Genomic DNA, 53,471 nt, shown 5'->3' with positions numbered 1-53,471 from the left:
CCAGGGCGGCGCCGTGCTGACCCTGAAGCGCGGAAAACCGCAGCAATGAGCTCGCCTTCGACCCTGATCCGCGAGGCCATCGTCGAGCGGCTCTCAGGTCTCTCCTGGCTTCCCGTAGCCTCGGTCCGCCGACAGCCGCGGCCGCAGCTGCAGGAGAGCGATCTCCCGGCCCTTCTGGTGATCCTGATCGACGAGACAGAAACGCCGGAGGACGACGACAATGTCGGCGAGCCCCGCTTCCTGTCGAACATAACGGTCGGCATCTCGCTCGTGACGGGTGAAGAGATGCCGGACGTTCTCGACGCGGACCTCGACGATCTCGTCGACCGAATCCGCTCGACGCTCCTATGCGATCCGACCTTCGTGCGCGGCGTCGACCTGTCGAAGGCTCCAGACGATCCGGAGCGCTATCCACTGTTCGAGGCAGTGACCCGGATTCGCCGCGGCCGTCTGTTCCCGCAGGATGGCGCGACGTACTTCGCCGAAGGGCGCCTCGAGATCTCCTTCCGGTCGCGGACGGCATACAAACCGGTCCTCGACGACGAGCTTGAACTCGTCACCTTCAGCGGAAGGCCGGCTGGCTCCTCCGCGCAGGCCCTCGCCATCCGAGGGCGCATCGAATTTTCTGACGACTAGCGGCCTCGCCGCCCCATCCGGAGACAGCCATGGCCGCCCAAGCCACGGTCGCCCTTGAGGCGACCGAGGAGCGCTTCCTTGCGCTCAAGCACTTCCCCTCGGGCCTCGGTTTCGAGGCCGACGGCACCGCCCGCTGGCCCGCCGACCAGTTCACGTTCCGCCTACGCGACGAAGGCAGCATCCGCCTCCTGGAGGAACTGCACGACGCCGGCGCTCCGGTCGAGCCGGTCAAGGCATCGAAGCCGGCCGGAGCCGCCTCCCCCGCCACCGCCGTGAAGGAGTGAGGCTGCGATGGGCATCACCAGCATCCCGGACAATTACAAGATCCCGGGCCCCAACGTTCAGATCGATCCGTCGCAAGCGGGCAGTCCGACCAACCTGAAGTGGATTCTGCTCGTCGGACATCCGACGTCGGCCGGTACCGCAACCCCGAACGTCGCCGTCGCGAACGGCACGAACGCTGACGCCGATGTCCAGTTCGGGGCAGGCTCGATGCTCGCGCGCATGTTCAAGGCGCTTTTCCTGGGCGTCACGAGTGTGCCGGTCTACTGCCTGCCCGTGCCGGAGCCGTCCAGCGGCGTCGCGGCCACGGGCGCAATCACAGTTACGGCTGCGCCGAGCGTCGCCGGGACGCTTCCGCTCTACATCGCCGGCCAGCTCGTCCCGGTCGGGATCGTGTCGGCCGACACCACCGCGACGATCGCGACGAAGATAGCTGCCGCGATCACGGCGGCCACAGACCTGCCGGTGACCGCCGCCGTCGATGGAAGCAACACTGCCAAGGTCAATCTGACCTGCAAGTGGAAGGGGCTCTCGGGCAACGACATCCGGGTCCAGGACAGCTACCGCGGCCGGTACGGCGGCGAGGTGTTGCCGGCCGGACTGGCCCTCACCTACCCGAGCGGCAACGTCCTTGCTGGCGGCACTGGCACGCCGGATTTCACCTCGGCGATCGCTGCGCTGGGCGACGCGGCCTACAAGTTCGTCGGGCTGCCGTTCAACGACTCCGGATCCTATGCGGTCTGGGACCAGGAATACGGCTTCACCGACAGCGGACGCTGGGGGCCCTATCGCCAGAGCTACGGCCAGATCTTCTCGGCCAAGCGCGGCAGCTACTCCGACGTGTCGCTGTGGGGGCCGACGAACAACTCCGCACTGATCTCGCCGCTGGCCTTCGAGCTGCAGAGCCCTTCCCCCATCTGGGAATGGTGTGCCGCCTACACCGCGCAGGCCGCCTTCTCGATCAATGCCGATCCTGCCCGGCCGCTGCAGACGCTGCCGCTCGTTGGCGTCCTGCCGGCTCCGAAGGAGGTCCGGTGGAACAAGAGCCAGCTCAACGCGCTTGCGCAGCTTGGCCTCGCCATCCAGGGGACTGATCTCTACGGCGGCACCACCAACGTCCCGGTGATCCTGCGCGAACAGACGGCCTACCAGAAGAATGCTTACGGCCAGGCGGACAACGCCTTCGAACTGGTCACCACGCTGGCCACGCTCGACGAGCGATATACCCGCATGCGCCAGGCGATCACGAACAAGTATCCGCGACACAAGCTGGTGAACGACGGCACGCGCCTCGGCGCCGGCCAGTTGGCGGTTTCGCCGCTGACCATCAAAGCCGAACTTGTCGTGGAATACCGCGACATGGAGTCGGACGGCCTGGTAGAGAACGCGGACAGCTATATCGCCAACCTGGTGGTGAAGCGCGGTACCGAGCCGAATACGCTTGAGATCGTCGATCCGCCGGACCTGGTGAACCAGCTGCGCCGTCTGAACATCCTCGCGCAGTTCCGGCTGCAGTTTCCGCTGACCACGGCGTAGCCGGCCCGCTCACCAATCCCATCCATCCCGACGCCCGCCTCTGAGGCGGGCTTTTTCTTGGAGGTCCGGCCATGGGCCAGAGGTTCGCCGGCGTCGCCTACGTGAAGGTGAACGGCAAGCAATACGACCTGCGCGGGTCGTTCGTCGTTTCGCCATCCGACACCAAGCGCGAAGGCGTTGCTGGTCAGGACGGCGTTCACGGGTTCATCGAGACGCCACGTGTCCCCTTCATCAAGGGCGACCTCTCGACCACCGCTGGCCTGACGGTCGCCGAGCTCGACGCAATGGTCGACGAAACCGTGACCGCCGAGCTCGCCAACGGCAAGAATTACGTGCTGCGCGGCGCGTGGACGGTGTCCGCTCACGAGATCAGCACCGGTGACGGCAAGGTCGCCGTCGAATGGCAGGGTCTCTCCTGCGACGAGATCTGACCATGGCAGACGCGAACGACGTTCCCCATCGTGATCCGCGCGATATCGACTGGCCGCTGCAGTTCAAGCTGTCGAAGGTCGTCGAGGCTCACGGCGAGCAGACGCAGGTCCTTGTCCTTCGGGAGCCGACCGGCGACGAGGTGCTCGAGCATGATCTACTCGAGGGCCTCGACCAGCGGCAGTTCTTTCCCTTGGTAGTGAAGCTCGCCGGCGTGCCGATGTCGACGCTGAAGAAGCTTCCCGCGCGCGACCTGCTTGCGCTGGGCACGGTGCTCAGCCGTTTTTTCGTCATGGCGGCCCAGCCGCCCATGCCGTCGACGACGCCCTGAGGCTGCACCTCGTCCTGAAATCTCAGGCGTTCTCGAAGCCTGCCGGATCGATGCCGCCGGCGACCGTCCGATATCTATTGAGCCGCACGCTGGCCGTGATGCCGCGGCCGCCGGCGAACGAGGCCGAGGATGTCTGACGATACCCTGCGCATCGTCGCCAAAGTCGAGGACCAGTACACCGGTCCGCTCGGCAAGCTGAAAGGCGAGCTGAAGGGGGTCAGCGACGCGACCGGCAAGCATGCCGATACCTGGAGGAAAGACTGGAAAGCCGCCCGGGAAGAGGTGGACAAGTTCCGCGGTGTCCTAAGCGGGTTCGATCCGATCCTGAGCAAGATCGGGGTTGGCGGTTTCGCCGCTGCGCTCTCGGTCGGCGGGATGGTGACCGCGATCGCTAAATTCTCAAGCTCGACGCAGCAGCTCTCGATGCTGTCGCGCGAGACGGGCGTGACGATCGACAAGCTGCGGGCTTTCGGCTCGCTTGGGGAACGCTTCGGCGTATCTGCCGATGCGATGAAGGGCTCCGTCTCGTCGTTCGCCACGACGATGTTCGACCTCCGCCGCCGATGGGGCGAGGCGTATAGCTCCCTGCAGGGTATGAACCTCGGCAAACTCGCCGAGGACTTAATCAGCGCGCCGAACATGGACGCCGCTCTGAAGAAGGCCGTCGACGGCATCCAGGCCATTCCGGAGCCGGAGGTGCGCCGGCGCGTCTCGCGCATGCTGTTCGGGACCGACGATGTCGCCCGGATCGGTGGTGCGCTCGGTGGCAAGTTCAGCGAGGCGCTGACTGAGGTCCAGAAGCAGATCGGCAACCTCAACAAGGATACCGAGGAATCGGCGAAACGCTTTGAGCAGAGCGTTGGCCGTATGAGCGCGGCCGCCGATCGGCTCAAGAACCAGGTCCTCGGTCCGGCGCTGGGCGGCGCGGCAACCCTCATGGAGGGCATGGCTGATTCCATCGAGACCGATCCGAGCGATCCCAAGTCGCGACTCCGGTACCTGAAGAAGCATCGCCAGGAGCTCGACGGACGCATCAAGGGCCTGCCCGAGGGCAGCTTCCAGCGCCGGTACTTCGAGAACAATCGCGCCGGCGACGACGACGAAATCAAGAAGCTCGAGGAGGCGATTGCCCGCGGTGCGGAGCGTGGCGTCGATCGCGCCATGGAGAAGCGCCGGCAGGAAGGCGCTACGGTCCAGCAGCAGAGCTTCTCTGGTGGTTCCGGCACCACCGGGTTCGCTTCCGCCAGCCTGATCCAGAAGGCCGCGTGGAGCGGTTCGGGCGCCTTGTCAGGCGCGACCGGACCCTTGGGCAGCCGATTGGGGTCCGGCGGCGGGTCCGGCTCCAGCGGATCCGGGGCAAGAATGGCGCCGGATGCGCCCGATGTCGGCGGCGGGATGCACGGGGGCGGTTTCGGTTCCTCGAACCAAGGCGATGGCAACGGAGAAGTCGCGACGCCGCGTGGATCCGGCCGAGGCAATGCGAAGGCCGCTCGCACCGGCGAGATGATGGCTTACGCGATGGACCAGCTCCGCCGCGAAGGTGTCCCGGAAGCGAACCTGCGCCAGGCGGCGGCCCATCTCGTCGGTCAGGCCACGATGGAATCGGGTCTCGATCCGAATAAGTCGCATGATCACGGCACCGGCTACGGCATCTATGGCGCGCGTGATCCTAGCCCAGGGCGCGGCCGCCGAACGAACATGCTAAATTGGCTGAAGGCCAACGGCTATGCGCACAACTCGGCCGAAGGTCAGATGCGCTACATGGCGCATGAGGCCATGTCAGGTCGGTATCGGCAGACGCGCCGCATCCTCATGGGCGGCGGCTCTGGCAACGCGGTTGCCGACACCAACGCCATCACGAGGGAGTTCGAGTCCCCCGCAATCGTGAACCACCGCGCAGGCGCGGTGCAGAACGCCATGCGGGTCGGTCCGACGCAGCAGGGCCCGGTAGCCACCGGCGACGATGGCGGTGTCTTCCCCAACGGAGCGCCGCGCGTTCTCAAACCCAAATCAATGGCCGGCGACAAGAACGTCCCGGGCCACGTGATGGGGGATAGTTTCGAACAGACAAAGCCGTGGTCGAAGGCTGGCGACGCGCTTATGGACCGGGTCTACGGTCGAGGTGGCTCGGCCTCAGGACCCGCTGGCGGAAGCGGCGGAGGCGGCAACGGCTACCTTCACATCAAGGTGGATGGGCCAGCCGGGACCAAGGTCAAACACGATATGGCCGGGCTCTTCCGCGAGACCTCCGTCTCACATGGCCGATCACAGATGGATATGGGCCGAGCCTGAGGTTGGCATATCTCACTCGAATGGCTTGATCTCGTCTCCACCGTTTAAGCGACGAAGCCGATTCAGTTCGCCGAGTTCTGTTGGCGAAAGCTGACGGAACATGCCTGTATTGTAGTAGCGGGTGTATTTCCGCTTGCAGTAAGCATTTGCACCGAGAGCCTGTAGATCCTGCTCATGGCTACGGTCGGCGGCTGATATATATCCAGCTTCCATCGCGTTCGGATTGAACACATCGAACGGGACGCCCTCGGATCCAAGATATCGCCTGAAGACATCCCAGTCGGTTTTCAGAGCGAAGCAATGCGTAGCGGTAAATCGGAGATCGCTCGCTAGATCCAGCTTATCGAACGGCACGCTCTGAGCGCTCGCAGGAGCGGTGAAAAGCAAAACGAACAGGACTGCGTATCGCATGTCGCGATCCTAGCGTGCCGCCCAAGCATGTCGAGATGAGACCGCAATCGAGGCCTTATGTCCTGGCGCGACGAGCTCCGACCGCCGTCCTTCCGGGGCGTGCCCTTCAGGATCGAGGCGAACACCCGCTTCGGCGGCCGCCGCGGCTTCACGTACGAGTTTGCCAAGTCTGAGCGGTCGCTCGACGAGGACCTGGGCCGGCGCGTCACTCGCGTCGTCGTCTCGGCCTACGTCATCGGCGACGACTACACCGATCAGGCGGAAGCGCTCGAAGATGCGTTGAACCGCGAGGGCGGCGGCACACTCATCCTGCCGACGCTCGGCAGCATGTTCATGCGCCCTGACGCTCCGTTTTCGCGCATTGAGACCCGTGAGCAGGGCGGTATCGCTCGCTTCGAAATCAGCTTCGTCGACGCCGGCGGCTCGACGTCTCAGCTGTTCACCGAAAATACCCAGGCCGCCGCAAACACAGCCGCGTCGACCCTCTCGGACGACACGGATCTCTCGGCTGGCAACGACACCGACTGGCTCTGATCGCATGACCTACTCGCAGCGCCGCCGCGCCGCCGCTGCCCTGCAGTCCGTCCTCGAGGCGCTGATCGCCTCCGGAGGCGATGGCGCAGGGCAAGCGGGCGCAGACCTTCGACGGCTCTGCGGTGCGCTCTCTGGGTCGGCCGGCGACCAGGTCCAAGCCGGAACCTTCGGGCCGCCACTTCGAGCGTGTTTCGAGGCTGCCACGGCCGCGGGTGCCACCCTCTCGGGTATGGATCGGGTTCGCGCGGTCGCACAGTCGGTGACGGACTCTGACCTTCCGGTTCAGCGTGTCGCCCAGACGGCGGCGAGATACGCACTCGCTCAGATGGCGCGCATCCTGGCGGCGACCACCTTCACCAGCCGCCAGGACATCGACGACGCCCTGGCGCGCGTGAACGTTGCCTTCCAACTGGCGGAAGACTTCGCGGCCGGTCGCTTCGACCAGCGCGTCTGGCGGTCTCTGACGGCGCTCCACGCCGCCGTCGTTCGTGATCTGACGCGCCGGGCGCGTCCGTTGCCTCGAATGGTGACCTACGCATTCGGCGCGCGGCTGCCGCTTCTCGCGTTGGCGAACCGCCTCTACGGCGATGCCGGCCGGTCCAGCGAGCTGCTCGCCGAGAACCGCGGGGTTGTCCATCCGCTCTTCATGCCCGCCGATGGGCGCGCACTGTCGAACTGACCCATGCCGAGCGCCGATCTGATCTGCGAGGTCCGCACCGAGGGCGGCACCTATAGCGACTGGCTGACCGTAGAGGTCAGCCAGTCCTGGGATGCCGAGTGGATGCGCAATTTCCGGCTGACCTGCGCCGAGCCGAGCGACAAGCTCCTCCAGCGGCTCCTGCCCGGCTCGCGCGTCGATATCGCGATGGCCGGCCAGGTCGTCATCCAAGAGGGCTACATCAAGACGCGGCAGGCGGCCTTCGACTCAAACCGGCACGCCGTGCAGATCGTCGGCTATTCCAAGGCCGGCCGGACGGTCTATGGCTCGGCCGAGGCGGGCACTGGTCAGTTCCGCGGATACAAGATCGATGCGATCGCCAACCGCCTGCTGAAGCAACACGGGTTGAATTTCCGCGTCGAGAACGGTCCGAGCGGCTGGGACACGCCGTTCCCGAACGTTGTCATCCGCTACGGCGAGACACCCTTCGACGCGATCTCGCGCCTATGCCGGCAGCGAGGGCTGTGGCTCCGCGCTGACAAGGCCGGCAATTACGTCGCCGGCGTCAGCGACGGCGGCGACGGAGCGATGTTCCAGGAAGGGGTCAACATTCTTTCCGCGAACTGCTCGATCGAGGATCCGTCTGTCGACAACGTCATCATGAATGCGCAGCAGTCCGGCTCGGACAGTTTGTTTGGGCGCAAGGCCTCCGAGATCTCGGCCAAGTCGCAACTCTCGGGTGGCTCCGGTCTAGGGCTTAGCCGTAAAGTCCTTGCCGAGATGCCGCTCGGTCAGAAAGAGCTGCAGCTGCGCACCAATATGGAGTCGGCTGCGCTCGAGGCGGATAGGGTCCGTGTGACGCTGTCCTATCAGGGATGGCTGAAGCCCAGCGGCTCGCTCTGGGACCTGGGCGACTGGGCGACTGTGCGTTCGCCGATGCTGTTCCCGCTTGCCAATCCTCAGATGCGGCTGAAGCTCTGGGGCTACACCTACGCGCAGTCGCCCGAAGGTCAGACAACCACCGCGATCGAGCTGGTGAATGCCGGCGCCTTCCAGCTCAAGAACCCCGATGGGCAACAGTCCGACGGGTTTCTCAATCCATCCGCCAGCGATGCGCAACCCGAGGCCTATACATGAGCACGTTGCGCTCTGGCGGCGACGACGCGGCACGCCGTTCCTACCTCGGCATCTCTCGCGCCACGTTGGTCTCGGCCGACGACAAGCCGAAGATGCAGGAGGTCACGATCCGTGGCCGCTTCGGCGAGCAATTCACCAACGTGGAGCACTGGCATCCCTACGGCTTTTCGAGCGTCCCGCTGAAGCCTGACGACCAGGAGCAGAACCAGGCTGAGGTCCTCATCGCCTATCTCGGCGGCAGCCCGGATCATCCGATAGCGATCGGTGTCGCCGACAGGCGCCATCGGCCGAAGGACCTGAAGCCCGGCGACGTCGCTCACCACGATCACCGCGGTCAGAAGACCGTGATGCACGAGAAGGGCGTGACGCACACGTCACCGATGACGATCACCCACAACACGGTCGACAAGGACGGCAACGTCACCTCGAGCGTCGTGCAGGAGCCGTCGGGCAAGGTGACCGTCTCGAACAAGCACGGCGCGAGCTTCACGATGGATGGGGCCAACATCCATTCGAAACCCGGCGCCGGCGGCAAGCACATCATGGATGGCGACGTCGACGTGAAGGGCGCGGTCTCCGCGACCTCGGACATCACTTCCGCGACCAAGCTGGCCGGATCCAGCGTGTTCTCGGGCGGCTCGGCGGTGAAGACGGCCTGAGGATTCGATGACGGACATTCGCGTCGCTCCTAAAGGCTCCTCGCCAGGTCGGCCGTTCGAGGCCGTGACGCTGGATCTCCTGCTGACGCCCGTCGGCCAGCTCGACACATCCGACGAGCTCGCTACGGCGGTAACCATCGCCCTGATGACCGACGCCCTCGCCGGCGCTGACGACGCGCTGCCGGATACTCGGGACACTGATCGCCGCGGCTGGTGGGGCGACTTGGACGCCGCCGAGATCTGGGACGGCTGGCCGATCGGCTCGAAGCTCTGGCTTCTCGGGCGGACCAGCATCACCGGTGCAGCCGCCCGCAAGGGCGCGACCACCGTTCAGATCGAGGACTACATCCGCGGAGCGCTCCAGCCATTCCTGGATCGGAAGATCGCCAGCCGCCTCGATGTCACCGTGGTGCGCATGGGCATCGAGACGATCAGCGCGCAGATCGTGCTGTTCCGAGGCGACGAGAAGCTCCTGGACCTGCGCTTTGCCGATCTCTGGCAGGGCGTCGCTGTATCAGCTCCGATAGGCTGAGGCCCACCACACATGCCGTTTCAGCTGCCGGACCTTCCCGCCGTCCGGCGGATGAACCGTGACAACCTGGCTGCCTACCTCGAGGGCGCCGACGCCACTGTCCCGAACAGTGCCCTGCGCGTGCTATCGGATCAAAACGCCGGCGGCGCATATCTCAACATCCTCTATCTCGCCTGGCTGGCCCGCAACTTCCTGCCCGATCAGGCCGAGAGGGAGTGGCTCGATCGCTGGGCGAACATCCTGTTCGGCGGCCGCAAGGCTGCGACCTACGCGAGCGGCGCCATCTCGATCACCGGGACGCCCGGCGTTCTGCTGCCGGCCGGTTCGATCTTCGCAACCTCGGACGGCGTGCAGTATCAGACCACCACAGACACCTTCGTGGGCAATGGCGCGAGCTCCGTGAATGTCGGCTGCCTGAGTGCCGGGGCTGTCGGAAACCGCGATCAGGGGGCGCTGCTCTCGCTGACGGCAGCGATCGCCGGCATCGATGCTCAGGCGGCTGTCACGCTCATCGATGGCGGAGCGGATGCCGAGAGCGACGATGACCTGCGGGTTCGCGTGCTCCTGCGCATACGCAGGACTCCGATGGGCGGTGACGCCGACGATTACGTGCAATGGGTTTTGGCCGTTCCCGGCGTTACCCGCGCATGGGTCGCGCCGCTCGAAATGGGAATCGGTACCGTTACAGTTCGGTTTATGTGCGATCAGCTGCGGGCGAACTCAGGCGGCTTTCCCAACGCCGACGACATCCTGGCGGTCCGGACCCAGCTGGACACGGTGCGACCAGTCGCGGTGAAGGACTTCTTCGTAGAGCCGCCTCTCGCGCAGCCCCTTGCGATGACGATCCGCAATCTTAGCCGCGACACGCCATCGACGCGCGTCGCGATCGAAGCGGCTGTGCGTGCTGCGCTGGCCGATCGGGCCGCTCCAGGCCAAACGATCTATCGGAGCTGGATCGACGAGGCCATCAGCGGCGCCCTCGGAGAGGATCATCACGATCTCGACTTCGACAATGCTGTCATGCCGACTGCCGGTCACATGGCAGTGCTGGCCAACATTCTCTACGCCTGATGGCCGAGCCTGATCGCCACGTTCGCCGCGATGGCGACGACTATGCCGAGGCCTTTGCATCCCTGCTTCCCGTCGGGGCGGCATGGCCTCGTGACCCTGGCAGCGACTTGATGCGCCTTCTGCGCGGCCAGGCGGAAATCTGGGGCTCGACGGTTGACGCTCGAGCGGCCGATCTCCTCGAGCGCGAGGCCGATCCGCGCTCGACGCTTGAGCTTCTGTCGGAATGGGAAAGGGCATTCGGCCTTCCGGAGCCCTGTGTCGATGAAGAGCTGACGATCGAGGAGCGACGCCTGCTCCTCGTCGAGAAGATCACCGCGGAAGGTGGCCAGTCCCGCGCCTTCTTCTACGCGGTGGCGATGCGGCTCGGTTACGTCATCCGCATCGTCGAGTACTCGCCCTTCATGTGCGGTGTCAGCCGGATCGGAGACACCCGCCAGACCGGCACCAACGGCGAGCAGTATCGCTGGGAAATTGGACCGCCTGAGATCCGCTTCTACTGGAAGATCCGCGTCTACGGTCAACGCGTCAGTTGGTTCCGGACCGGATCCGGTCAGTGCGGCATCGATCCGATGGTGAGGTTCAGCCTCGCCACTGATCTTGAGTGTCTCTTCCGGCGCTACAAGCCCGCGCAGACCGAGATCGTTTTCGATTACGAGAACGTCACTCCTCGCTACGAGGAGTACATCTTCTTCCGCTGCGGTGAGGATCACTGCGGCACAGACCGGTTGATGACGATCATCGAGCACGGTGGCGATCCGCTGCCGGCCGAAAGCGTCCCTCTCTACTAGCCCTCCCACTCGCTGATCGCAGCCGGTCCGATGCCGCTTTCGCGGCGGATCGCGGCTGCGTGCCGGAGCGTAAGCCATTGCTTTACAATCAGCCGTACGACCAGACCAACCCGAACGCTCCCTACGTAGACGGCAACCCGTCGGCTGGAATTTCGGGATCCATCCCTCGCGCTGCCGCCATAGAATTCCCGCAGCGTGAGATCGTCGGCGCGATCACCCTGGCAGGATTGCAGCCGAGCAACGATGACCTGACGCAGCTGTGGCAGGCGATGCAAAAAGCAGCTGCGGCAGTGGCGCCGCAGCAGTCGCTCGTTCACGCTGGGACGGACACTGGGTCGGCTAACCAGATCGTCGTCGACGTCACTCCCAGCATCACGACGCTCGTCGACGGCACGATCATCGAGGTCGCGCCGGCGGCGACGAACACAGGCGCGGCAACGCTCAACGCGGATGGTATCGGCGTACGACCTATCGTCCGAGCCGATGGATCGGCGCTTCAGCCGGGCGACCTTCAGGTAGGCTCGAAACGCCTGTTTGCGTGGGACGCGGCGAGCGGCAAGTACCAGATCATCGGGCTCTATTCGTCCTACTCGCCCCCTCGCAACCTTCAGTCATTCGCTGTTTCAGGATCCTACACCTTCACGGTACCGCTCGGCGTCTATTGGATCTTCTGCGAGTGCGTCGGGGCAGGCGGTGGCGGTGGCGGCGGCGCGGGGAGCGCGACGTGGGCGTCTGGCGGCGGAGGCTCCGGCGGCTACGCGGCAGGCTGGGTCTCAGTCACGCCAGGCCAAGTCATTAACCTGATCGTCGGGGCAAAAGGCGCTGGCGGCTCCAACGGTAATGCCGAACAGGCCGGGACAGGCGGAACGACTTCGATCGGCTCGTTCATGCAGGCGACGGGCGGATCGGGCGGCACTGGCGGCAACTTGGGCGCACCTGGTGGAACGCCGGGCGTCGGATCCGGCGGCCAGCGCAATCTCTATGGGTCGAACGGCGGCGACGGTAACCCGTATCGCAGCGACTCACAGGGCGGCCAGGGCGCTGCCTCAGCCTTCGGCGGCGGTGGCCGCACCGCGACAAAGAACACCGGCGGCGTGCTCGACGGCGTCGCGCCCGGGTCGGGCGGTGGCGGCATTTGGTACACCGGTCCTGTGCAGCAGGGCGGTACCGGCGCCGACGGTGCAATTTACATTCAGTATTGATCGAGGCCGCTCAGATGCAGACTTTCGCGCATGTCGTGAACGGTGTCGTTCGCGAGATCATCACCCTGGACGATACCCTTACTCCTGGAGTCGACGTCTACACGCCCTCGTTTGCTCAGGAACTCGTGGTCTGCTCCAACACGGTCAAGGAGAGCGACCTCTACGTGAGCGGCTCGTTCTCGAAGCCTCAGCCTCCACCGGCGACCGTGCCGTCCATCGTGTCGAGCGCGCAGGCCAAGATCCAGCTGACCCTGACCCCCGGCAAAACGGACGGCAAGTCGCTCTTTGACGACGCGAAGGCACTCGTCGACCAGGCCGACGTACAGACGCAGATCTGGTTTTCCGACGCCCGAACTTGGATGCGGGACAACGTCTACGTGAACCAGATCGCCGCTGCGCTCGGATTATCGTCCAGCGTCGTCGACGAGCTTTTCACCTCGGCTGCCACGATCGGCATCTGATCTGCTGCCTTCTGGCCTCGCGAGATGGGTATGACGAACATCACGGCAATTCAGCCGCGCGAGATCCATTTCCGCACAGCGACCAATTCCGACTGGCTCGATGGCCTAGGCGTATGGCAGGCCGGGCAAGGCGGTATCGTCGCGGGCGCAGCGAACGCCGGAAACGGCTCGCTGATCATCGATGCTGTAGCCCCGCAGGCGGTGACGGGCCATTACATCCTTTCGATCACGTCGATCGAGGGAGTCCCTCGCTATACGATCGAACATCCCAACGGCGTCCTGACGCCGGGCGTCGTAGGGCTGCCTCTCAACGCGGGCGGCATCGGCCTGACGTTGACATCAGCAAGCGGTGTTGGCGCGAAGCCATTCGAGATCGGCGACACTTTCGCGATCGCGATCCTGCCTGCTCCGATTGACATCACTGGCATCGCTTTCACGCTGCAGGCACGCCTCACACGCACCACCGCGAACGTGGCTCTGGCCGCGACTTCGTCGCCCACGGATGGCAGTATGCCGACGATCGCCGTCGGAACGACGGGCGGCCAAGTCGCCATGGTGGTGCCCAAGACCCTGATGGCGCGCGATCGTCTGCCGCCAAACACTTACGTCTACGACATCCTCGCCACTGCCGAGGGCCGCACCGTGACGGCCTTCTACGGCACGATCGAGCACGTCGACGGCGTGGTTTTTCTTCCCTAGCCGGGCTCTCGAATGGCTGTTTTGCAGAACGCTGGTTCGGCCGGCACGCCGATCGTCCTGACAGGCCCGGCCGGCTTGCAGGGTGCAGCCAGTACAGTGCCAGGTCCTCCGGGACCGCCTAGCATGGTTCCGGGGCCTCCCGGACCCGCAGGTGGCGCGATGGTTGGACGGCATCCGGTCAACGATGTCGATTACGCGATCCAGACGACCGATGCCTACGTTGGCATCGTCGGCCTCACGCATCCCATCGCCATGACGCTTCCAGACGCGTCCCTCTACACGGTCGGCCAACCGCTCTACATCGCTGATGAAACAGGGCAGTGCTCAACGACGCTTCCGATTACGGTCAAACCTATGATCGGACAGACGATCGTCGGCAGCACAACCATCGATATGGTCGTGCCCGGACAAAAGCTGATTTTTCACGCAAACGGAACGAGCCGGTGGACGGTATCCTGATGTTCAAGCGTGCGCTTCTCGCGGCTCTCGTCGCGCTCGCCTGTTCAGCGCCGGTATGCGCGGATCAGCAGCTCGGGGCGCCGCGCATCGACAGCAGCAACAATGTTTACCTCCCGGGCGGTCCGCGCATCGGGCGCTTTCAAAACAACAAGTACAACGCCACGCCCGACATCCTGACGCTGCCGTCGAACGACAATGGGTCGAGCGGCGATGCGTCCGGACTCAGCGCGGTCCAGAAGCCGCAGGCCCCGAGCGACACGATCGGACGTCAGTTCTCCGACCTGTTCCGCTCAATCCGCCTCACGCCTGCTATGTTCGGCGCCAAGGCTGATGGGCGCGCATCCTACGCGGTCTATACGACCACAGCGGGCTCTCCGACCGTTACGATGTCGTATGCCGATTTCTCGGCCGCGGACGTCGGTAAGCTGATCGAGCTGCCCTTCGCCGGCGCGAATGCGCAGAACTTCATCACCACCATCTCGGCCGTGTCCGCCAACGGCAAGACACTGACCCTCGCGTCCGCGCCGGGCACCACGCTCTCGGCCATGAACCGTCGGATGTTTGTCTGCTCGGACGACTCTGGCCCCATGCAGGCCATGATGACGGCGTCTGCCGCGAAGAGCGCTGGCTGGTACATTCCGGCCGGCTTCTACTGCATCACGACCGCACTGAACTCGCGCGTAGGCCCCTACGATAACGTCACCCACGCCGCCCCCGGCTGGGAAGCTGACCGCCGCGCCTACATCAAGACCATGGCGCCAATCGATCATATGATCCGGTTCGGCGACAAGGATTCCGATTTCAGCCAGATCCTACGCCGCGCCGACATCGTTGGTGGCATGTGGGATGCGAACTTCCTGGCTGACACCGGCGTCCAGATTCCGTTCGCGCTCGAAGGACAGACTTCGCGGCTACAGGTCCGGAACGTCAAGCACATCGGTATCCAGCTTGGCGACCCGGCCGCACCGCAGCCGAGCGCCGGCCATGTCCTGATCAATGTCGATATTGACCGTGACGACACCAGCGTACCGATCGCGTCGATCACCAAGAGCACGACGCCCGTCGTCACGACGGCGCACCCCCATGGCTTCTCGACAGGGCGCGTCGTCTTCTTCCCGAGCTACATCGCGGGCATGACGCAGCTCGGGCTGCAGAGCTACGAAATCGACGTCACCGGCCCGACCACCTTCACGCTGCGCAACGTCGACACAACCAGCTTCGGCACATTCGTGTCGGGCGACGTCGCGCAGACAATGCACTCGAACCGCTTGGCGCGCAGGATTTCCAACATCAGCCAAGCGAACCCGGCCGTCGTGACTACCGTCGGAACACACAACCTCACGACCGGTGCTTACGTCCATATTGCTGACCAGCGCGGCGCATCGAACGCCAACGGCATCTTCCAGATCACGGTCCTATCGCCGACGACGTATTCGCTCACGGGTGTCGATACGACGGCAGCGGGCCAAGCCTACGTGTCCGGCGGCCTCGCGGTTGAGTATTTGGAAGTCACCGACCCCCGCAATCAGATCGGCGTCTACGACGCAAACCACACCGATGCCGAAACCATCGGTGGCGCGTGGCGAGGCGTTCGCATCGGACGTGCTGCGAGCCCGACCCTTGCGGGCTACGACGGCAAGCACGCCTTCACCCACCTCTACAACTTCGGCCAAGACGGCGAGCTCTGGGCCGCTTTCGATCTCGGCGGCGACAACCACATGAGCGGGATCCAGGTGGATCTGCCGTACCGCTATGGCCTCCGCTTCCGTGGTCCGCGCAACACCGTCGAGGGGCTTAAGCTCCAGTACAACGGCTTCGGCATCCTGCCCGCGCTTAACGACTACGCGTCAATGCTCTACCTCGACACCGGGAAAGGCCTCGTCACATCGGTTGCAGGCGTGGTCGGCCAGGCGAACATGCACAACTCGGGCGCCAAGGGTACGCCCGCGTTGCAATTGCACAGCGATATCTCCGGCAACTTCGCCGGCTTCACGGGCGACAGCAACTACTACTTCAATGTCATCAATCCGTACGGAACGACACGGCAGTCATATCTGCCCTGCCAGTTTGGCACCGTGACAGTCTCAGGCGGCGTTCCGACAGTTGTTGCCAGCTCTTACAACATCGCGAGCGTGACACGGAGTGGTGTTGGCGATTACACCGTCTACTCCAATTCCGCGAACTCGGATCAGCAGTCGATCGTGTCTGCGGATACGAGCGGAGGCGGCGCCTCCTACTCGGCCCACGAGTACACCGCCTCGCGGACGCCGACGTCGCGCCGCTACATCTTCAACTACAACAACATGGCGAACCCAGGCACGGAGAGCCGGCAGGATCCGACGAGCTTCGCGATCTCGGTTCCGGGACTCTGCGCCGCGCAATAGCGGTTATCAGCGAACCAAACTGCTATCAGTCGCGGTGACGGCGGTCCGCGCGTTCTATCCCATCGTCACGTCGGCCCACACGGTCGAGCTCGGTTTCACCGCGGGGCTGGCGATAAGGGCTGCAAGGCGAGACTGGGCCATCGCCGCCCACCTGTAGCGCACGTCCCCCTCTCAACCCGGAACAACCTGATGCTCCTGCAGCACCTCGTGCTGCGGGCCGCTCTCGCCTGCCTCGTGCTCGCGAGTGCGCCCGCGCATGCCGACATCGCCTCCTGGTACGGCCCCGGCTTTCAGGGGCACCGCACGGCCAACGGCGAGCGGTTCAACTCTGGCGGCCTAACGGCGGCGCATCGGACCTTTCCCTTCGGCACGCGGGTGCGGGTCACGAACCAGGCAAACGGCCGCTCGGTGGTCGTCCGAATCAACGATCGCGGTCCGTTCGTCGCCGGCCGGTCGATCGATCTAGCGCACGGAGCGGCGCACGCGATCGGCGTCTCCGGCACGAGCCACGTCCGCCTCGAGGTGGTCCGATGAGTCGCCTCGCCTATTACGCCGACTTCGTCACGATGCCGGTAATCGCGTTGCTGCTGCTCGCTGTCAGCGGTGGCTCGCTCGTCGGCGTCGCTGTCGGCGCACTTGCCTGGACGCTCGCCGAGTACGTGCTGCATCGCTGGGCCTTCCACGCCCTGCCCTTCTTCCGGCCGGCGCACGACGAGCACCACGCCAAGCCCTCCAGCCGCACCGGCGTGACGTCCTGGCACTCGCTGCTGATCTTCGGCGGCCTCGCCCTGGTGCTGCCGCCCGGGATCCTCGCCGGCTTCGTGCTCGGATATCTTGCCTACATCACCGCGCACCACGCCGTGCACCACTGGCGGGTTGGGCCCACGATCTCGGTTCAAGGTCTCACGCTCCCTCATCCGCTCTACGCGCTGAAGCTTCGGCACGTCGCGCATCACCGCGGCGTCGAGGCGAATTTCGGTGTCGTGACGACGGCCTGGGATCGGGTGTTCGGCACCTATCGGCCGATCCGGTCAAATCACACGCAAATCTCGCCCACGCGCTAAGCCGCTGCCAGGGCGCCGCTTTTTATATCGCGCGAAGTCCGCCGCGGTCCCGTAGTCAAATCCGTCACCCGACAATCCGGAGACTTCCATGGCCGCGAGCCTTGATCGCGCTGCCTTCTACAAGGCTGTGCGCAGCGCGCCATTCGGCAAGGGCCTTTCGTCCAAGCAGGTCGCCGGCATGGAGGCGATCCTCGACGCGGCGCCGTCGCTGCTCGGCACAACGTCGCTCGGCTACTCGCTGGCGACCACCTTCCACGAGACGGCGCGCACGATGCAGCCGATCGAGGAATACGGCCGCGGCAGGGGCAAGAAGTACGGGCCGACCGGCTTCTGGGGCCGTGGCTTCGTGCAGCTGACCTGGGACTACAATTATCGGAAAGCGACTCTGCGCCTGCGTGAGCTGAAGATCATCTCCGAGGCCGAGGACCTGGTGAAGACGCCCGCACTCGCGATGCGCCTCGATGTGGCGGCTGCGATCCTGTTCTACGGCATGATCGAGGGCTGGTTCACCGGCAAGAAGCTTGCGGATTACTTCAGCGGCGGCCGGTACGACGCCGTCGGCGCTCGGCACATCATCAACGGTACCGACGATGACGACCTGATCGCCGCGTACTGCGGCCACTTCGTCGACGCTCTGCGCGCGGCCGAGCACTCGGTCATTCCGACCGCCGCTGCGATGGCTGTCGCTGCTCAGCCTGCGCCGTCCGGGAGCATTCTCCGCACCGGAGCACAGGCGACCGGCGCTGCCACGAAGGGCGCGCTGAACTGGCTCTATTCCTCCGTCCACAACGCGCTGAAGGCCTGACGATGTTCGACCGCCCCCTCTTCCGAGCGCGCTTGCGCCTGCATCGTTGGGCCGAAGCCGTAAGGGGCTGGAAGGTCTACTTCCTCGCGCTGGTAATCGCGCTCCCTGACATGCTCGACGCGCTGGCGGGCGTCGACGTCACCACGCTCCTGCCGGCTTGGATGCCCGGCGCGAAGTGGGCTGCGCTGCTCGCCGTCGCTCGGGCCATGTCCCACGCTTACGCGCTCGGCCTCGGCCGCGCTCTGCCGCCCGGAGGCCCGCGCCCATGAACTGGCTCCTCGGTCTTTTCACCGGCGGGTGGAGCATCATCGCCAAGGGCATCCTCGGCGTCTTCGGCAACTCGATCCTGCAGCCGATCCTTCAGCATCTCGATGCGTCGACGGCCGCGAACAAGGATACGGCTATCGCCATGGTCCAGGCGGAGATCGCCGCGAACCAGGCGAAGGCCGCGATCGCGCCGGCCTTCAAGGGGCTTGTCTACGGGATCGGCATTCCGCCGGCGGTACATTTCGGAGCGACGTGCATCTCGCACACCTTCGCCCTGGGCTGGCCCGTCACGCCGCTGCCGGCTGAGTACGTGCCCGTCGAGAGCGTGATCCTGACCGCCTTCTTCGTCTCCTCGCCCCTCACCACACTAGCCCGCGCGGGCGCCGCCCGGCTGCTGAAGGCGTAATGCCGTCACGCTTTAGGCCCGTGAAAGTTTCGCGGGCCTTTTCGTTCTCGAGCGACCGGAAAACCGGCGCTCCTCGGCCTGGGGGCCATCATGATCAATCCAGCTGTCGCGCTCGTCGTCGAGTACGTGAAGAACGGCTCCGCCATGCTCACCGGCGGCGGCGCGGTGATCGCTGCATACGTCGCCTGGGGCGGCCCGCTGCCGGCGACGCAGACCTTCGTCGAAGGGAAGATCACCGCGGTGCAGAAGTCGATCGACGATTCGAATGCCTCAACGGCCAAGAGGATCGAGGGCCTTACGGCGACGACACTCGACCTGCAGCTCTCATCCGTCGTCCAGCAGAAAGCGCGCCTGCGCTACGAGAGCCGAGCTACCGCTAGCCTCATCGCCAAAGCCGACGTCGCCAGCCGGGCCACGCTCGATCGCCGTTCGGCCGAGATCAACGACGAACTTTCGGTACTCGACGCGGAGGCCACCTCGCTTCGCTCGCGCATCGAGAAACTGCGCCAACCCTGATCTGACGTCCGCCAACACCCTCGCGTCGCGAGCTGGAACCGGCCGTCGCCGTAAGTCCAGGTTCTCGCTCTGCCGACGCGATCCGCGCCCGCTGCCCCTCCCCGGGGTGGCGGGCGCTTTTTGCGTTTCAGGAGGCCGGATGATCCTCGTCGATCTGCCTTAGAAGATCATCGAGCTCGGCGATCGACCTGCGGTTGTCTGCCAGCGACTGTTGCGTGGTGTCTTTAAGCTCGCCGTTGTCGCGACGCTCACCGGTCCGCAGGATGCCTTGCTCCATCATTTCCACTGAGCGGGCCATGATCTGGCGCTGATCCTCGCACCAGCTCTTCAGGTTCTTGACGAGGTCGTTCATCGGAATGCTCCAAGTTATCGACGGGCTCGCCGCCAACCTGCAGATTGAGCTTCAGCTTCCGAGCAGAACATGCGCTCGCCGTGGCTTACGTCGATCACCGTCTTCTCGTAGGCGCGTGTCCCGGGCAGGTGGTAGATGCGATCACCTTTTCGGCTGATGTTGCCCTTGATATCGCAGGCGCCAGTCTTGTGCTCCGGACGGACGACCAAGCCCTCTGGTCCGATGCGATCACCTTTCCGCCAGTCCCACGGCGGCGTGAAAGCGCCCTGCCAGATCCCGCGCTTGGCGGCCTTGGCTTCCTCTTCCTGCGGCACGTAAGCCGTCGAGTACTTCCGGTACGCCATGCCGAACCCTTGCTCGACAAGCCACCGGTTCAGGTCGAGCTGGCCGAGGAAGCAGACCGCAACGGTGCGACCGTAGCGGTCCGTAGTGATCGGCGCGCAGGACACGTTGCCCTGGCCAATCTTGTCCGCAAGCGCGAGCGCTGCGGTTTGACCGCATCGATAATCTCGCCCGAACGCGTCCTTGCAGAGCTGCGCGCTTTCCGGCGTGTCGACGCCCTGAAGGCGGAAGCGGGTGCCGCGGATTTCGATCGTGTCTCCATCGATGACCGAGGCACGACCCATGATCGGTTCAACAGCTGCTGATCCTCCCGCAGCAACTGCTGCAGCCAGGAAGATTGCTACGAAGCGCATCATCCCTGCAGCTGCTCGGCAAAATCGTCAGGTACCTCGCCAAACTGACCGAGGATCGACACGCTCTCCAACTCGCCGGTCTCGTCGTCGGCCATCACGCGGATCGCGGCCGTGCCGGGGATTCGCTTTGCCATCGCCTCGGCACGCTTGAGCGCACCGCTCTCAGTCGGCGACACCTCGCGGTCGCCGGGGATCAGCTTTTTGCGCTTGATGATGAAGCTCTGCACAAGGTGCGTGGTCTTGATCGCCATGGTTCGTCCCCGCTTTCCACAGGCCCCAAAAGGTCGCCTTGACCCGAAGCCGCCAGGTCTGTTTGTTCTCTTTCTGTTCTTAGCAGGGGAGTCGGGACGATGGGAGTGGCCGCAGAGGAAATCACTGAAGCTGACGCGATTATCGACAGCTATCTGGTGCGAGCCGATGGCAATCCGGCGGTCGCGCTGCGGCTCGTCGTGCGCGATGCCCTCGCAGATCTCTGTGAGGTCGAGCGGCGCTTGAACCGGAAGTCGCGGTTCGTCTCGCGCGGCTACACCCGCGGCTCGTCCGCCGAGCAGTGACGGGCGGGCCGCCGCTCAAGCGGCGGCAGATCAGTGCCCTTCGCGCGCTGAAGGTGAATCCAGCCGGGCTTCGTCGCAAGGCCTACCCGCGCGTCGTGCCAATGCTCGTCGTGTACGGCTACGTCGAGGTGAGGCCGAGCATCCTCGCTGGCGGCGAGACTGCATGGTTCCTCACGCAGGCCGGTTGCGATCGACTCAGGACCATCGGCTCCGGTGAGCCCAGTGATCCGAACTAGCGGTGCCTCGCGCGTCCGGCCGCCTGCAACGTTCAGCAGGCTCTACCACTTCACTCGGAGACATATCGGTGCACATCGTCAGCCTCGACGACCTACCTTTGGGCCGCCGCGGCAGCGTCGATGTGCCTTTCATGGGGCCGGCTGTCTGCGCCGGGTTCCCCTCCCCCGCCGACGACTTCCTGGAGGAGGCGCTCGGCCTGCCGCGATGGCTCGTCCCGAATCCGCCGGCGACCTTCCTCTGGCGGGTATCCGGCAATAGCGTGATCGGTGTCGGCATCCACGACGGCGACATCGTCGTGGTCGACCGAAGCGTCGAGCCCGCTCACGACGATATCGTGCTGGCCATCATCGACGGCGTCTCGTCGCTGAAGCGCTACAAGCTCGACGGCAACCGGGCGGTCCTCGCCTTCGACAATCCTGATCTGCCAGCGACGGCAATCGAGGACATCGGCGAGGCCGCGGTCTGGGGTGTGGTCACGACTGCGCTGCGCCTGCTGCGGCCACTCGCCCGGGGCCGTCGGTGAGCCGCGCGATCGCGCTGATCGACGGCAACAGCTTCTATTGTTCCTGCGAACGGGTCTTCGACGGCAAGCTCGCCGGCGTGCCGGTGATCGTGCTGAGCAATAACGATGGATGCGCGATCGCCCGCACTCCCGAGGCCAAGGCGCTCGGGATCAAGATGGGCGACCCCTACTTCAAAATCCGCGATCTCTGCCGCGCGCAGGGCGTGCGCGTGTTCTCGTCGAACTACACCCTCTACGGAGACATGTCGGCGCGCATCAACGCGATCTATCGGAGCGCCGCGCCGCGCGTCGAGGTCTACTCGATCGACGAGAGCTTCCTGGATCTGTCCGACGTGCTCGAGCGCGATCGGCAGTCCCTGGCCCGTGACATCCGCGCGACAGTCCGCGCCTGGACGGGCATTCCGACCTGCGTCGGCATCGGCCCGACGAAGACGCTGGCGAAGCTCGCCAATCACATTGCCAAGTCGGTCGCCGAACTCGGCGGGGTCTGCGATCTCACCGACCGACAAGTCTACGACTTCTGGCTGCCGCGCATCCATGTCGGCGAGCTCTGGGGCGTCGGCCGCGCCTCGCTGGCGAAGCTCGAAGCGATGGGCGTCGACTCCGTCGCGGATCTCCGCGACCTCGACCCGCGTCCGGTACGCAAGGCGCTGACCGTGGTCGGCGAGCGCATGATCCACGAGCTGCGCGGGCTGTCGTGTCTCTCGCTTGAACAGGTGCCGGCCCAACGTAAGGGCTGCGCGGTGACACGCTCGTTCAGCAGCCGCATCGAGGACCGCGAGAGCCTGGAGCAAGCGGTCGCCGCCCATGCGACGCGCCTCGGCGAGAAGCTGCGGCGTGAGGGCCTCGGCACGGACCACGTGACCGTTTTTTTCCACACCTCGGAGCACGACCGGGACAGTCCGCAGCGCTCGGTCTCGACGGTGGTGACGCTGCCGGAAGCCTCGAACGACAGCATGGTCCTGATCAAGGCGGCGCTGCACGGCGTCGCGCGGACCTGGCGTCCGCAGGGCGACCCGCCCTGGCGATACAGCAAGGCTGGCGTCATCACCGTTGACCTCGTGCCGCTGGCGGCGAGCCAGCGCGCTCTGATCGGTCAGCTCGATCGCGAGCACGGCGCCGCTGTGATGGCGGCGATGGATGCCTGCAACGCCCGCTTCGGCCGCGGCGCCGTTGTTCCGGCCCGGGCTGGCTTGGAGCGGGCCCGGGCCGGCTGGTCGACGAAGTTCGAGATGCGGACGCCGCGCTACACAACGCGGATTGACGAATTACCCGTCGCACTGGCCTGAAAGCGCGCCAAACCTGTGGTCATCCCTATTCGACGTCGCAGAACTCAACGACCTTGCAAGAAAGACAGTCAAATCCCGCAACAATGGATGCAAAGTAGCGGTGGTATCCGTTGCAGATTCGATATTCGTATGGGTAGGGCGGAAACTCCGGCCGCAGGACTTTTATGACCTGCACCGGGTCGATTGCCTGTCGCGAGATCATCCTTGTTAGGACTCGGACGAATCGCACTCGGTTAAATCCTCGCCAGTCTAATTCGACCCACGGCACGCGCCGAGGGGGCTCAATATCAATAAGCGGGATAGCTGTGCTTTGCGATGATGGAAGGAATGCTAATGCTGGAACAACAGTAGTAGGGAGCGAGAGACCGCTGAGCCAATCATCCGGTATTTCGAAATCAAATGGATGGTTAGGCATCGGGAAGCGCATTGGCGATCTGTTTCTTATTTATCTAGAGAACGCCGCCAAGAGAATACAGGAGGCAATAAACGATCCAATCGACGTCCACCCCGCGATGAAAGCACAGTAGTAGTTTCGGCGTATTGAACGTTGAGAGATGGCCTGTTTCGAAGAAACTTCTCGTTTCGTCAGTTCATTAGACGCACGAATTTCGGGCGGCATGTTCGGTAGCGCTTCGTCTACAACATGCAGAGCTTCGGCAGCAATATACATATTGTTCTGTGCAACAGCTTGGTAGTTAAAGTACGTAAACAGCGCCGAAAGCGATGCACTGAGTAACCCGATAGTGAATATTGCCATCGGCAAGCCGAGATACAGCATTTTTTCACAGTGCTGCAGCTGAGATAGGCCGAGAAAGCTCGTCGACAGACTGGGGACCGCAAGCAATCCTCCTGCATTGATAAACTGCAAATTTGTAATAATCAGTTTACTGAATTCCGTCGACAACTTCTGTGCGTCTGCGGTTTTGGCATGAAATACCTCGCTGATATCCTTTCTAAGTTTCGTGTATGCTGCGAGATTTTTGAAGTGGATGTTATCTTCAAGGACATTTGATCGGTTGTTGGTATCGCCTTCGGTCACTGCCCTTGTTCCTTTTGGATTGCTGACCTTTTGCATTCACGCCGAGCGGCTCACGTAGCACGTCCGTGCCTGCACCAGTGCCAGTACCGCAGCCCCAGACAACTTGCTCCCCTCATCCTCCGTGGTCGCAACCGACCGGACCTTGCTGAAGCTCGGATAGATGAGCACCAAGACGCGCTCTGCCCGCTCGATCGCTTCCTCAACATCGTCCCGGAAGCCGGACACCTAACCCTCCGCCTTCTACTGCCGCCGTCAAAGCCCGCGCCCTAAATCCCCGCCATGAACCAGCCTGCCCGCTGCCAAGCCCTCACGAAGAAAAAAGCCAGGACCGCTGACGGCGCGCCGACCAAGATCCGAAGACGCTGCGCCAGAGACGCAAACGAGAGCGGGCTGTGCGGCTGGCACGAGAAGCAGCAGCAGAACGGGCGGCTGATCGAGCGGGTCACGGAAGAGTGAGGGTCACCGCGGCTTCACGCTTCGCAGATGCCGCGCCCATATCTGCTCGATGGTCTTTTCGGAGAGCTGGCTTACGGGCGGCATTCCTTCACGCTCGGTATCGAACACGTTGCGCAGGCGGTCGATCCAAGCGGAATCCGTTTCGCCGTTGTGTTGCTTGAGCCAGGCGACGACAGCGGCGAGTTCGGCTTCCGAGCCTGTTGAGGAATCGGCCATGCCGTAGGCTATGCGGCAACCGATCCGTTGAAAATGGCCCAGATTGGACGGCTGCCCGGGGACCTCGAAGCTGTGTCCAAACCCCGCCTTCTGATGCCCGCAGACGCGCGCTCCGGTCTTGGTCCTTGGACACAGACGACATTGATTTTGTTGCGTTTATCTGATCGCTCAATAACTTTTAATCTGTAGGTCCTGGGTTCGAGTCCCAGCGCGCTCACCAACTTCCTTAGAAGTTTATCGTTTTTGTGCGGCGCCAATCTTTAGGCATTGAGTGCGGCGTCGTCTGTCGCGGTCTGCGATGTCATCCGCCTGTCGCGAACACCTGTGCGGCTGGGGCGACCACAAGAAAATTGCCGCAGGGCGGGTCGCGCGAGAGGACGGCACTGGCGACGCCGACCACGTAGACGCCGCGCCGGTCCCGGCCGACCACGGGACCGCCGGAATCGCCGAAGCAGGCGCTCGATCCGACTGTCCTCGCGATGATCAGGCCGGTATTCGAGGTGGCGAGCGGCTTCAGGGCTGAGGTGCGCAGGCGTCCGCCTGTCATCCCCGATAGCCCAATGCCGGCAATCTCCAGCGAGGCCGGCACGCGTCCCGGCTCAGTGGCCAGCGGGATTGGCCGGCGGTCGTGAACCGGCGAAGAGAGCTGCAGCACCGCGAGATCAAGCGACAGTTCCGCCAGACGGACCCGGACAGCATTGGAGGTCAGCACGCCGCGGTCCGGGCTATAGCGCGCGATCACGCTCGCCGCGTAGACCGGCTTCACCGCATTCGCGCCGTTGTAGAAGATCACGACGAGGCCGACCGGCGCGCCCGACACGCAATGGGCTGCCGTGAGGATCTTATCGGGCGCGATCAGGACTCCGGAGCAACGGGACAGGCGCAGTGAACCGTCGGCCTGAGTGATGATGCCGATCCCGGCTGTCGCCCGCGCCAGGGAGTCGCCGGATCGTGCCGAGGCTCCGCCTTGAATGGCCGAGGCCGGAGACGATCCACCGGAGGCGGCGAGGCCCAGTGCCAGACCGAGCGCTGCGATCCGCCGGCGCGCATGCCGGTCCAGTGCGGTGACGAGCCTTGCTGTCCGATGAGCTGCCACCGGCCATCCTCCTTCGCCCCAGGGGTAGAAGCTAGAGGAGGTCAACTGCGAGCGCGACCATAAAAAAGGTTGCGCGTCATCACATCAGTGCGGCTTCGCAGGGCACCCGGAGCCGGTGTTCACGACACGGTAAGTCGCGGCCGCTAGGAGGTCGGCAGGCGCAGCGTATCCTCTGCTGTTGGCCGCCGACGGATCGTCGACTCTCGGCACGCTGGCGCTTATGGCGTTGGGCGAGAGCGCGGCCATCCGGCCGGCTGCGACGAGTTTCCGCAGCGGATCGGGCGGCCTTCGCGAGGCGCGGGCCTGCGCCCGCGAACGACCCACATCAGTGGCCCCCGACCCGATTCGAGCGGGGGCTCACCAAGGCGAGATACAGCGATGAGCGCGGCTTCGACACAGCGGGCACCCGACGTTTCTTCCTCCGAAGGCGTCGCTGCGGATGAGCTGAAACAATTCATCGAGCGCATCGAGCGCCTCAACGAAGAGGCCGACGCCATCAAGGGCGACATCAAGGAGGTGTTCGCCGAACTCAAGGGGCGCGGCTTCGACGTCAAGGCGGTGCGCTCGATCCTGCGGATCAGGAAGCAGGATCATTCCGAGCGCCAGGAGCAGGAGGCGATCCTAGAGCTCTACCTGCAGGCGCTCGGAATGGCCGTGTAAGCAAAAAGCGGGCATCAACCGCTTCGGTCACCGACGATGCCTCATGGGTCAGCGCATCGAGGTTTTCTGCTCGGCACGCGGTCGACGCCCAGCGACGTCGTCAAGCTGCTCTATGATCAGATCGCCAGGGCTCAGCGCGAGCCTTGAACGGATGGACGGCGGGAGGATACTTAGCCTTGCGAGAGGATCTCGAGCGTGCGCGCATCCTCCTCGCCCGCGAAATAAGTTGTGAGCGCCGTGCCGAATTCCGGGATGCTCGGGTCCGCGCGCGAGAACAACGTCATGCTCGAACGGAACTTCATGTCGTCGGGCGAGCCGAAGATGTCATGTGCGGTGCGGCCGCTCACAGCGTTGACGGCCGCCGTGCAGAGCCGCAAGCGATGGCCCAGGACGGGATGCCTGAGAAAGGCGCGCGCCTCGTCGAGGCTGCTGATCCCGTAGCGCCGCGCCATGTCGCTCGATCCGAGGCCGGCGCATTGCGGGAAGACGAACCACATCCAGTGGCTGCGCTTGGCTCCTGCCGCGAGTTCACGCAACGCCTGGTCGAAGGTCGTGCTCTGCGCCGCGATGAAGCGGTCGAGGTCGTAGGGGTCGGCCATGAACTCTCCTGCGGTTCACAGGAGGGCAACTCCTCGTGCTCTGTGCCCGCTCCCTCGCGCTGAGCGACGGTTACCTCCCGGAAACAACAAAACCGGTCAGGGACGCCGGACAGACACAGCCGGGCAAAATAGTAGAGTCAAACCTCTTGCGCTGAGAGGGAGCGCAGCCATGTCCGGCAAGTGGATCGAGGTGGTGGATCGATTACGGCAGGTGGTGCCGACCGTCGGAGGACGATCGATCCACCAAGGGCGCGGTGGCGGGATCCCGACGCTTGAGGGACCTAATCGTCCGGATCCGGCCGCTCGCGCCGATAGGGTGATCGATATGACGTTGCTTGGGTCAGGTGCGCTCTCGATCGCCTTCGCGGTCACCGTCGGGCTGCTCGCCCTGGTGCGGTGAGGGGCGCCTCCCGGCGTGACCTTGGACCGCATCGGGCGTTGCCCCCATTGGCGCGCGCAAGGCGTTGTGATGTCATGGGCCATGCGCAAGGAGGCGTCATGTCCGACATTCGCAAACAGCGCGCGTTTGACGGCCGGTGCACCGTCTTCGCCGGCGACAGCCTGATCATCTCCAATCTCTCGGACGAGACGGCAGACCTCATCGTCGCGCATTTCTCCAGCACTGAGACGCCTGCAAGCGCTGCTCGCACCCTCGGGGGGCGCGGTCTCGGCGCTTCACCCGATTTACCACGCGTACGCGCCACCAGCCGCCGGACGAGGTGACCGAAGGGCGCATCGGTTCATCGCCGCTACGCGCCATTAGTTCCTCTGGCTCGCGCTGCGCTCCTCGGCCTCCGTTCCAGGCCGATCCATTGGGCCGTCCTGCCGACGGGGGCTGTCGATGGTCGGATCGGGCGGGGATTGGGCAAGGCCGCCCTTGTCCTCCCTACTATCGGACCTCTCGCCGGGGCGGCGCTCTGGCTTGCGTTCCGCCGTGTCCTCGGGACTGCGATCGTTCGGTACGTCCGGCATCTGAACTCTCCCGCTTTTGCCGGGCGTTAACGTCCACGGCGCCGGATAGTCCCCCGAGGCGCGAACCGGTCAGCTTGAACCGACACCGTGCCCCGCGGGTTCTCAACACAAGCCCATCGCGCGCCGCTTGGCGCCCCTTAGAGGAGATCGGACATGACCGCTGGCGCCACGGCGAGTGACAGCCCCTTCATCAAGGGTCGCAACGCCCGCATGTATGGAAAGACGCGCGATAGCTGCCCCTATGCAGAGGGCTCGGAAGACCGCGCCGCCTGGCTTCAGGCCTGGGACGAGGCTGGAAGCGACGACGCCGGCGGCGACACCGCCCAGCAGGATCGCGGCACCGTCGACTCCGTCTAAGACGGGTTCAATGGGAAGGGGCTCACGCGGCGCGACGCGTCTGATCGTCCGACGCTCCTTCCAACGTGTCCAGCAGGGCCAGGGCGAGACGCGCGCATGCCGCCGCGTCTTCGCCGCCCTCTTTCGTGATCACCCGGCCGTCCCGGATAGTAAGGCTGCGTTCGGGCAGCGCTAGGCGGTCGAGCACCCCGGGCAGGATGTCGGCGGCTACGCCCTGCGGGCCGCCACTCAGGCATGTAATGCCTAGTGCGATGCAACGCGTCCGCAACCCGGCGATGGTAACGAGTTGTTCGGTCGACTCTGGCAGCGGACCGAAGCGGTCTTCGATCTCGTCGCGCAGGGCCTCGACCTCCTCGCGGCCGCGTAGCCGGGCGAGACGCGTGTAGAGGCTGAGACGCAGCTCGGGCTCCGGCACATAGCTCTCCGGAATCCGCCCCGACAGGCCGAGCCGGATCTCGGGCCGCCAATCGTCCGACGGTTCGCCGCGCGCTGTCTTGAGCGCGCCATCAAGCAGATGCTGGTAGAGCCCGAGCCCGATCAGGCGCACATGCCCGGCCTGATCCTCACCAACGAGGTCGCCCGCGCCGCGCAGGTCGAGGTCCCGGGCGCTGATGGCGAAACCGGCTCCGAGCCGGTCGAGGGCCTCCAACGTGCGGAGCCGCTTCTCACCCTGCTTTGTGAGCGGCTTGCTCCCGTCGCTGAGCAGGTAGAAGGCCGCCCGCCTCTGTCCGCGTCCCACACGGCCGCGCAACTGATGCAGCTGGGAGAGCCCGAATTTCTCCGGCCGCCAGACCAGCATCGTATTGGCCCCCGGGATGTCGAGTCCGCTCTCGATGATGTTGGTCGCGAGGAGCACGTCGCCCTCCCCGTCAGCGAAGCGCATCATGACGGCGTCCATCTCTGCGGAATCGAGATCGCCATGAGCCACGAGCACCGTCAGCTCGGGCGCAATTTCGCGCAGGCGCTCCCGCATCGGCTCGAGATCCGCGATGCGTGGGCACACAACAAAACTCCGTCCGCCGCGCCGCCGCTCGCGCAGGAGGGCCGCCCGCGCCGTCTCGGGCAGGAAGGGCGTGAGCACCGTACGGATTGGCTGGCGCACGACGGGCGGCGTGGCGATGACGCTCAGGTCCTGGAGACCGACGAGAGCGGTCTGTAGCGTCCGCGGGATCGGCGTCGCCGTGAGCGTCAGCGTGTGGGTGCCGTGTCCGGTTCTTCTAAGGCGCTCCTTCAAGCCGGTCCCGAACCGCTGCTCCTCGTCGATGACGAGGAGCCCCAGATCCGCGAAGCGCACGCCGCGGCCAGCGAGCGCGTGCGTGCCGACGACAACCCGCACAGAGCCGTCGGCGAGACCGGCCTTCACGCGCTTGGCCTCGGCGGGTGGCACCAGACGCGAGAGCTCCTCCACTTCGATGCCGAAGCGGGCGAGCCGACGCTTGAAGGTCTGGACGTGCTGCCGCACCAGCACCGTCGTCGGCGCAGCGATGGCTACCTGCTTGCCGGCAAAGAGCGCGGCGGCGGCGGCGCGCAGCGCGACCTCGGTCTTGCCGAAGCCGACATCGCCGCAGACGAGGCGATTCATCGGGCGCCCCGAGGAAAGATCGTTCAGGACGGCGTCGATTGCTCTGGCTTGGTCCGGCGTGAGCGGGAAGCCGAAGCTGGCGGCGAACCGCTCCATCTTGCTGGCAGGAGGCGTCAATGCCGGAGCCTCGGCCCGTGCGCGCGCCTGCGCCGTCTCCAGCATCACCTGCGCCGACACGACTAAGGCCTCTTCGACCCCGGCGCGGCGCTTTCCCCAGGTCTTGCCGCCCAGGCGGTCCAGGCTCACGACCTCGGTCTCGGAGCCGTAGCGCCAAAGTCTATCGGCGCGGGATGCTGGCTCCATCAAGACGGCATCGTCAGCGAAGCGCAGGCGGATCGCATCCTCCTCGCATGCGCCGGCGCCGGCGACGCATTCCACGCCCTCGAAAACGCAAAGGCCGTGATCCTCATGGATGGCGACATCGCCGAGCTGCAGCTCAACGTCACCGAGTGGAAGCGCCGTTGTCTGGCTCACCGCCTCGGTCGTCGTCGTCGCTCCGAGCAGGTCTGCGGCGGCGATCACCGTGACGCCTGCCTCCGGCACGCGAAACCCTGCCTCGAGCGGCGCCTCCATCGCGAGGACGCTGCCCGGCTCGGCTGCGAGCACAGCCTCCCAGGACGCGGCGCGCTGAAGCTTGCGACCCAGCGCCGAGACAGCCGGACGAGCGAGCCGGCGCAGGGCCGATCTGGCGCTCGCCAGGACGATGCGATCCCCTGCCTCCTGCCGCTCGCCGAGGTAGCTCACGAATGCAGGTCCGGGCCGGCGGTCGCGGGCGAAGTCAGGCACCGAGACGTCCTCTGTTGCCTCCGCTGGCCTCACCGTCCGGGAGCCGAGCAATTCGGACCACTCATCTGGTGTCAGGTAGAGCCCCCCGGGCAGAGGTACGGCCGCATTGCCGCCCGCACCGTCGCGACCCTCGGCAATCTGCTCGAAGAAGGCTTCGGCACGCTCGTGCACGCCGCTCTCTACGACCAGTAGGGTGTCGGGCAGATAGTCGAGCACCGTGACGAGCCGGGGATAGAAGCGCCCGAGGGCGTGCTCCTGCCCGGTGAAGGGTTCGAGCGCCGTTTCCAAATCCGGTGGCAGGATGATCTCGGTGGCGGGATCGACCACTAGAACGTCGGCCTCGTTGAGGGACAGTTGGGAGACTGGATCGTAGGATCGTATCCCGACGACCCGGCCATCATCCATCTCGATCCGGCACGGCATCGGTGCGGCTGCCGTGAACAGGTCGATGACTTGTCCGCGGATCGCCATCTCGCCCGGCTCGTCGACGCGCTCGTCGAGGACGTAGCCCATGCGCTGCAGCGCCGCGATAACCCGCTCGGGCACAATCTCGTCGCCGGCTCGGAACTCTAGATGCGCGTCCGTCCAGGTCTCGGGGGGAGGCACGCGCTGGATGAGGGCTGGCGGCGTCGTAAGAACGATGCGAGGCAGGTTTTTCGTATCTGTCAGCCAGCGCAGCACACCAGTGCGTACCCCCATCGCCGCGCGCGACGGGGAGACGCGATCGAAGGGCAGGCAATCCCATTCCGGCAGCAGAGCGTAGGGTGTGTCGGGGGCGAAGGCCGCAAGGGCGGCCGCGATCCGATCAAGACGGCGCCGATCGCTCGCGACGTGGATCAGCGGCTGCGCGGGCCGAGAATGATCAAGGAGCGCTGCCGCGAGGGCACCCTCCGGCGACAGGGGCAGCGGCGCGTCGCTGACACGCATCCTGGTAGGCTTCCGTCTCGTGCTCTTCGACATCCCGGTCCCATCAGAAACTTCGCGCGCCGATGAACCACGCGAACCCTCCGTTGGCTCCGTCCAAGCCTGTGCATAGGTCGATGCAACGCACAGCCATCGTGCAAGCAGACGGCCGAGGACATGCCTTATCGGACGATGTCCGGATCGGGATCTTCCTCGGGCGGCGGCAGCGTACGCTGCGATCTGCGTGGGGCCGTGTTGGTGGTGGTCTGCGGCTCGGCTCTGGGCGCGCGGGCCTGCGACTTAGCAGGCGCTGCTGCGGCGCCGGCGGGACCGCGCGGTCCGGCCGGACCACGCGGCCCTGCCGGACCTGGAGGGCCCGGCGGTCCAGCGGCTCCTGGCTTTCCGGGTGGGCCGGGCGGGCCAGCCGGTCCAGGCTCGCCGGCAGGTCCAGGTGGGCCAGGCTCGCCCTTTTCCCCGGGCGCACCGTCAGTGCCGTCCCGGCCGGCAGGACCCGGCGGTCCCGCCGGACCCGCTTCGCCACGTTCGCCCGGCGGCCCGGCCTGCCCTACGCCAGGCTCGCCCCTCTCCCCGGGTGCACCGTCGGCGCCATCCCGGCCGGCAGGGCCCGGCGGTCCGGCCTGACCCGTCTCGCCGCGCTCTCCCTGCGGTCCGGCTGGCCCTTGCTCGCCGGGTGGACCGGGCTCCCCGGGCAGGCCAGGCGGCCCAGGGATGACCGAGGTCACCGTCGCGCCGATCGGCCCTTGGGGTCCTGGCGGGCCCTGCCGGCCACATTCGGCGACCACGGCCTGCCGCTCCTGGCGGTCGGTGCGCAGGGTGACGATGCACGTCGCCGGGTGGTGGATTATCCGGAACTCGAAATTGCCCTTGGCGTCGGTGCGGCGCGCGAACCCACCGTCGAGGGTGATCTCGGTGTCAGGCTCATCGGACGAGCCGAGCACCCAGAGCTCGCCAGCCGTGATTTTCACCGCCTGAAACTGTATCTCGGCCTGGGCCGGTGCCGTGCCGAGCCCCAGGACCAAGCCAAAACGCCACAATGATCGTCCGATGGACATGAAGCTTCCGGCCGGTTGCACAGGCGATAGCTTGACGTTTTCCTAGCTGTTCCGAAACCCGTATCGGAAAACTACGCACCGCAACCTTCTGGGCGGCAGCCACCGCAGATGCAGGTTGCTGGCAGCGACCGTCGCCATCGTGATGTTGTGTGCTCGCTTGCCGGGACAAAACCACGCTGAGGTAAGCTCCGTAGGGCGGCTTTCTCAGTTGCAACTCAGCCGGGTGCCCAGTCTAGATAGCAAATCGCAAGTCGCAATTTGTCGATCGCAAGACTCGGCGTAGTCATATGCGCGAGCTCGACTGAAAAGCATTTTTTGCGCGCGCGACTTTTCGCGATATGCGCTTTCTTGCCGCTTCCGGCCCGGTTACGGAAGCAGTAGTTTAGTGAGCATAATTCTCACGCAGAGCCGGATGCCCGTGCCCCGTTTTTTCATTGATCTGCATACTGGCACAGAGCATGTGCGTGACACTGAGGGTTTCGACCTGCCGGACATCGCCGCAGTGCGCCATAAACTCCTGCGCATTATGACGACGATCCTGCGCGACCTGTCACCCGATCTGGAGCGCGAGGATTTCGTCGCGGCGGTTCGTGACGAAAGTGGCGCATTTGTCCTGCGGTCGCGCTTGTCGCTCACAGTGGAAGCGATCGAATAACGCCCTCGCAGTGGGCCTTACTCGGCCTGCGTCCAGGGCACCAAGAGGGCGGCTACGATGATGGCGATCGCCGCGAAGCCCCAGGGGCCCGTGGTCGGGAGGCTCCCAATGATTGCGATCATCACAGCAAGCAGCAAAACGGCGACCACAGGATACATGACCACGACACCTCGGGCCGCTCTCATCGGCCCAGCTTGGCAGAGTCTCGAAACAGTTCGAGCAGTTCTCAGTGGATACGGGAGCTTTGCGTCGAGTCCATGGCGAGACCGGGCACTAGAGATGTTGAAACCGGGCTCCACCGTAAATCGGTGACACCGTTGCTCTGCGGGAACACTGTTGCATGGTTGCGTATTGCGCAACGATGAGCCACGGCAGCCATCCGCGGATCGGTGTTGGCGGGGAATACGATGAAGCGTCTCGAAGAGCTTAAGAATGATCCTGCGTTTCGTCAGGCGGTGCTCGCCGTGAAGGGCGCGGCAAGCACCTTGAGCGGCCGTGCGATGACGCAGGAGGAAGCGGAATTTCTCGTCAGCATGGCGCTCGCCACCTTCGCCAACGCCGGTGGGCTAGCCGAGCCGAGCCTGACGAAGCTCGCTCGCTTTGCCGGAAAGATCGGCCCGAACGAGAGCGTCGAGAGCTTGACCACGCATTGAGACGGTCGGCACAGCAGCCCCGCCGCTCGGGACTAGGCCGGCGAGCGGCGGGGCGTGTCGTGGCTGCACGACGGAGCCGATACGCAACTTGGCTCGCCGATACTCTCTCAGCGACGGGTTAGCCTTCGCTCAACTCAGCTTCCGGTCGCACGTCCCGGAACGGGATCGGGCTCATCTTCCACCGAGATTGCCATTGTTGCGCTGCTGGCAGCGGTATCCGGCGAAGCAATTCGGATCGTCGATCGACGGCTCAAAGGCGGGTGCCGCCGTGACCTCATCCCGGCAGGCCCCGCTATCGGCGTAGACCTTCTCATAAGCGTGTGGGCTCGTCGCGAGAACGACCGCGCCCTGCCGCGCGACGATGGCCTTCACGGCGGCACAGGTCAGCGCCGGCGTGTACGGCCGTTGCTGTGCGCTCGCAGCGGAAGCCGCGAGAGTGAGGCCGAGGACTGCAACTGCTACACGGTTCATTGCTTGGGCTCGTATTGTGCGTTGATGAGTTGACATCAGGTGCACTCAGGCCGCGCTGCCGTAGACAAGGTTCGCGCGGCTCTCGAAGGCGTCCGTGAACTTTCGGAACGCCTTGTCGAACATCTTCCCCATGAGCAGACCGAGGGCGAAGCTCTTGAACTCGTAGGTGATGAAGAACTCGACGTCGCAGCCGCCCTTGGCGCTGTCCTTGAACCCCCAACGGTTCTCGAGATGCTTGAAAGGCCCATCGATATATTCAGCGATAATTTTCCGGTTCTGTGGGTCGAGGCCGACGCGTGTGGTGAAACGCTCACGGATCGCCTTGTAGCCGACACCCATCTCCGCGATCAGAACCGGATTGCCATTCGTGCCCTCCTGCCGGCGCAAGACGCGCAGAGATTCACAGAGCGGCAGGAATTCCGGGTAGCGCTCGATGTCGGCCACGAGGTCGTACATCTGCTGCGGCGAGTGCCGCACGTGTCGGGTGATGCGGAAGGACGGCATCAAGCGATCGCCGTCTCGCGGGTGAGGCCGAGCTTGGCCAGACGAGCAGCCTTGAGCCGGGCAAAGTCCTCGCCGGCATGGTGCGAGGAGCGCGTCAGCGGCGTGGCCGAGACCAGCAGGAAGCCTTTCGAATAGGCGGTGCTCTCGAGGCTCTTGAACTCGTCCGGCGGCACGAAGCGTATCACGGCGTGATGCTTCGAGGTCGGCTGGAGGTACTGGCCGATCGTCAGGAAATCGACGTCGGCCGTGCGCAGGTCGTCCATCAACTGCACCACCTCGTTCCGTTCCTCGCCGAGGCCGACCATGATGCCGGACTTGGTGAAGATCGTCGGATCGAGCGCCTTTACCCGCTGCAGCAGGTGCATCGAGTGGAAGTAGCGCGCGCCCGGACGCACGGTGACGTACTTGCCCGGTACCGTCTCGAGATTGTGGTTGAATACGTCGGGCCGCGCCTCAACGACACGCTCCAAAGCCCCGGGCTTCCTCAGAAAATCGGGCGTAAGAATCTCGATTGTGGTGCCGGGGCTCATCTTGCGGATCGCGGCGATGGTGCGTGCAAAATGCTCGGCGCCTCCGTCGGACAGGTCGTCGCGGTCGACGGAGGTGACCACGACGTGGTGCAGGCCGAGCTTGGCCACTGAATCCGCGACCTTGCCGGGTTCGTCCTGATCAAGGCCCTGCGGCAGGCCGGTGCGCACGTTGCAGAACGAGCAGGCCCGCGTGCAGGTGTCGCCCATAATCATGAAAGTGGCGTGCCGCTTCTCCCAGCACTCGCCGATATTGGGGCAGCCCGCCTCCTCGCAGACCGTGACGAGGCCGTTCTCGCGGACGATCCTGTTGGTCTCGGACCAGGCCTTGGAGCCGGGGGCGCGGACGCGGATCCAGTCAGGCTTCTTCTGGATCGGGTTGTCCGGCCGGTGTGCCTTCTCGGGGTGGCGCGGGCGCATGGCGGCGCCTGCGGCCCCGGGCCGGCTATCGTTGTTCAGGAGGTCGAGGACGACGGCCATGACGGTCCGGGCTTGAGGGCGTGGGCCGTTTGAGCCCGAGCCCTGATCTAGGACGCGGGGGCGCTCGTCGCAAACGATCAGTGCTGCGTGCGGCCGATACCCGCGGTGTTCGTCACGGCAATGCCATCGACACCTTGGCTCAATCCCTCGCTCCCTATTGGGCCGGGGCGGAGCTGTACCGGGTCGGAACCCCCTGCGGAAGGGTCAGACCGTAGGCGACCTGGGTGGCCTGGATGGACGGCATGCGCGGGCGCGGGGCGCCGGTGGCGAAGGCGTCGGGCGCGTCGGAGAGGCCGGCCATCTGGATCGGCACGAGCTTGCCGGAGGCAGTCTGGACAACGGCGTGCGGCAGGATCGCCGGCAGGTAGCCGTCGCGGTCGGTCTTCTCGTAGAACTGGTTGCCGCCCGCCTGCGCGACGTAGTGCATGTTCGTATACGGGAAGCGGTAGCCGGCGGTGTGGAAGTGCAATGCGGCGCCGACGTCCTTGTGGCGCTCGCCGGCAAGGATCAGGTCGGCGACCTTCTCGATGCGGGGGCGATCCTGCTCGCGCACCGGCTTCGAGAGCACGCCGTCGGCGAACTGGCGTTTCTGGCCGACCACCTCACAGACGCTGCCCGGGTATTTCGGGTTGTCGAGGCGGTTCATCACCACCGTGCCGACGGCGAGCATGCCGTCCTCGTCCGTGCGGTTCGATTCGAAGTACATGGCGCGGGCAAGGCACTCGCGGTCCGCGCGGGTCGGGGTCTGCACGACCTTGGCAGCCTGCTTCGTCGCAATCGAGCCCGTTGTCATGTCGCCGGTGGGGAGCACCCCGCAGCCACCAAGTCCAGAGCCTGTAAGGCCGACCAGGATGAGGCTGCTGATCAGGCTGCTCTGGTTCCGGGGCATGCAAGCTCCTCTGTGTCTGCTTCGGCGTTCGCTAGAGCCGCAGGCTTCGACGAGGGACCAGGTCCACGTCACCGAAGATGCTTCAGGGAACGACTCTGCCGTCGGCCCCAGGATCGTTAGCCGAAGCTTAGGCGTAAAGGGTTGCGGAAACCCTATCGCGAGAATGGTCACGCTTCTTTACGTGGTGTGACTTCGGTGCCACGCCTGCGCGTGGTAGAGTCGCCGTTCCTTCGCGTGGCTCTAGCAACCGCCGCGTGAAGAGGGCTGCCACGTCGAGAATCCACCCCAGCTGATGGTCGTGAGCGTGCTGTTGAGCACTGCTTTCGGGTAATTGTTGCAGTAGCTTGGCCGCTCTGCGGCAGCTCTACCGATCACTCGCCGGGATCGAACTTCGAGCTTGGGCGTTGATCCTAGCGTTGTTGCACCGCGAAAGGCCTGCCCATGTCCGATGTCGCCACGCCGATCGACGATGCGCTGAACGAAGCCTCCGAGCTTGGCCGCGCCGCTTTGGAGAGTTGTCTCGAGAAGTTCGGGCCGGACGTGCGCGACGCCTTCTGGAACGCCATTGGCCTGTATTATTCGACGCGCCGCCATCCGGGTGCTGCGGAGCCAAAGTTGGAGTCGGCGAGCGAAGCCTTCGCGGCCTGAGGCGATCACTCTCCTCGCACCGCTCAATCCCGCCGGTTGAAGTGCTACGTCGCGCGCCTCAAGGCACCACCGCGGCTTCCAAGCCGCTACTCGACGTTCAGCCGCGCGTTTTAGCGGACGGCAGAACCGCCTGCCGTGCTTCGAAACCCACTGGTACGGGCACTGTGGCATAAGGAATGGGGTATGAAGGCAGGCGGTCTGATCTCCCTGCCGTTCCCGATACTGCGGGCGCTGGAAACATTCAGGGTTGTGGCTTCGTTTCGCTCGCTATGACTTGGCGGGCTCTGCTGCTTTAAATTTCGCTCGCCCTGGCGAACCGATTCATCGTCTCGGCGTTGAAGGCCGTCGGTGGCGCTGCTCGCGTCGCCAGCCAGCAGCAGAGCGCACGTATCCATGCGGACAGGATCGAAAGTCGGCCTCGCGGCCCTCGCCGTGGTGCTTGTGGGCGGCGCCGCGATCTACAAGTTCATCCTGTATCCCGAGCAGGCCACGCTCGACTACTCGGCCGGCACTGGGGCGAGCCCGACGCTGCCGCCGCCCAACGCCACAATGATGCCGACAGTCAACATTGCCCGCGTGGTCGGCTGGCAGAACGGTGCGAAGCCGACGCCGGCGCAAGGCCTCGCTGTCACCGCGTTCGCTACTGGTCTCACCCACCCGCGCTGGATCGTCACGCTGCCGAACGGCGACGTACTGGTAGCCGAGGCTAACAAGCCGAAAACGGACGATCCTTCCACCGGCATCGCCGATTGGGTTGCCGACAAAGTGAAGGCCGCGGCCGGCGCGGGCGTGCCGAGCCCGGATAAGATCACCCTGCTGCGCGACAAGGATGGCGATGGCGTCGCGGAAGAACGCCACGATTTCATGAAGGGCCTGCACTCGCCCTTCGGCATGGCGCTGGTCGGAGGCGATCTCTACGTCGCCAATGCCAATGCGCTGGTGAAGGTGCCCTACCAGGAGGGCCAGACCGAGATCACCGTCACGCCGGAGAAGGTCGTAGACCTGCCGTCTGGCATCAACCACCACTGGACCAAGAACGTCATCGCCAGCGCAGACGGCAAGCGGCTCTTCGTCACCGTTGGTTCGAACTCGAATGTCGGCGAGAATGGCCTCGACGTTGAGAAGGGCCGCGCAGCGATCTACGTTTACGACATCGCGTCGAAGGATTTCCACGAATACGCGACGGGCCTCCGCAACCCGAACGGCCTCGCTCTTGAGCCGCAGAGCGGCGCCCTTTGGACTGTGGTGAACGAGCGCGACGAGATCGGCAGCGATCTCGTGCCCGACTACATCACCCATGTGCAGGAGGGCGCGTTCTACGGATGGCCTTGGGCCTATTGGGGTAACAACACCGACGGCCGCGTGCAGCCGCCGAACCCCGACAAGGTCTCGAAATCGATTGCGCCGGACTACGCGGTGGGTACCCACACTGCTTCGCTCGGCATCGCCTTTTCGATGAACTCCTCCCTGCCCGAAGCCTGGAAGAGCGGCCTCTTCGTCGCCCAGCACGGCTCGTGGAACCGCCGTCCGAAGAGCGGCTACAGGGTGATTTACGTGCCTTTCGAGAACGGAAAGCCCTCCGGCAAGCCGATGGACGTGCTGACCGGCTTCCTCAACGCCGACGAGAGGGCGCAAGGCCGGCCGGTAGGCGTGACACTCGACAAGAGTGGAGCGCTGCTGGTGACAGATGACGTGGGCAAGTCGGTGTGGCGGGTAACGGGCGCGCAGGGGAGCTGAGCGTCCAGACCTCTGCTCTCTCAGCGGGCATCCGAACGGCGAGTGCCGGCTACGCCGGCCGGATGGCGATGTCGCAGACGCCCGGCTGGCTTCGGGCGCGGCGATGCCGACTCCGTCTCCCGCCTCGCCGAGATCTACGATCCGACGCTTCTGGTGTAACGGGACGTGCTCGGCATGACGGGCGCCGTCGTGCGGGTCCGTAGCCTGGACGCGCGTACTCTAGGAGCCGGTGTCGAGGTGGCGCGCTCGCGGATCAAGAATTCGCCTCATCAGCCGAAGCGGCGCGACGCCGTCCGATTGATCCCGGATACGGGGCTTGGCCGCCTCGCGGCTCGGCACACTCTGCGTCGGCGGCCGTATGTCCTTGCGCCGCCCCTGCCCTCTCCTCTACCTCATTCCATTGAACCAGCCGGACCGTTGCGATGTGGTGGATCGAAGGAACGAAGAGCTTTCTCGCCGCCGCGTCAGCCTTGTTCTCCATCGTGAACCCACTCGGCGGCGCGCTGATCTTCGCGCAGATCACCGGCGACCGAACCCATGCCGACCGGACACTGCTCGCCCGGCGCGTGATGATCTACTCGGCGATCGTGATGCTCGCCTCGCTCTGGATCGGTGCCTATGTCGTGGACTTCTTCGGCGTTTCGATCCCGGCTTTGCGGGTGGCCGGCGGCCTCGTGGTCGCCGCGAGCGGCTGGCGCCTCCTGAACGCGCCCGAGAAGAACGAAGACAAGAAGCAGGCTCAAGCCCAGGATGCGTGGGGACAAGACGACATCGCGTTCTTCCCGCTGACGCTGCCGCTGACGACGGGGCCAGGCTCGATCGCGGTGGCCATCGCACTCGGGTCGAACCGGCCGACCGGCGGTGCCGAATTCGCTGCCTTCGCGACGGGCACCTCGGCGGCGGCACTCGCGATCGCGCTGGCGATCGGCCTCACCTACAGTTGGGCCGACTGGATCACCAATCTGCTCGGGCATGCGCGCATCAGGATCATCGCGCGGCTGGCGGCCTTCATCCTGCTCTGCGTCGGTGTCCAGATCACGATGAGTGGTGTCACCGAGGCCCTGCGCGCCGCGGGCGGCTTGGCCCTGAAACCTTGACCTTAGCGGGTCAGAAATGACGGCCGTAGAGTGGATACAGGTAGGTATCGTTCGCCTGAGACGTTCCGGCCGAGCCTGAGGCGATACCGGCGCCGCTACTAGTTGGCGCGCCGCCAGTGCCGTTGGTGCGACTGAAGTCGAGCTGGCCGGCATTGGTAGCCGATCCGGCGATACCGGCCGCACCCGAACCGCCGCCGGCGGTGCCAGGCTGGTTGCTGAGCGACAATTGTCCGGGATTGGCAAGAGCGTTGGCCGTTCCCGGCAGGCCCGTCTGCGTTCCGCCGAGGCTGACCGCGGTCGGGTCGGACGGCAGGCTCTGCGCGGCGGCCGGTGCCGCCAGCAGGGTCAAAGCGGTGATGGCCCAGATCGTCCGTCTCATAGCGTCTGCTCGTCAAGGATATTGCGCAGTCGGGCGATCAACGTGTCGAGGCGGCGCGCGTATCCCCGAGACCATGCGGCCAGTCGCGAGGGTACAGGCAACGCGGAAGCCTGGACGCAGCAAGATCGGTTGAAAAGCCAAGCGCCTGTGGCTCAGGTTCACCTTGCCAGAGCCGATCCCCTCCGCTATCACCCGGCCCTCGCCGCGCCCCATGGGGCTGGCGCGATCCCGGCATGGGCTGCTCTCAGCTCAGCGTGCCCGCTCGGCGGCCAGGGTTCGGAGAGGTGGCAGAGCGGTTGAATGCACCGCACTCGAAATGCGGCATGGGTGCAAGCCCATCGGGGGTTCGAATCCCTCCCTCTCCGCCAATGCCCATCCTGAGCTCTCAGAGCGTCGAAGACTTAGCTCTTAAGACTTGCTCGGCGGTTCCAGGAACAACGGATCGATCGGTATGCCGAGTTCGGCACCTTCTGCATCTTTGTTCGGTCGTATGACTGACGGTAGCGCAAGCGCAGAAGGCGCGGACTGACTGGATACCTTATCCTCCGCAGCATTCGCGATGCGCTTGATCCTGTGTCGCGCGCTGCCGAGGACAGATCACCGTGCCGACTGCCGGAACGGGCTAGAGATAGCCGGGACCGGTCTTCAATGATGTATTCCGAGCGAAACCGAGAACGTCCGTAGAGCGCTAGCCGGGACCGCCATCAAGCCTGTTCAGGATGACCATCGAAGGCCATGGCCGAGAGCACGCGCTGTCGTCGGCCCGGGGCCGCGAAACCTAGGAGCGTGGTCGCGGTCGCTGTGTCTACCGTAGCCGATAATCGTTCATCCGCGACCTCGCCCGCGATCCAGAACGAGAGGCAGCCTCGAAAAGTGAAGGCGATCTGGTCGGCCAGAATGGCTCGCGCGCGCTCGCGCAGCTCTTCGCAAATTCCTTCCATGTCGCCGAGGGCGAACTCCCAGAGGGCACGCGAGCGCGACCGCACCTCGCTCGATATCGGGCCGATCGTGCCGAGAGCGCCCACCACGGCTTTGTAGACCGTTGGCCGTTCGAGGAGGCAAGCGGTCGCGATCTGACCCATCGCCAAGCTTCGGTCGAGGGCGTCGCCACCCGGCGCCTCCGCTTGGAAACGGCTTTCCATGCGGTCGATGACGCGACCCGAGAGAGCCTGCATGATCGCCCCCTTGCTGCCGAAATGGTTGAACGGCGTCACGAAGCCCTTGCCGGCCTCGACGGCCAACTCCCGCATCGAGAACTCCGCAGTCTCGCCCCGCTCCAGAAGACGCTCGGCCGCGTCGAGAATGGCGTTGCGCGAAGCCAACCTGTTGCGTTCGCGCACGGAGGACGGGGCAGGAAGTGTCATTTGATCACCATGCTGCGATGGATGGCACGCGTCAATAAATCATAGCGAGATATAAAAACATATTGTGATATATGTTTCGACGTGCGAGTTATCTGCCAGGGTGGGCAGGGAATCGAGGCCGCGACCATGATGAACACCAAGAACTTCCTCATCACCGGCATTAGCTCCGGTCTCGGCCGGGCCTTCGCGGAAGGCGCCCTCGCCGCCGGGCACACGGTTGTCGGCACTGTCCGTCAAGCCGAGGCAGCGGCGACGTTCGAGGGTCTCGCGCCGGGGCGAGCTCACGCCCGCGTGCTCGACGTGACCGACTTCGACGCGATACCAACGGCCGTGGCCGGCATCGAATGCGAGATCGGTTCCGTCGATGTGCTGGTCAACAATGCCGGCTACGGCCACGAAGGCGTGCTGGAGGAGTCGTCTCTCGAAGAGATGCAACGCCAGTTCGACACAAACGTCTACGGCGCGGTAGCCATGGCGAAAGCCGTGCTGCCTACCATGCGGTCGCGCCGTTCCGGGCACATCATCAACGTGACCTCGATGGGCGGCTTCATCACTCTGCCGGGCATCGCCTACTATTGCGGGAGCAAATTTGCTTTGGAGGGCATCTCCGAGGCTCTCGCCAAGGAGGTAAGGCACCTCGGAATCCGAGTGACGGCCCTCGCGCCCGGTCAATTCCGCACCGACTGGGCCGGACGCTCGATGGCACGCACGCCGCGCAGCATCCCCGACTACGACGCGGTGATGGACCCGATCCGGTCGGCGCGGCAGGCAAAAAGCGGAGCTCAGCCGGGCGATCCGGCTAAGGCGGCACAAGCCCTCCTGACGCTGGTGGCGGCAGAGCAACCGCCCGTCCACCTCTACCTCGGCGAGGATGCCCTTCAGCTCGTAGCCGACAAGATTGCGGGCCTGCAAAGCGAGATTGCTGCTTGGGAGGAGGTATCGCGCTCGACAGCGTTCTCATGAGCGAGCACGAAACGCTCGGTCCCATCATGAGGACACGCGCCGCTGCATTCCGGCAGTGCATTGCCTCGTGTTCTTTCCAAGGCTTGGCTGGCTCGAAGCTCGTCAAGATAGAACTGATTAGCTCATCGGCGCGGTTCGACGCGATCCCGACTGCTGTTGTCGCAGGCGATGGCGTCAGACTGACAGGCGTGCCGGCGCGGAGTACAAACAAGCACCCGACAAAAACTGCACTCCCCTCTAGACGACCGGTCTAATCGAGCCTATAGCGGCGTCATGGCAAATGCGAGCGGCCGCACCGACATCCGGCAAGGCATCCTCGACGCCGCTCATCAGATCGTGAGCGCGAAGGGGTTTTCCGGTGTCGGCCTCAACGAGATCTTGGCTGCGGCTAGGGTCCCGAAGGGGTCGTTCTACCACTACTTCGGTTCGAAGGAGGCCTTCGGCGAGGCGCTACTGGAAGACTACTTCGAGGATTACCTCGCCGACATTGACGCGACCCTGGCGGAGCCTGAGCTCAACCATGCTGAGCGCCTGATGAACTATTGGCGCAATTGGCAGGCGACGCAGGGCAGCATCGACTACCAGCGCAAGTGTCTTGCGGTGAAGCTCGCGGCGGAAGTCTCGGATCTGTCCGAGCCCATGCGTCTCGCGTTGAAGAGCGGCACGGCCGGGATCATCGACCGAGTAACGCGTGCCATCGAGGCCGGCGTCGCGGAGGGGTCGATGGGGGTCAACGACGACCCGCGTACGACTGCCGAGACGCTCTATCACGTGTGGCTCGGTGCGAGCCTCATGGCGAAAATTGTCCGGACCGATACGCCGTTCGAAGCCGCGATGGCCACGACGCGGCGCATCCTCAACCCAAAGCCGGCCTGATGCCTGAGCAACGAGCGCAATTCTCCTGCGCTCACCCTTGAACAAGACGACCAGTCTAATTCTAAATCGATAGAAGGATAACGACCACGACCGTTCAATCTAAACACCATGATGCCGCCTCTCCCGCTCGCTGAGGGTACCGATTCTGTGACGGCATCCCGCCGCGTCTGACGCGGCGGCAAACGAAAGCGCGGCTGTTCGCCCCGCCTTCCACGACCTCTCACCCACTCGTAACGACGGAGAACGACGATGAAAATTCTTATGGTGCTGACCTCACACGACCAGCTCGGCGACACGGGCCGCAAGACCGGCTTCTGGCTGGAGGAGTTCGCCGCGCCTTACTACGTGTTCAAGGATGCCGGTGCGGAGGTCGTGCTGGCCTCACCCAAAGGCGGCCAACCGCCGCTCGATCCAAAGAGCAACGAGCCGAGTTTTCAAACCGACCAGACCCGCCGCTTCGAAGCCGATGCGGATGCCAACTCTGCCCTGGCGGCTACGGCTCAGCTCCACGATGTGACCCATGAGGGATTCGACGCCGTCTTCTACCCTGGCGGTCATGGTCCTCTGTGGGATCTAGCTGAGAATTCCGCCTCTGTTCGATTGATCGAGGCGACGCTCGAGGGCGGCAAGCCCGTTGCTCTAGTCTGTCACGCCCCCGGTGTGCTGCGTCACGCCAAGACACCAGACGGTAGGCCTCTGGTCGAAGGAAAGGACGTCACCGGCTTCACCAACACCGAGGAGGAAGCGGTGGGCCTCACCCAGGTGGTCCCTTTCCTCGTCGAGGACGAACTCAAGCGGAACGGCGGCAAGTACACCAAGGCTGCCGACTGGCAGCCCTACGTCGTTGCCGACGGACTGTTGATCACCGGCCAGAACCCCGCCTCGTCCGGACCCGCGGCCCAGCGTCTCCTCGAACAGCTGAAAAACGGCTGAGGACTGAAAACGTGATGCTCGCAGTCGGCTATGGCCATGGTTGGCCGTAGCCGACTGGCGTCGTTCCGAATGGGGCGGTCGCTCAGATACTTAGCTTTGTCGTGCTTCGCGCCGCCTATCCCTGTCAGCCGTTGCAGCGCGAACAGCGAGAACGCCGACACCTAGGACTGCGCCGGCGATCAGGGCTTTTGTCACCAGACCCGACCGATTGTGCGCCAATTCGGATCGGATACCCATTTCGCCTGGGATGTTCGGGATGCGGCCACGACTAAGGTCTTCCGCCAGGCCCTCGACCACGTTCACGCGGTCGGCAGCCATCAATAAAAGCCAGTGCGCCCATTCCGACTCGCTGTATCGAAAGGCTTGGCGACGGATCATGCCGCTCACGCCACTCGGAGGCGTCGATGTTCCGAACACGGCCGTGAGATTGTTCCGCTCGATGGACCGAAGAATCTCTACTGCCTTCCTCTGCTGAGGTGGCCGCTTCCAATCCATGCCTGTCTTTTTCTCATTCGACCGATCGCGCATCGGGTAGGTGGGATCGTTTTCTGGATTGGCGTCGACTCCCCAACCGGGGACTTTACGCGGGTCGATGGGGAGGTTCCTCATGCCAGTCGTCCTCAACCACGTGCCGAAGGAGGGACGAGCACCGGCTTAATGCAACCGTCCAGCTTAGCCGAGAAGATGTGGTAGGCGTCCGCGATCTCCTCCAAGGGCACCCTATGGGTGACGAGCGCCTTCGGATTCAGCCGGCCAGCTTCGATGTGCTCGATCAGGCGTGGCAGCAGACGCTTCACGGAAGCCTGATTGGCTCGGATGGTGATACCTTTGTTCAAGACATTGCCGATGGGGATCACATTTCCGGTCGGCCCATACACGCCCACGATAGAGACGACGCCTCCCTTTTTGACGGAGTTGATCGCCCAGTGCAGCGCCGTCGCCGAGCCACCTTCGAGCTTCAGTTTGGTGCCCATCAGGGTATGGAGGGCGCTACCGGCAGCATCTCCGCCGACTGCATCAATGCAGACATCCGCGCCGAGAGAATCGGTCGTCTTCTTCAGGAAGACCACGGGATCCTCGAGTGAGCGGAAGTTGTAGACCTCGGCGGGACAATAGGTTCGGGCAAAATCGAGGCGATAGTCGATGTGGTCGATGACGATCACCCGTCCAGCCCCAAAGAGCCACGCGCACCGCGCCGCCATGATCCCGACGGGTCCCGCCCCGAACACAACGACGGTGTCGCCTGGCTGGATGCCAGCCATTTCGGCAGCCTGATAGCCGGTCGGCACGACGTCGGTAAGAAGCACCGCATCGTCGAGGTCCATGTTCGACGGGATCTTGCACGGGCCGACGTCCGCGTAGGGAACGCGCACATATTCGGCTTGGCCGCCATCGTAACCACCAGCGGTATGCGAGTAGCCGTAGATCGCACCAACCGCGGTGGCCTGAGGGTTCGACTCGTGGCAGTTGCCGAATAGCCCCTGCTTGCAGAAGTGGCACTGGCCGCAAGCGATGTTGAACGGCACGATCACCTGATCGCCGACCGCAAGGTTCTTCACTTGAGGCCCAACCTCTTCGACGACGCCGATGAACTCGTGGCCGAAGGTCGTGCCAACTCGCGTGTCCGGGACCATGCCGTGGTAGAGGTGCAGGTCGGAGCCGCATATGCAGGTCCGTGTGACGCGCACGACAGCATCCTGGACGTGCTCACAGACCGGCACGGGCTTACGGTCAACACGGACCCTGTACGGGCCGCGGTAGTTCATCGCCAGCATTGCAACATCTCCGGTCACGGCGTCTGCCAACCTTGCCGGGGCGACCGGGTTCCCGGGCGCCGCCGCTCCGATTCAGCCGGCGATGACAGCTTTGCGAGGACCTCTGCCGCACCGAGGATGATGGCTTCGGCACCTGTCGCGACTGTCGGACCAAACGCATGGAGAGGCAGGGGTGACAGCGCGAGAACCAGCGGGAGCACGGCTTATGAGTTGCCGCTGCTGCCGTACGGCAAACGAGTCGTGCTGAGACGCGCCGATGTCCCAGGTTCAGGCGCATCCAGCGTTCCGGTATGGTGATCCAGCTGTCCTCTGGCGCTCATGCAGGCGGTAGGTCCGATGCGGCAACCGCTTAAGGCTGGGCTGCAGCCTTACGCAGCAGTCCAGGCACCTCACCCGAAAGCTCTCGGGCAAGGAAGCCGATAGGGCCGACCGAGGCGGCAAGACTCTTGCCGGCCTCCCCATGCAGGAACACGCCCCATAAAGCCGCGGCCATTGGAGCTACGCCACGCGCCAGCAGCCCCAGAATGATACCGGCCAGAGCATCTCCTGAACCGGACGTCGCCAAGCCGACGCCTCCCCCCTCATAGAGCCAGCGCGCTCCCTCCGGGTCCACGATCCAAGTCTTGGCGCCCTTCATCACCACGACCGTACCCAAGAGCTCGACCGCCCTGAGTGCGGCATCGAGGGGATCCGCCTCAACGTCATCGCGGCTCCGGTCTAGAAGCTGCGCCATCTCGCCTGCATGCGGCGTGATCACGACCCGGCTCCCGTGCCGACGGACGTCGTCGGAATATGAGGCGAGCCCACAAACTGCAGCTGCGTCGAGAATGAACGAGGCAGACGGCAGAGCCTCCAGCAACCGTATCGCTAGAGTTGTGGTTGGGCCGTCCTCGACCAATCCAGGGCCAACGAGCAGGGCATCACAGCCTTTCGTCACCTTCAGCAGGCATTCCACCGCACCTTCGGCATCCACACCTCCCTCCGGCGTTTCGGCCAATCCGATCACCATAGCCTCGGGCACGGCTAACCCCATGCCGGCGGCCACGCTGCCAACGGTGGCGATCTTCAGCTTGCCCGCTCCTGCACGCAGGGCGGCGATGCCGGCGAGCAGTGCGGCTCCGGGGACCGAGACCGAACCCCCGAGTACCAGCGCGCTGCCGCGCTCGTCCTTGCTGCCCTCTTGGGGCATAGGGAGCGGGAACGCCTTGAGGCCGTCCGCAGTGAGGATCTCGTGGGTCATCGGGCTGCCACGTTCGCGTCGGGCTCAGAGGTAACCGGCGCTCCAGCCTCCGTGACGGGCGCCACAAAATTGTAGCGCACCAGCGCCAGCTTCCCGGTGGCGCCTTCGCTCGCTTGGAAGGCGTAATCCGTGACCGAGCAGTTCGCGACATCACCTGCAGCGTCGATGGCGAGGATTTCCGCCTCGGTCATTCCTTCGATCAGATAGCGCAGACACAAAACCACCACCTGATGCGCGACGATGAGGATCCGCTTATCACTATGATGCAGCGAGACCGTATCCAGCGCGCTTCTCAGGCGTAGGATCACGTCGCACCAGCTCTCGCCGCAGGGTGGACGATGGTAAAACTTGCCAAGACGCCTTCGCATCTCGGCCTGCTCTGGATGCAACTGCTCGACCCCGGTTCGTGTCAGCCGGTCGAGGATGCCGAGTTCCTTCTCGCGCAGCCGTTCGTCGACCACAGGTGCCGGCGCACCATGCGCTAAACCGCCGGCCGAACGGATACGGTCGCAGGTCTGTCTGGCCCGCAGGTAGGGTGAGACCAGGGCGATCTCCGGACGCTCGTCCGCGGGCAGGCCTGCAAACCAACTTCCGACGGCGTCGGCCTGCCGTTCGCCGCACGCGCTAAGGGGAACGTCGACGTCTCGCTCCGCGATGTCGATCCGCGCTAGGCTCGCGCCATTCGCGGCCTCGGCAGCAACGTTGCCGGCGCTTTCGCCGTGTCGCACGATCCACAGGCGGCTCGGCCAATGTTGCTGCATAGTGTGCCCGTCTTCCCGTCGCGTCCGGCAACGCGCATCGAGGACACGGGTTCGCGGCTGGTAGGGACGAGGATGCTTGGCGTCGCTGCGATGTGATCGACAGTGGCGCCGAGCGCCAAAAACGAAGATGGAGTTATCGCTGAGCCCCATACGAGGGCTCAGCGATCCGAGATAGGCTAACCGACTGGTGTCTGCATTCAGGCTGCTGCCGCAATCGCCTCCACACCACCTCTCGGTGATTTTGGTTGCCGCATGATGGTTGCGGGGCAAGGAGGCGGATCGTCATCGTCACCGTCATCACGCCACGAGCCCCGCAGCCAATGGGGTTCCGGGAACGGATCCCGATGAGGTTCTCTGAACGGGACGGTTATGGAGCCGTCCGCGGGCTCGGGAATGAAGTCGGAGTCGAGCTCGGCAAGAGCCGCAAACACGTCGCCGACGGGAACTGCCTGACTCGCGCTGCCGGGCAAACAGCGAAGCCACGGCGATGAGTCTACTGCGTGGATGTCGGACGCCCACCAGGCCAGGATGGCGCGCTTCTCGGCAACCGAAAGTGTCGGGTGTAGGATTACGTCTCGTGGATGCCGAAAGGTATCGCCGGGCGCGATGAACGCCAGCCATTCAGATGAAGTCAGTCCAACTCTATCGCAGGCATCGACGGCGGTAGGTTCGATCGTTTCCTTCTGCTTCTTCATGACCAATCTCCCGAAAGATCGGCAATGCGTCTGACCGGGCCTACAGAGGCCCGGCCTTTGCTCATGCTGTCTATGCGTTCGGGTTAGGCAGCAACCTTATGTTCAACCTGGGCTGGCTCGTTGTCCTGGCCTCGGGCGTTCTGGCTGCCGCCGATGGCAATTCGGCGTGGCTTGAGTGCCTCTGGCACTTCTCGCACCAGATCGATGGTCAGCAGTCCGTGTTCGAGGCCGGCCTTATTCACCTTGACGTGATCAGCCAGGTTGAAGGTTTGCCGGAACTGGCGGCCCGCGATCCCTCGGTGCAGGAAGTGGCGTTCGCCGTCCTCTTCCTTCTTCTGGCCGGTGACCAGCAGCGCATTGCCGTTCTGGACTAGCTCGACTTCATCAGCGGCAAAACCGGCTACCGCAATCGTGATCCGGTAGCTGTCCTGATCCATCTTCTCGATATTGTAGGGCGGCCAGGCCGCAGTCTCGCCACGCGCGGCTTGATCGATCAGGTCGAACAGCCGGTCAAAGCCGACAGTCGAACGGTACAGGGGAGAGAAATCCATAGTCCTCATAACCACATCCTCATAGAGCAACGTGATGACGAAGATCACAGGGCAACATACCCCGTGACTAGATGTGCGACCTCAGATGAGCCTCGCACGTGCATAATGTGTCTGCTCGACTGTGGTTTCAAGAGGCCGGCAGATTTTTTTGAATAGGCTGCCTAGCCTTCAGGCCGCGATCAGAATACTGGCGCAAAGCTGGTGAAGGTTGAGGCGCCTGCAATCGGGAGCACCTCTTCGAGGCAGAGGGCCGCGTGCGGGTCACCCGGTGACAATCGCCGCAGGCCAAGCTCGTTGGCCTTCAATGGTTTCGATGGCGAGGGCAGCCCGAAAAGAGGCTGCCGACGGCCAAGGGCCGACGAGCGGCCAGCGCGGCGAGCCTATTTCGGGGCACTGCCTTCGCAAGGTCGATCAGAATGCGCGAGTTACGGCATAACACCCCGCGGCAATCGCAGCCGCGGCCGGCAGCGTGACGACCCAGGCAACGACGATGTTGCTGGCCACGCCCCAACGCACCGCTGAGGTACGTCGGGCAGCGCCCACACCGACGATGGCGCCTGTAATCGTGTGCGTGGTTGAGACTGGCACCCCAAGCCATGTCGCCGCGAAGAGCGTGAGCGCGCCACCCGTCTCGGCGCAGAAGCCCTGCATCGGCTTGAGTTGCGTGATACGCGAACCCATCGTGTGGACGATCCGCCATCCGCCCATCAGTGTGCCGAGTGCCATGGCTGCCTGGCAGGACAATACCACCCAGAGCGGTACATGAAACTCGCTGCCCGAATGGCCTTGCGTGAACAACAGCACCGCGATGATGCCCATAGTCTTCTGGGCATCATTCCCACCATGCCCGAGCGAGTAGAGCGAGGCTGAGGCGAACTGCAGTGCGCGAAAGGTGCGGTCGACAGCGAAGGGCGTTTGCCGGACGAAGATCCACGTCACCGCAAGCACAAGAACCATGGCGAGCACGAAACCGAGCAGAGGAGAAAGCACGATCGCTGCGGCCGTCTTGGCAAGCCCGCTCCACACCACTGCGCCGGGTCCGGCCTTTGCGATACCGGCCCCCACAAGGCCGCCGATCAGAGCGTGCGATGAGCTTGACGGTATGCCGAGCACCCAGGTGATGATGTTCCAGGCGATCGCGCCGAACAGCGCTGCAAAGATCACCGCCGGCGTGACCGTGCCGGCATCGATGATCCCCGTGCCGAGCGTCGCGGCGACATGCAGGCCAAAGAACAGGAAGGCGATAAAGTTGAAGAAGGCCGCCCAGAACACGGCGTAGCGCGGGCTCAGCACACGGGTCGAGACGATGGTAGCGATCGAGTTCGCCGCGTCGTGCAGCCCGTTGAGGAAGTCGAAAAGCAGGGCAATGCCGATCAAACCGACCAGCAGCGGCAGCGCGAGAGGAGCGATTTCCACGGTGGCCCTCAAACGTTCTCGACGACGATGCCGCTGATCTCGTTCGCTACGTCCTCGAACCGATCGACCACCTTCTCCAAGCCGTCATAGATCTCGCGGCCGATCATATAGGCCATCGGATCGCTGTGCCCCTTCGCGAGATACAGCGCGCGCAATCCTTGCTCTTGCAGTTCGTCTGAACGTTCTTCTACCCTGGTGATCGCCTCGGTCAGTTCACCGAGCCTGCCGGCATTGGTTCCAACCGCGCTTAAGAGAGGGACGGCCTCCGCCGTCAATCGAGCTGCCTCGACAACCGTACCGCCCATCTCGCGCATCAGTGGTTCAAAGGATCGCATATCATAAAGTGCTGCGATCTTTACGACCTTGTTCATCTGATCGATGGCGTCATCCATCGACTGGATCAAATCTTGGATATCGTTTCGATCGAAGGGTGTAATGAAGCTGCGGCGAAGAGCTTGTAGAACCTCACGAGCAATCTCGTCCGCTTTCTGCTCCTCAGCCACAACGACACGGGCGTATTTCTCGACCCCATCACCCCCAGCAAGCATCGCATTCAACGCCTGAGACCCGGCAATGAGGGTCGTCGCGTGTTTGGAAAATAGATCGAAAAACCTGTCCTCTCTCGGCATGAGAGATCGAAACCACCTCAGCATCGTGCTCTCCTGCACCGCTCTTTTCTAGGTCTTCGCTGTATCGTTCTCATCAGCGCTGAGAAACGCCGGGTTATCTCGCAGGGAAGCGATGGAAGCCACACTTTGTCTCAACATTTTATGAGGGACACCATAACGTTCACCACCTCCGGATCAGCACCCGCTGCACGACGAGCTGCGGATCTGTCACATACATTCCCGTTATCTGTTGAGGCATGTCGACCGTGATTGAACCGGGTCTCGCCGTGCTACATAGTTCGCCTGCGTGCAGGCGATGGCCCTGAAGCTTCTCCCTCGCTTTAGCTTAGGGCAAGATTCCTGGAACCAGTATCGTCGTGGCGATTGACGTAACGTAGATGTCCTTACCGAGAGCGATGCCAATCGCTGTTAGCCGCTATAGGCGCGCAGCCGTAATCACTCGTTTTCAGAGCTTGCTTGAGAGGGGGATCGTGCCGGCACCAAGCAACCCGATGCCTTTAATAACCTGCGCAGCGACGCGGCACGGATTAAGCGCGGCCGCTGCCTTGCCAAGTACCTCTCTAAAAACCGCATTCCAATACCATTACGTTGAGGCAGGGGCGACACAGACCAGCATGTCGTTTGAAAGGCTGGCCGCCGATAGCAACGGCGCGCATTCGAAACCAATGCTGCCGTCCATGACCGCAGCCAACACCAATCCTGCCATCCGCTTCGTATGGTCTTGGCACTGCGTCCTAAAGTGTTTCGTATGGCTGCTAGGCCGAACCTAATTAGCAGTCTGGTGGTTTGGTCCTTGAGCCTTAAGTCGACATCGTTCATTTAATTGGCAGAGGAACGTGGCACGGGAAGGATCCCCGCGACCGCAACGCTGATCTCCATGGATCTGGGGGGTTGTGCTGTGACCAAGAATAAGAAGCCAACCTCAGACTGGTTTCCCGCCAAACGGGTTATGCAGAAGCTTAAGGACGCTGGCTACTGCGGCTGTATTGAGTTGTAAGCGGGCGAAGATCAATGAGAATGCGAAGGCCTCACGAACAGTGTGACGACGGTGTTCCATGTTGGCCCGAAGACTGGGGCTCTCATCAAGGAAGAGCCAGACAGAGACTAATGTAGTCCGAAGTCCTAGCCCGTTGACCGGCAAAATTGCAGGTGCGGTTTCGCGGATCGCCGTGCAAATGGAAACGAAGCCAGGCAGGCAGTATGCGTTCCTAATCGCAGTTCACCAACGACGAGACGCTACCCGCATTTATGCCGTGATGGCAGCGTCGGCGGAGGCAGCA

68 protein-coding genes and 1 tRNA gene (1 of these 69 running past the window's edge) are annotated in these 53,471 nt (G+C 64.3%); 43 read left to right on the top strand and 26 right to left on the bottom strand.

Features of this window, described 5'->3' with window-relative positions:
- The 7 genes from MGN01_RS08215 to MGN01_RS08185 all read left to right on the top strand — a co-directional run.
- Positions 1-49, top strand: the final stretch of a protein-coding gene (locus MGN01_RS08215; protein WP_147046116.1) for a head-tail joining protein. 305 nt of this gene lie to the left of the window's left edge; the window shows 49 of its 354 coding nt (coding positions 306-354); its start codon lies beyond the left edge, outside the window; the stop codon is at positions 47-49.
- On the top strand, positions 46-636 hold the full coding sequence (locus tag MGN01_RS08210; protein WP_147046115.1) for a hypothetical protein: 591 nt from the start codon (positions 46-48) through the stop codon (positions 634-636). The genes MGN01_RS08215 and MGN01_RS08210 overlap by 4 nt, the downstream gene beginning before the upstream one ends.
- 29 nt (positions 637-665) lie before the next feature.
- On the top strand, positions 666-920 hold the full coding sequence (locus MGN01_RS08205) for a hypothetical protein (protein WP_147046114.1): 255 nt from the start codon (positions 666-668) through the stop codon (positions 918-920).
- Between the two features lie 7 nt (positions 921-927).
- Positions 928-2,454, top strand: a complete 1,527-nt coding sequence (locus tag MGN01_RS08200; protein WP_147046113.1) for a phage tail sheath C-terminal domain-containing protein — start codon at positions 928-930, stop codon at positions 2,452-2,454.
- Positions 2,455-2,525: 71 nt separating this feature from the next.
- On the top strand, positions 2,526-2,885 hold the full coding sequence (locus tag MGN01_RS08195; RefSeq protein ID WP_147046112.1) for a phage tail tube protein: 360 nt from the start codon (positions 2,526-2,528) through the stop codon (positions 2,883-2,885).
- 2 nt (positions 2,886-2,887) lie between these two features.
- On the top strand, positions 2,888-3,214 hold the full coding sequence (locus MGN01_RS08190) for a phage tail assembly protein (protein WP_170245885.1): 327 nt from the start codon (positions 2,888-2,890) through the stop codon (positions 3,212-3,214).
- A gap of 129 nt (positions 3,215-3,343) precedes the next feature.
- On the top strand, positions 3,344-5,506 hold the full coding sequence (locus tag MGN01_RS08185) for a phage tail tip lysozyme (protein ID WP_147046110.1): 2,163 nt from the start codon (positions 3,344-3,346) through the stop codon (positions 5,504-5,506).
- Positions 5,507-5,518: 12 nt separating this feature from the next.
- On the opposite strand, the gene MGN01_RS08180 is transcribed toward MGN01_RS08185, so the two are convergent.
- A complete protein-coding gene (locus MGN01_RS08180) occupies positions 5,519-5,917 on the bottom strand; it encodes a hypothetical protein (RefSeq protein WP_147046109.1) in 399 nt (132 codons plus the stop codon).
- A 57-nt stretch (positions 5,918-5,974) separates the two neighbouring features.
- Here MGN01_RS08180 and MGN01_RS08175 point away from each other — a divergent pair, with 57 nt between their 5' ends.
- The 18 genes from MGN01_RS08175 (at position 5,975) to MGN01_RS08095 (ending at position 19,559) form a co-directional block, all read left to right on the top strand.
- Entirely contained in the window at positions 5,975-6,451 is a 477-nt protein-coding gene (locus MGN01_RS08175; RefSeq protein ID WP_147046108.1) for a DNA circularization N-terminal domain-containing protein, read from the top strand.
- Positions 6,452-6,455: 4 nt separating this feature from the next.
- Complete coding sequence (locus tag MGN01_RS08170) at positions 6,456-7,130, top strand: hypothetical protein (RefSeq protein WP_147046107.1); 675 nt, start codon at positions 6,456-6,458, stop codon at positions 7,128-7,130.
- 3 nt (positions 7,131-7,133) lie between these two features.
- Positions 7,134-8,246 (top strand): phage baseplate assembly protein, encoded by a 1,113-nt coding sequence (locus MGN01_RS23465; RefSeq protein WP_170245883.1) that lies wholly within the window; start codon positions 7,134-7,136, stop codon positions 8,244-8,246.
- Entirely contained in the window at positions 8,243-8,905 is a 663-nt protein-coding gene (locus MGN01_RS08165; protein WP_170245881.1) for a phage baseplate assembly protein domain-containing protein, read from the top strand. The genes MGN01_RS23465 and MGN01_RS08165 overlap by 4 nt, the downstream gene beginning before the upstream one ends.
- 7 nt (positions 8,906-8,912) lie before the next feature.
- Positions 8,913-9,437, top strand: a complete 525-nt coding sequence (locus MGN01_RS08160) for a phage GP46 family protein (protein WP_147046105.1) — start codon at positions 8,913-8,915, stop codon at positions 9,435-9,437.
- Positions 9,438-9,449: 12 nt separating this feature from the next.
- A complete protein-coding gene (locus tag MGN01_RS08155; RefSeq protein ID WP_147046104.1) occupies positions 9,450-10,508 on the top strand; it encodes a baseplate J/gp47 family protein in 1,059 nt (352 codons plus the stop codon).
- Entirely contained in the window at positions 10,508-11,296 is a 789-nt protein-coding gene (locus MGN01_RS08150) for a YmfQ family protein (protein ID WP_147046103.1), read from the top strand. Before MGN01_RS08155 ends, MGN01_RS08150 begins: the two co-directional genes overlap by 1 nt.
- Before the next feature lie 59 nt (positions 11,297-11,355).
- On the top strand, positions 11,356-12,498 hold the full coding sequence (locus tag MGN01_RS08145) for a glycine-rich domain-containing protein (RefSeq protein ID WP_147046102.1): 1,143 nt from the start codon (positions 11,356-11,358) through the stop codon (positions 12,496-12,498).
- A gap of 14 nt (positions 12,499-12,512) precedes the next feature.
- Positions 12,513-12,959 (top strand): hypothetical protein, encoded by a 447-nt coding sequence (locus tag MGN01_RS08140; RefSeq protein WP_147046101.1) that lies wholly within the window; start codon positions 12,513-12,515, stop codon positions 12,957-12,959.
- 30 nt (positions 12,960-12,989) lie between these two features.
- The gene (locus MGN01_RS08135) at positions 12,990-13,658 is read left to right on the top strand and encodes a hypothetical protein (protein WP_147046100.1); all 669 of its coding nucleotides are present in this window, start codon (positions 12,990-12,992) and stop codon (positions 13,656-13,658) included.
- 123 nt (positions 13,659-13,781) lie between these two features.
- Positions 13,782-14,117 (top strand): hypothetical protein, encoded by a 336-nt coding sequence (locus MGN01_RS08130; protein ID WP_147046099.1) that lies wholly within the window; start codon positions 13,782-13,784, stop codon positions 14,115-14,117.
- Positions 14,102-16,501 (top strand): ubiquitin-activating E1 FCCH domain-containing protein, encoded by a 2,400-nt coding sequence (locus MGN01_RS08125; RefSeq protein WP_147046098.1) that lies wholly within the window; start codon positions 14,102-14,104, stop codon positions 16,499-16,501. Before MGN01_RS08130 ends, MGN01_RS08125 begins: the two co-directional genes overlap by 16 nt.
- Before the next feature lie 189 nt (positions 16,502-16,690).
- Positions 16,691-17,035: a septal ring lytic transglycosylase RlpA family protein gene (locus tag MGN01_RS08120; RefSeq protein WP_147046097.1), complete on the top strand. Its 345-nt coding sequence runs from the start codon at positions 16,691-16,693 to the stop codon at positions 17,033-17,035.
- Positions 17,032-17,565 carry a sterol desaturase family protein gene (locus MGN01_RS08115; protein ID WP_147046096.1) on the top strand — a complete coding sequence of 178 codons (534 nt, stop codon included), beginning with the start codon at positions 17,032-17,034 and terminating at the stop codon, positions 17,563-17,565. The genes MGN01_RS08120 and MGN01_RS08115 overlap by 4 nt, the downstream gene beginning before the upstream one ends.
- An 88-nt stretch (positions 17,566-17,653) precedes the next feature.
- A complete protein-coding gene (locus tag MGN01_RS08110) occupies positions 17,654-18,370 on the top strand; it encodes a lysozyme family protein (protein WP_147046095.1) in 717 nt (238 codons plus the stop codon).
- 2 nt (positions 18,371-18,372) lie between these two features.
- A complete protein-coding gene (locus MGN01_RS08105; RefSeq protein ID WP_147046094.1) occupies positions 18,373-18,639 on the top strand; it encodes a hypothetical protein in 267 nt (88 codons plus the stop codon).
- Positions 18,636-19,043: a hypothetical protein gene (locus MGN01_RS08100; RefSeq protein ID WP_147046093.1), complete on the top strand. Its 408-nt coding sequence runs from the start codon at positions 18,636-18,638 to the stop codon at positions 19,041-19,043. The genes MGN01_RS08105 and MGN01_RS08100 overlap by 4 nt, the downstream gene beginning before the upstream one ends.
- A gap of 90 nt (positions 19,044-19,133) precedes the next feature.
- Positions 19,134-19,559 carry a hypothetical protein gene (locus MGN01_RS08095; protein WP_147046092.1) on the top strand — a complete coding sequence of 142 codons (426 nt, stop codon included), beginning with the start codon at positions 19,134-19,136 and terminating at the stop codon, positions 19,557-19,559.
- 127 nt (positions 19,560-19,686) lie between these two features.
- Here the strand turns inward: MGN01_RS08095 and MGN01_RS08090 are convergent, their stop codons facing one another.
- The 3 genes from MGN01_RS08090 to MGN01_RS08080 form a co-directional block, all read right to left on the bottom strand.
- Positions 19,687-19,911, bottom strand: coding sequence for a hypothetical protein (locus MGN01_RS08090; protein ID WP_147046091.1), 225 nt, complete (start codon positions 19,909-19,911; stop codon positions 19,687-19,689).
- A 14-nt stretch (positions 19,912-19,925) separates the two neighbouring features.
- On the bottom strand, positions 19,926-20,537 hold the full coding sequence (locus MGN01_RS08085) for a thermonuclease family protein (protein WP_238257540.1): 612 nt from the start codon (positions 20,535-20,537) through the stop codon (positions 19,926-19,928).
- Positions 20,538-20,605: 68 nt separating this feature from the next.
- Positions 20,606-20,857, bottom strand: coding sequence for a hypothetical protein (locus MGN01_RS08080; protein WP_147046090.1), 252 nt, complete (start codon positions 20,855-20,857; stop codon positions 20,606-20,608).
- A 99-nt stretch (positions 20,858-20,956) separates the two neighbouring features.
- On the opposite strand from MGN01_RS08080, the gene MGN01_RS08075 reads away from it, so the two are divergent.
- From MGN01_RS08075 to MGN01_RS08060, 4 genes are all read left to right on the top strand, one after another.
- A complete protein-coding gene (locus MGN01_RS08075; protein WP_147046089.1) occupies positions 20,957-21,160 on the top strand; it encodes a hypothetical protein in 204 nt (67 codons plus the stop codon).
- Entirely contained in the window at positions 21,157-21,396 is a 240-nt protein-coding gene (locus MGN01_RS08070; protein ID WP_147046088.1) for a hypothetical protein, read from the top strand. The genes MGN01_RS08075 and MGN01_RS08070 overlap by 4 nt, the downstream gene beginning before the upstream one ends.
- 68 nt (positions 21,397-21,464) lie before the next feature.
- The gene (locus tag MGN01_RS08065; RefSeq protein WP_170245879.1) at positions 21,465-21,920 is read left to right on the top strand and encodes a LexA family protein; all 456 of its coding nucleotides are present in this window, start codon (positions 21,465-21,467) and stop codon (positions 21,918-21,920) included.
- Positions 21,917-23,209, top strand: a complete 1,293-nt coding sequence (locus tag MGN01_RS08060; RefSeq protein ID WP_147046087.1) for a Y-family DNA polymerase — start codon at positions 21,917-21,919, stop codon at positions 23,207-23,209. The genes MGN01_RS08065 and MGN01_RS08060 overlap by 4 nt, the downstream gene beginning before the upstream one ends.
- Before the next feature lie 445 nt (positions 23,210-23,654).
- Here the strand turns inward: MGN01_RS08060 and MGN01_RS08055 are convergent, their stop codons facing one another.
- Positions 23,655-24,248 (bottom strand): hypothetical protein, encoded by a 594-nt coding sequence (locus MGN01_RS08055; protein WP_170245877.1) that lies wholly within the window; start codon positions 24,246-24,248, stop codon positions 23,655-23,657.
- A gap of 36 nt (positions 24,249-24,284) precedes the next feature.
- Positions 24,285-24,473, bottom strand: a complete 189-nt coding sequence (locus MGN01_RS08050) for a hypothetical protein (protein WP_147046085.1) — start codon at positions 24,471-24,473, stop codon at positions 24,285-24,287.
- A 54-nt stretch (positions 24,474-24,527) separates the two neighbouring features.
- Between MGN01_RS08050 and MGN01_RS23460 the strand changes: the two genes are divergently transcribed.
- The gene (locus tag MGN01_RS23460; protein ID WP_170245875.1) at positions 24,528-24,704 is read left to right on the top strand and encodes a hypothetical protein; all 177 of its coding nucleotides are present in this window, start codon (positions 24,528-24,530) and stop codon (positions 24,702-24,704) included.
- 3 nt (positions 24,705-24,707) lie between these two features.
- Here the strand turns inward: MGN01_RS23460 and MGN01_RS08045 are convergent, their stop codons facing one another.
- Positions 24,708-24,920 (bottom strand): hypothetical protein, encoded by a 213-nt coding sequence (locus MGN01_RS08045; protein WP_147046084.1) that lies wholly within the window; start codon positions 24,918-24,920, stop codon positions 24,708-24,710.
- Positions 24,921-25,221: 301 nt separating this feature from the next.
- A complete protein-coding gene (locus MGN01_RS08040; protein WP_238257542.1) occupies positions 25,222-26,016 on the bottom strand; it encodes a S1 family peptidase in 795 nt (264 codons plus the stop codon).
- A 378-nt stretch (positions 26,017-26,394) separates the two neighbouring features.
- Here MGN01_RS08040 and MGN01_RS08035 point away from each other — a divergent pair, with 378 nt between their 5' ends.
- A complete protein-coding gene (locus MGN01_RS08035; RefSeq protein WP_147046083.1) occupies positions 26,395-26,676 on the top strand; it encodes a DUF2312 domain-containing protein in 282 nt (93 codons plus the stop codon).
- A gap of 170 nt (positions 26,677-26,846) precedes the next feature.
- On the opposite strand, the gene MGN01_RS08030 is transcribed toward MGN01_RS08035, so the two are convergent.
- On the bottom strand, positions 26,847-27,275 hold the full coding sequence (locus MGN01_RS08030) for a DUF1810 domain-containing protein (RefSeq protein ID WP_147046082.1): 429 nt from the start codon (positions 27,273-27,275) through the stop codon (positions 26,847-26,849).
- 169 nt (positions 27,276-27,444) lie between these two features.
- Here MGN01_RS08030 and MGN01_RS08025 point away from each other — a divergent pair, with 169 nt between their 5' ends.
- From MGN01_RS08025 to MGN01_RS08010, 3 genes are all read left to right on the top strand, one after another.
- Complete coding sequence (locus tag MGN01_RS08025) at positions 27,445-27,675, top strand: hypothetical protein (protein WP_147046081.1); 231 nt, start codon at positions 27,445-27,447, stop codon at positions 27,673-27,675.
- A gap of 98 nt (positions 27,676-27,773) precedes the next feature.
- Positions 27,774-27,998 (top strand): hypothetical protein, encoded by a 225-nt coding sequence (locus MGN01_RS08020; protein ID WP_147046080.1) that lies wholly within the window; start codon positions 27,774-27,776, stop codon positions 27,996-27,998.
- A gap of 402 nt (positions 27,999-28,400) precedes the next feature.
- Positions 28,401-28,604 carry a ribosome modulation factor gene (locus tag MGN01_RS08010; RefSeq protein ID WP_147046078.1) on the top strand — a complete coding sequence of 68 codons (204 nt, stop codon included), beginning with the start codon at positions 28,401-28,403 and terminating at the stop codon, positions 28,602-28,604.
- Positions 28,605-28,626: 22 nt separating this feature from the next.
- On the opposite strand, the gene MGN01_RS08005 is transcribed toward MGN01_RS08010, so the two are convergent.
- Entirely contained in the window at positions 28,627-31,899 is a 3,273-nt protein-coding gene (locus MGN01_RS08005) for a helicase-related protein (protein ID WP_238257544.1), read from the bottom strand.
- Positions 31,900-32,057: 158 nt separating this feature from the next.
- On the bottom strand, positions 32,058-32,948 hold the full coding sequence (locus MGN01_RS08000) for a collagen-like triple helix repeat-containing protein (RefSeq protein ID WP_147046076.1): 891 nt from the start codon (positions 32,946-32,948) through the stop codon (positions 32,058-32,060).
- 412 nt (positions 32,949-33,360) lie between these two features.
- On the opposite strand from MGN01_RS08000, the gene MGN01_RS07995 reads away from it, so the two are divergent.
- Positions 33,361-33,603, top strand: coding sequence for a DUF6894 family protein (locus MGN01_RS07995; RefSeq protein WP_306437163.1), 243 nt, complete (start codon positions 33,361-33,363; stop codon positions 33,601-33,603).
- 17 nt (positions 33,604-33,620) lie between these two features.
- Here MGN01_RS07995 and MGN01_RS23455 read toward each other — a convergent pair whose 3' ends face one another.
- Positions 33,621-33,761 carry a hypothetical protein gene (locus MGN01_RS23455; RefSeq protein WP_170245873.1) on the bottom strand — a complete coding sequence of 47 codons (141 nt, stop codon included), beginning with the start codon at positions 33,759-33,761 and terminating at the stop codon, positions 33,621-33,623.
- Positions 33,762-34,010: 249 nt separating this feature from the next.
- Between MGN01_RS23455 and MGN01_RS07990 the strand changes: the two genes are divergently transcribed.
- Positions 34,011-34,256, top strand: a complete 246-nt coding sequence (locus MGN01_RS07990; protein WP_147046075.1) for a hypothetical protein — start codon at positions 34,011-34,013, stop codon at positions 34,254-34,256.
- 171 nt (positions 34,257-34,427) lie between these two features.
- On the opposite strand, the gene MGN01_RS07985 is transcribed toward MGN01_RS07990, so the two are convergent.
- From MGN01_RS07985 to MGN01_RS07970, 4 genes are all read right to left on the bottom strand, one after another.
- Positions 34,428-34,727, bottom strand: a complete 300-nt coding sequence (locus MGN01_RS07985) for a hypothetical protein (protein ID WP_174804572.1) — start codon at positions 34,725-34,727, stop codon at positions 34,428-34,430.
- Positions 34,728-34,772: 45 nt separating this feature from the next.
- Positions 34,773-35,231, bottom strand: coding sequence for a type II toxin-antitoxin system RatA family toxin (locus MGN01_RS07980; protein WP_147046073.1), 459 nt, complete (start codon positions 35,229-35,231; stop codon positions 34,773-34,775).
- The gene (lipA, locus tag MGN01_RS07975; RefSeq protein ID WP_147046072.1) at positions 35,231-36,238 is read right to left on the bottom strand and encodes a lipoyl synthase; all 1,008 of its coding nucleotides are present in this window, start codon (positions 36,236-36,238) and stop codon (positions 35,231-35,233) included. Before lipA ends, MGN01_RS07980 begins: the two co-directional genes overlap by 1 nt.
- 154 nt (positions 36,239-36,392) lie before the next feature.
- On the bottom strand, positions 36,393-37,127 hold the full coding sequence (locus tag MGN01_RS07970) for a cell wall hydrolase (protein WP_147046071.1): 735 nt from the start codon (positions 37,125-37,127) through the stop codon (positions 36,393-36,395).
- A 441-nt stretch (positions 37,128-37,568) separates the two neighbouring features.
- Between MGN01_RS07970 and MGN01_RS07965 the strand changes: the two genes are divergently transcribed.
- The 3 genes from MGN01_RS07965 (at position 37,569) to MGN01_RS07955 (ending at position 40,609) form a co-directional block, all read left to right on the top strand.
- Entirely contained in the window at positions 37,569-37,775 is a 207-nt protein-coding gene (locus tag MGN01_RS07965) for a hypothetical protein (RefSeq protein WP_147046070.1), read from the top strand.
- 393 nt (positions 37,776-38,168) lie between these two features.
- Positions 38,169-39,512 (top strand): PQQ-dependent sugar dehydrogenase, encoded by a 1,344-nt coding sequence (locus tag MGN01_RS07960; RefSeq protein WP_147046069.1) that lies wholly within the window; start codon positions 38,169-38,171, stop codon positions 39,510-39,512.
- Positions 39,513-39,934: 422 nt separating this feature from the next.
- Complete coding sequence (locus MGN01_RS07955) at positions 39,935-40,609, top strand: MarC family protein (RefSeq protein ID WP_147046068.1); 675 nt, start codon at positions 39,935-39,937, stop codon at positions 40,607-40,609.
- A gap of 10 nt (positions 40,610-40,619) precedes the next feature.
- Here MGN01_RS07955 and MGN01_RS07950 read toward each other — a convergent pair whose 3' ends face one another.
- On the bottom strand, positions 40,620-40,988 hold the full coding sequence (locus MGN01_RS07950) for a hypothetical protein (RefSeq protein WP_147046067.1): 369 nt from the start codon (positions 40,986-40,988) through the stop codon (positions 40,620-40,622).
- A gap of 278 nt (positions 40,989-41,266) precedes the next feature.
- On the opposite strand from MGN01_RS07950, the gene MGN01_RS07945 reads away from it, so the two are divergent.
- Positions 41,267-41,356, top strand: a tRNA-Ser gene (locus tag MGN01_RS07945).
- Between the two features lie 336 nt (positions 41,357-41,692).
- Here the strand turns inward: MGN01_RS07945 and MGN01_RS07940 are convergent.
- Entirely contained in the window at positions 41,693-42,352 is a 660-nt protein-coding gene (locus tag MGN01_RS07940) for a TetR/AcrR family transcriptional regulator (RefSeq protein WP_147046066.1), read from the bottom strand.
- Positions 42,353-42,481: 129 nt separating this feature from the next.
- On the opposite strand from MGN01_RS07940, the gene MGN01_RS07935 reads away from it, so the two are divergent.
- The 3 genes from MGN01_RS07935 to MGN01_RS07925 all read left to right on the top strand — a co-directional run bounded on the left by MGN01_RS07935 (position 42,482) and on the right by MGN01_RS07925 (position 45,124).
- The gene (locus MGN01_RS07935) at positions 42,482-43,315 is read left to right on the top strand and encodes an oxidoreductase (RefSeq protein ID WP_210246073.1); all 834 of its coding nucleotides are present in this window, start codon (positions 42,482-42,484) and stop codon (positions 43,313-43,315) included.
- A gap of 273 nt (positions 43,316-43,588) precedes the next feature.
- A complete protein-coding gene (locus MGN01_RS07930) occupies positions 43,589-44,191 on the top strand; it encodes a TetR/AcrR family transcriptional regulator (protein ID WP_147046064.1) in 603 nt (200 codons plus the stop codon).
- A 249-nt stretch (positions 44,192-44,440) separates the two neighbouring features.
- Positions 44,441-45,124 carry a type 1 glutamine amidotransferase domain-containing protein gene (locus tag MGN01_RS07925; RefSeq protein WP_147046063.1) on the top strand — a complete coding sequence of 228 codons (684 nt, stop codon included), beginning with the start codon at positions 44,441-44,443 and terminating at the stop codon, positions 45,122-45,124.
- Between the two features lie 90 nt (positions 45,125-45,214).
- Here MGN01_RS07925 and MGN01_RS07920 read toward each other — a convergent pair whose 3' ends face one another.
- From MGN01_RS07920 to MGN01_RS07885, 8 genes are all read right to left on the bottom strand, one after another.
- Positions 45,215-45,733 carry a hypothetical protein gene (locus MGN01_RS07920; RefSeq protein ID WP_147046062.1) on the bottom strand — a complete coding sequence of 173 codons (519 nt, stop codon included), beginning with the start codon at positions 45,731-45,733 and terminating at the stop codon, positions 45,215-45,217.
- Between the two features lie 11 nt (positions 45,734-45,744).
- Complete coding sequence (locus MGN01_RS07915; RefSeq protein WP_147046061.1) at positions 45,745-46,899, bottom strand: zinc-dependent alcohol dehydrogenase; 1,155 nt, start codon at positions 46,897-46,899, stop codon at positions 45,745-45,747.
- Between the two features lie 349 nt (positions 46,900-47,248).
- Positions 47,249-48,139: an NAD(P)H-hydrate dehydratase gene (locus tag MGN01_RS07910; RefSeq protein WP_147046060.1), complete on the bottom strand. Its 891-nt coding sequence runs from the start codon at positions 48,137-48,139 to the stop codon at positions 47,249-47,251.
- Positions 48,136-49,170 carry a histidine phosphatase family protein gene (locus tag MGN01_RS07905; RefSeq protein WP_244612300.1) on the bottom strand — a complete coding sequence of 345 codons (1,035 nt, stop codon included), beginning with the start codon at positions 49,168-49,170 and terminating at the stop codon, positions 48,136-48,138. The genes MGN01_RS07910 and MGN01_RS07905 overlap by 4 nt, the downstream gene beginning before the upstream one ends.
- Positions 49,098-49,595 carry a hypothetical protein gene (locus tag MGN01_RS07900; RefSeq protein WP_238258437.1) on the bottom strand — a complete coding sequence of 166 codons (498 nt, stop codon included), beginning with the start codon at positions 49,593-49,595 and terminating at the stop codon, positions 49,098-49,100. The genes MGN01_RS07905 and MGN01_RS07900 overlap by 73 nt, the downstream gene beginning before the upstream one ends.
- An 83-nt stretch (positions 49,596-49,678) precedes the next feature.
- Entirely contained in the window at positions 49,679-50,155 is a 477-nt protein-coding gene (locus tag MGN01_RS07895) for an Hsp20 family protein (RefSeq protein WP_147046256.1), read from the bottom strand.
- Positions 50,156-50,557: 402 nt separating this feature from the next.
- A complete protein-coding gene (locus MGN01_RS07890; RefSeq protein ID WP_147046059.1) occupies positions 50,558-51,562 on the bottom strand; it encodes an inorganic phosphate transporter in 1,005 nt (334 codons plus the stop codon).
- Positions 51,563-51,570: 8 nt separating this feature from the next.
- Positions 51,571-52,215: a DUF47 domain-containing protein gene (locus MGN01_RS07885; RefSeq protein WP_147046058.1), complete on the bottom strand. Its 645-nt coding sequence runs from the start codon at positions 52,213-52,215 to the stop codon at positions 51,571-51,573.
- Positions 52,216-53,471 lie beyond the last annotated feature (1,256 nt).

The organism is Methylobacterium gnaphalii, assembly GCF_007992215.1.
In the GTDB taxonomy this organism is placed as follows: domain Bacteria; phylum Pseudomonadota; class Alphaproteobacteria; order Rhizobiales; family Beijerinckiaceae; genus Methylobacterium; species Methylobacterium gnaphalii.
This window is presented reverse-complemented; position numbering and strand designations above follow the sequence as displayed.

Bases quoted from the DNA above. Each gene is read 5' to 3' on its own strand.
- MGN01_RS07995 (WP_306437163.1), top strand. From the start codon at position 33,361: ATGCCCGTGCCCCGTTTTTTCATTGATCTGCATACTGGCACAGAGCAT.
- MGN01_RS08025 (WP_147046081.1), top strand. From the start codon at position 27,445: ATGTCCGGCAAGTGGATCGAGGTGGTGGATCGATTACGGCAGGTGGTG.
- MGN01_RS07950 (WP_147046067.1), bottom strand. From the start codon at position 40,988: ATGAGACGGACGATCTGGGCCATCACCGCTTTGACCCTGCTGGCGGCA.
- MGN01_RS07960 (WP_147046069.1), top strand. From the start codon at position 38,169: ATGCGGACAGGATCGAAAGTCGGCCTCGCGGCCCTCGCCGTGGTGCTT.
- MGN01_RS23465 (WP_170245883.1), top strand. From the start codon at position 7,134: ATGCCGAGCGCCGATCTGATCTGCGAGGTCCGCACCGAGGGCGGCACC.
- MGN01_RS07925 (WP_147046063.1), top strand. From the start codon at position 44,441: ATGAAAATTCTTATGGTGCTGACCTCACACGACCAGCTCGGCGACACG.
- MGN01_RS08180 (WP_147046109.1), bottom strand. From the start codon at position 5,917: ATGCGATACGCAGTCCTGTTCGTTTTGCTTTTCACCGCTCCTGCGAGC.
- MGN01_RS08105 (WP_147046094.1), top strand. From the start codon at position 18,373: ATGTTCGACCGCCCCCTCTTCCGAGCGCGCTTGCGCCTGCATCGTTGG.
- MGN01_RS07885 (WP_147046058.1), bottom strand. From the start codon at position 52,215: ATGCTGAGGTGGTTTCGATCTCTCATGCCGAGAGAGGACAGGTTTTTC.
- MGN01_RS08010 (WP_147046078.1), top strand. From the start codon at position 28,401: ATGACCGCTGGCGCCACGGCGAGTGACAGCCCCTTCATCAAGGGTCGC.
- MGN01_RS07900 (WP_238258437.1), bottom strand. From the start codon at position 49,595: ATGAAGAAGCAGAAGGAAACGATCGAACCTACCGCCGTCGATGCCTGC.
- MGN01_RS08005 (WP_238257544.1), bottom strand. From the start codon at position 31,899: ATGCGTGTCAGCGACGCGCCGCTGCCCCTGTCGCCGGAGGGTGCCCTC.
- MGN01_RS08200 (WP_147046113.1), top strand. From the start codon at position 928: ATGGGCATCACCAGCATCCCGGACAATTACAAGATCCCGGGCCCCAAC.
- MGN01_RS07970 (WP_147046071.1), bottom strand. From the start codon at position 37,127: ATGCCCCGGAACCAGAGCAGCCTGATCAGCAGCCTCATCCTGGTCGGC.
- MGN01_RS08085 (WP_238257540.1), bottom strand. From the start codon at position 20,537: ATGGGTCGTGCCTCGGTCATCGATGGAGACACGATCGAAATCCGCGGC.
- MGN01_RS07920 (WP_147046062.1), bottom strand. From the start codon at position 45,733: ATGAGGAACCTCCCCATCGACCCGCGTAAAGTCCCCGGTTGGGGAGTC.
- MGN01_RS08140 (WP_147046101.1), top strand. From the start codon at position 12,513: ATGCAGACTTTCGCGCATGTCGTGAACGGTGTCGTTCGCGAGATCATC.
- MGN01_RS08030 (WP_147046082.1), bottom strand. From the start codon at position 27,275: ATGGCCGACCCCTACGACCTCGACCGCTTCATCGCGGCGCAGAGCACG.
- MGN01_RS08165 (WP_170245881.1), top strand. From the start codon at position 8,243: ATGAGCACGTTGCGCTCTGGCGGCGACGACGCGGCACGCCGTTCCTAC.
- MGN01_RS08130 (WP_147046099.1), top strand. From the start codon at position 13,782: ATGGTTCCGGGGCCTCCCGGACCCGCAGGTGGCGCGATGGTTGGACGG.
- MGN01_RS07965 (WP_147046070.1), top strand. From the start codon at position 37,569: ATGTCCGATGTCGCCACGCCGATCGACGATGCGCTGAACGAAGCCTCC.
- MGN01_RS08205 (WP_147046114.1), top strand. From the start codon at position 666: ATGGCCGCCCAAGCCACGGTCGCCCTTGAGGCGACCGAGGAGCGCTTC.
- MGN01_RS23460 (WP_170245875.1), top strand. From the start codon at position 24,528: ATGAACCAGCCTGCCCGCTGCCAAGCCCTCACGAAGAAAAAAGCCAGG.
- MGN01_RS08100 (WP_147046093.1), top strand. From the start codon at position 18,636: ATGAACTGGCTCCTCGGTCTTTTCACCGGCGGGTGGAGCATCATCGCC.
- MGN01_RS07990 (WP_147046075.1), top strand. From the start codon at position 34,011: ATGAAGCGTCTCGAAGAGCTTAAGAATGATCCTGCGTTTCGTCAGGCG.
- MGN01_RS08190 (WP_170245885.1), top strand. From the start codon at position 2,888: ATGGCAGACGCGAACGACGTTCCCCATCGTGATCCGCGCGATATCGAC.
- MGN01_RS07935 (WP_210246073.1), top strand. From the start codon at position 42,482: ATGAACACCAAGAACTTCCTCATCACCGGCATTAGCTCCGGTCTCGGC.
- MGN01_RS07940 (WP_147046066.1), bottom strand. From the start codon at position 42,352: ATGACACTTCCTGCCCCGTCCTCCGTGCGCGAACGCAACAGGTTGGCT.
- MGN01_RS08020 (WP_147046080.1), top strand. From the start codon at position 27,774: ATGTCCGACATTCGCAAACAGCGCGCGTTTGACGGCCGGTGCACCGTC.
- MGN01_RS07895 (WP_147046256.1), bottom strand. From the start codon at position 50,155: ATGAGGACTATGGATTTCTCTCCCCTGTACCGTTCGACTGTCGGCTTT.
- lipA (WP_147046072.1), bottom strand. From the start codon at position 36,238: ATGGCCGTCGTCCTCGACCTCCTGAACAACGATAGCCGGCCCGGGGCC.
- MGN01_RS08210 (WP_147046115.1), top strand. From the start codon at position 46: ATGAGCTCGCCTTCGACCCTGATCCGCGAGGCCATCGTCGAGCGGCTC.
- MGN01_RS08155 (WP_147046104.1), top strand. From the start codon at position 9,450: ATGCCGTTTCAGCTGCCGGACCTTCCCGCCGTCCGGCGGATGAACCGT.
- MGN01_RS08075 (WP_147046089.1), top strand. From the start codon at position 20,957: ATGGGAGTGGCCGCAGAGGAAATCACTGAAGCTGACGCGATTATCGAC.
- MGN01_RS08110 (WP_147046095.1), top strand. From the start codon at position 17,654: ATGGCCGCGAGCCTTGATCGCGCTGCCTTCTACAAGGCTGTGCGCAGC.
- MGN01_RS08120 (WP_147046097.1), top strand. From the start codon at position 16,691: ATGCTCCTGCAGCACCTCGTGCTGCGGGCCGCTCTCGCCTGCCTCGTG.
- MGN01_RS08170 (WP_147046107.1), top strand. From the start codon at position 6,456: ATGACCTACTCGCAGCGCCGCCGCGCCGCCGCTGCCCTGCAGTCCGTC.
- MGN01_RS08035 (WP_147046083.1), top strand. From the start codon at position 26,395: ATGAGCGCGGCTTCGACACAGCGGGCACCCGACGTTTCTTCCTCCGAA.
- MGN01_RS08195 (WP_147046112.1), top strand. From the start codon at position 2,526: ATGGGCCAGAGGTTCGCCGGCGTCGCCTACGTGAAGGTGAACGGCAAG.
- MGN01_RS07985 (WP_174804572.1), bottom strand. From the start codon at position 34,727: ATGAACCGTGTAGCAGTTGCAGTCCTCGGCCTCACTCTCGCGGCTTCC.
- MGN01_RS08150 (WP_147046103.1), top strand. From the start codon at position 10,508: ATGGCCGAGCCTGATCGCCACGTTCGCCGCGATGGCGACGACTATGCC.
- MGN01_RS08095 (WP_147046092.1), top strand. From the start codon at position 19,134: ATGATCAATCCAGCTGTCGCGCTCGTCGTCGAGTACGTGAAGAACGGC.
- MGN01_RS08000 (WP_147046076.1), bottom strand. From the start codon at position 32,948: ATGTCCATCGGACGATCATTGTGGCGTTTTGGCTTGGTCCTGGGGCTC.
- MGN01_RS07930 (WP_147046064.1), top strand. From the start codon at position 43,589: ATGGCAAATGCGAGCGGCCGCACCGACATCCGGCAAGGCATCCTCGAC.
- MGN01_RS08135 (WP_147046100.1), top strand. From the start codon at position 12,990: ATGACGAACATCACGGCAATTCAGCCGCGCGAGATCCATTTCCGCACA.
- MGN01_RS08080 (WP_147046090.1), bottom strand. From the start codon at position 20,857: ATGGCGATCAAGACCACGCACCTTGTGCAGAGCTTCATCATCAAGCGC.
- MGN01_RS07910 (WP_147046060.1), bottom strand. From the start codon at position 48,139: ATGACCCACGAGATCCTCACTGCGGACGGCCTCAAGGCGTTCCCGCTC.
- MGN01_RS07980 (WP_147046073.1), bottom strand. From the start codon at position 35,231: ATGCCGTCCTTCCGCATCACCCGACACGTGCGGCACTCGCCGCAGCAG.
- MGN01_RS07955 (WP_147046068.1), top strand. From the start codon at position 39,935: ATGTGGTGGATCGAAGGAACGAAGAGCTTTCTCGCCGCCGCGTCAGCC.
- MGN01_RS23455 (WP_170245873.1), bottom strand. From the start codon at position 33,761: ATGTATCCTGTGGTCGCCGTTTTGCTGCTTGCTGTGATGATCGCAATC.
- MGN01_RS08115 (WP_147046096.1), top strand. From the start codon at position 17,032: ATGAGTCGCCTCGCCTATTACGCCGACTTCGTCACGATGCCGGTAATC.
- MGN01_RS08175 (WP_147046108.1), top strand. From the start codon at position 5,975: ATGTCCTGGCGCGACGAGCTCCGACCGCCGTCCTTCCGGGGCGTGCCC.
- MGN01_RS07915 (WP_147046061.1), bottom strand. From the start codon at position 46,899: ATGCTGGCGATGAACTACCGCGGCCCGTACAGGGTCCGTGTTGACCGT.
- MGN01_RS08160 (WP_147046105.1), top strand. From the start codon at position 8,913: ATGACGGACATTCGCGTCGCTCCTAAAGGCTCCTCGCCAGGTCGGCCG.
- MGN01_RS08090 (WP_147046091.1), bottom strand. From the start codon at position 19,911: ATGAACGACCTCGTCAAGAACCTGAAGAGCTGGTGCGAGGATCAGCGC.
- MGN01_RS08045 (WP_147046084.1), bottom strand. From the start codon at position 24,920: ATGGCCGATTCCTCAACAGGCTCGGAAGCCGAACTCGCCGCTGTCGTC.
- MGN01_RS08185 (WP_147046110.1), top strand. From the start codon at position 3,344: ATGTCTGACGATACCCTGCGCATCGTCGCCAAAGTCGAGGACCAGTAC.